This window comes from Pseudomonas sp. GW821-FHT07B01, assembly GCF_059419065.1.
In genome coordinates this window covers 1-56,202 of the sequence record NZ_JBWKRA010000004.1, presented here as the reverse complement: position 1 = coordinate 56,202, position 56,202 = coordinate 1, and the positions used below count along the sequence as shown (strand labels likewise).

Annotated in this window: 53 protein-coding genes and 1 riboswitch (1 of these 54 only partly in view); of the genes, 28 read left to right on the top strand and 25 right to left on the bottom strand. The window is 61.1% G+C overall.

Annotation, left to right across the window (positions count from 1 at the left end; genetic code table 11):
* Positions 1 to 4, top strand: partial view of an NINE protein gene (locus AC07S6_RS06030; protein WP_054897575.1) — the 3' end only. 425 nt of this gene lie to the left of the window's left edge; only the last 4 of its 429 coding nucleotides appear in the window; its start codon lies off the left edge, out of view; it ends in the stop codon at positions 2 to 4.
* 125 nt (positions 5 to 129) lie between these two features.
* Here the strand turns inward: AC07S6_RS06030 and AC07S6_RS06025 are convergent, their stop codons facing one another.
* The 7 genes from AC07S6_RS06025 to gshB form a co-directional block, all read right to left on the bottom strand.
* Positions 130 to 1,401, bottom strand: a complete 1,272-nt coding sequence (locus AC07S6_RS06025; RefSeq protein ID WP_034128939.1) for a dihydroorotase — start codon at positions 1,399 to 1,401, stop codon at positions 130 to 132.
* The gene (locus AC07S6_RS06020; protein ID WP_014720325.1) at positions 1,398 to 2,402 is read right to left on the bottom strand and encodes an aspartate carbamoyltransferase catalytic subunit; all 1,005 of its coding nucleotides are present in this window, start codon (positions 2,400 to 2,402) and stop codon (positions 1,398 to 1,400) included. The genes AC07S6_RS06025 and AC07S6_RS06020 overlap by 4 nt, the downstream gene beginning before the upstream one ends.
* A 24-nt stretch (positions 2,403 to 2,426) precedes the next feature.
* Positions 2,427 to 2,933 (bottom strand): bifunctional pyr operon transcriptional regulator/uracil phosphoribosyltransferase PyrR, encoded by a 507-nt coding sequence (pyrR, locus tag AC07S6_RS06015; protein ID WP_019817751.1) that lies wholly within the window; start codon positions 2,931 to 2,933, stop codon positions 2,427 to 2,429.
* Positions 2,934 to 3,065: 132 nt separating this feature from the next.
* Positions 3,066 to 3,503 (bottom strand): Holliday junction resolvase RuvX, encoded by a 438-nt coding sequence (gene ruvX / locus AC07S6_RS06010; protein WP_003195067.1) that lies wholly within the window; start codon positions 3,501 to 3,503, stop codon positions 3,066 to 3,068.
* Positions 3,503 to 4,072 carry a YqgE/AlgH family protein gene (locus tag AC07S6_RS06005; RefSeq protein ID WP_057976477.1) on the bottom strand — a complete coding sequence of 190 codons (570 nt, stop codon included), beginning with the start codon at positions 4,070 to 4,072 and terminating at the stop codon, positions 3,503 to 3,505. Before AC07S6_RS06005 ends, ruvX begins: the two co-directional genes overlap by 1 nt.
* 173 nt (positions 4,073 to 4,245) lie before the next feature.
* Positions 4,246 to 5,151 carry an energy transducer TonB gene (locus tag AC07S6_RS06000; RefSeq protein WP_034128937.1) on the bottom strand — a complete coding sequence of 302 codons (906 nt, stop codon included), beginning with the start codon at positions 5,149 to 5,151 and terminating at the stop codon, positions 4,246 to 4,248.
* A gap of 77 nt (positions 5,152 to 5,228) precedes the next feature.
* Entirely contained in the window at positions 5,229 to 6,182 is a 954-nt protein-coding gene (gene gshB, locus AC07S6_RS05995) for a glutathione synthase (RefSeq protein WP_034128936.1), read from the bottom strand.
* A gap of 238 nt (positions 6,183 to 6,420) precedes the next feature.
* On the opposite strand from gshB, the gene pilG reads away from it, so the two are divergent.
* From pilG to AC07S6_RS05965, 6 genes are all read left to right on the top strand, one after another.
* A complete protein-coding gene (gene pilG, locus AC07S6_RS05990) occupies positions 6,421 to 6,828 on the top strand; it encodes a twitching motility response regulator PilG (protein WP_014720321.1) in 408 nt (135 codons plus the stop codon).
* A 46-nt stretch (positions 6,829 to 6,874) separates the two neighbouring features.
* Entirely contained in the window at positions 6,875 to 7,240 is a 366-nt protein-coding gene (gene pilH, locus AC07S6_RS05985) for a twitching motility response regulator PilH (RefSeq protein WP_014720320.1), read from the top strand.
* An 11-nt stretch (positions 7,241 to 7,251) separates the two neighbouring features.
* Positions 7,252 to 7,776 (top strand): chemotaxis protein CheW, encoded by a 525-nt coding sequence (locus AC07S6_RS05980; protein ID WP_197900336.1) that lies wholly within the window; start codon positions 7,252 to 7,254, stop codon positions 7,774 to 7,776.
* The gene (locus AC07S6_RS05975; RefSeq protein WP_020301916.1) at positions 7,773 to 9,824 is read left to right on the top strand and encodes a methyl-accepting chemotaxis protein; all 2,052 of its coding nucleotides are present in this window, start codon (positions 7,773 to 7,775) and stop codon (positions 9,822 to 9,824) included. Before AC07S6_RS05980 ends, AC07S6_RS05975 begins: the two co-directional genes overlap by 4 nt.
* A 175-nt stretch (positions 9,825 to 9,999) precedes the next feature.
* Complete coding sequence (locus AC07S6_RS05970; protein ID WP_495111923.1) at positions 10,000 to 15,819, top strand: Hpt domain-containing protein; 5,820 nt, start codon at positions 10,000 to 10,002, stop codon at positions 15,817 to 15,819.
* On the top strand, positions 15,812 to 16,267 hold the full coding sequence (locus tag AC07S6_RS05965; RefSeq protein ID WP_003195048.1) for a chemotaxis protein CheW: 456 nt from the start codon (positions 15,812 to 15,814) through the stop codon (positions 16,265 to 16,267). The genes AC07S6_RS05970 and AC07S6_RS05965 overlap by 8 nt, the downstream gene beginning before the upstream one ends.
* A gap of 136 nt (positions 16,268 to 16,403) precedes the next feature.
* Here the strand turns inward: AC07S6_RS05965 and AC07S6_RS05960 are convergent, their stop codons facing one another.
* Complete coding sequence (locus AC07S6_RS05960; protein ID WP_032902283.1) at positions 16,404 to 16,691, bottom strand: HigA family addiction module antitoxin; 288 nt, start codon at positions 16,689 to 16,691, stop codon at positions 16,404 to 16,406.
* A gap of 1,275 nt (positions 16,692 to 17,966) precedes the next feature.
* Entirely contained in the window at positions 17,967 to 19,187 is a 1,221-nt protein-coding gene (locus AC07S6_RS05955) for a colicin-like pore-forming protein (RefSeq protein WP_495111922.1), read from the bottom strand.
* 365 nt (positions 19,188 to 19,552) lie between these two features.
* Between AC07S6_RS05955 and mdcA the strand changes: the two genes are divergently transcribed.
* The 9 genes from mdcA (at position 19,553) to madM (ending at position 26,674) form a co-directional block, all read left to right on the top strand.
* Complete coding sequence (gene mdcA / locus AC07S6_RS05950; RefSeq protein ID WP_495111921.1) at positions 19,553 to 21,223, top strand: malonate decarboxylase subunit alpha; 1,671 nt, start codon at positions 19,553 to 19,555, stop codon at positions 21,221 to 21,223.
* Positions 21,224 to 22,057: a triphosphoribosyl-dephospho-CoA synthase gene (locus tag AC07S6_RS05945; protein ID WP_495111920.1), complete on the top strand. Its 834-nt coding sequence runs from the start codon at positions 21,224 to 21,226 to the stop codon at positions 22,055 to 22,057.
* Positions 22,057 to 22,356 (top strand): malonate decarboxylase subunit delta, encoded by a 300-nt coding sequence (locus tag AC07S6_RS05940; RefSeq protein WP_060766832.1) that lies wholly within the window; start codon positions 22,057 to 22,059, stop codon positions 22,354 to 22,356. Before AC07S6_RS05945 ends, AC07S6_RS05940 begins: the two co-directional genes overlap by 1 nt.
* Positions 22,349 to 23,191, top strand: a complete 843-nt coding sequence (locus tag AC07S6_RS05935) for a biotin-independent malonate decarboxylase subunit beta (protein ID WP_371359513.1) — start codon at positions 22,349 to 22,351, stop codon at positions 23,189 to 23,191. Before AC07S6_RS05940 ends, AC07S6_RS05935 begins: the two co-directional genes overlap by 8 nt.
* Complete coding sequence (mdcE, locus tag AC07S6_RS05930; RefSeq protein WP_495111919.1) at positions 23,188 to 23,958, top strand: biotin-independent malonate decarboxylase subunit gamma; 771 nt, start codon at positions 23,188 to 23,190, stop codon at positions 23,956 to 23,958. The genes AC07S6_RS05935 and mdcE overlap by 4 nt, the downstream gene beginning before the upstream one ends.
* Entirely contained in the window at positions 23,952 to 24,548 is a 597-nt protein-coding gene (locus AC07S6_RS05925; RefSeq protein WP_089041469.1) for a malonate decarboxylase holo-ACP synthase, read from the top strand. Before mdcE ends, AC07S6_RS05925 begins: the two co-directional genes overlap by 7 nt.
* On the top strand, positions 24,545 to 25,444 hold the full coding sequence (mdcH, locus tag AC07S6_RS05920) for a malonate decarboxylase subunit epsilon (RefSeq protein WP_495111918.1): 900 nt from the start codon (positions 24,545 to 24,547) through the stop codon (positions 25,442 to 25,444). The genes AC07S6_RS05925 and mdcH overlap by 4 nt, the downstream gene beginning before the upstream one ends.
* Positions 25,445 to 25,511: 67 nt before the next feature.
* Positions 25,512 to 25,904 (top strand): malonate transporter subunit MadL, encoded by a 393-nt coding sequence (gene madL / locus AC07S6_RS05915; RefSeq protein WP_032894763.1) that lies wholly within the window; start codon positions 25,512 to 25,514, stop codon positions 25,902 to 25,904.
* A 5-nt stretch (positions 25,905 to 25,909) separates the two neighbouring features.
* Positions 25,910 to 26,674, top strand: coding sequence for a malonate transporter subunit MadM (madM, locus tag AC07S6_RS05910; protein WP_127880409.1), 765 nt, complete (start codon positions 25,910 to 25,912; stop codon positions 26,672 to 26,674).
* Between the two features lie 124 nt (positions 26,675 to 26,798).
* Here the strand turns inward: madM and AC07S6_RS05905 are convergent, their stop codons facing one another.
* Complete coding sequence (locus tag AC07S6_RS05905; RefSeq protein ID WP_495111917.1) at positions 26,799 to 27,713, bottom strand: LysR family transcriptional regulator; 915 nt, start codon at positions 27,711 to 27,713, stop codon at positions 26,799 to 26,801.
* A gap of 145 nt (positions 27,714 to 27,858) precedes the next feature.
* On the opposite strand from AC07S6_RS05905, the gene trhA reads away from it, so the two are divergent.
* Positions 27,859 to 28,476 (top strand): PAQR family membrane homeostasis protein TrhA, encoded by a 618-nt coding sequence (gene trhA / locus AC07S6_RS05900; RefSeq protein WP_020301905.1) that lies wholly within the window; start codon positions 27,859 to 27,861, stop codon positions 28,474 to 28,476.
* 17 nt (positions 28,477 to 28,493) lie between these two features.
* Here trhA and AC07S6_RS05895 read toward each other — a convergent pair whose 3' ends face one another.
* Positions 28,494 to 29,396, bottom strand: coding sequence for a LysR family transcriptional regulator (locus AC07S6_RS05895; RefSeq protein WP_058410812.1), 903 nt, complete (start codon positions 29,394 to 29,396; stop codon positions 28,494 to 28,496).
* Positions 29,397 to 29,504: 108 nt separating this feature from the next.
* Between AC07S6_RS05895 and AC07S6_RS05890 the strand changes: the two genes are divergently transcribed.
* From AC07S6_RS05890 to AC07S6_RS05880, 3 genes are read left to right on the top strand one after another with little or no spacing between them, the layout of a single operon-like run.
* Positions 29,505 to 30,746, top strand: a complete 1,242-nt coding sequence (locus tag AC07S6_RS05890) for a D-amino acid dehydrogenase (protein ID WP_495111916.1) — start codon at positions 29,505 to 29,507, stop codon at positions 30,744 to 30,746.
* 10 nt (positions 30,747 to 30,756) lie between these two features.
* Positions 30,757 to 31,107, top strand: coding sequence for a RidA family protein (locus tag AC07S6_RS05885; protein WP_495111915.1), 351 nt, complete (start codon positions 30,757 to 30,759; stop codon positions 31,105 to 31,107).
* Positions 31,108 to 31,132: 25 nt separating this feature from the next.
* Positions 31,133 to 32,035 carry a transporter substrate-binding domain-containing protein gene (locus AC07S6_RS05880; RefSeq protein ID WP_490613531.1) on the top strand — a complete coding sequence of 301 codons (903 nt, stop codon included), beginning with the start codon at positions 31,133 to 31,135 and terminating at the stop codon, positions 32,033 to 32,035.
* A 122-nt stretch (positions 32,036 to 32,157) separates the two neighbouring features.
* Here AC07S6_RS05880 and AC07S6_RS05875 read toward each other — a convergent pair whose 3' ends face one another.
* A complete protein-coding gene (locus AC07S6_RS05875) occupies positions 32,158 to 32,877 on the bottom strand; it encodes a 16S rRNA (uracil(1498)-N(3))-methyltransferase (protein WP_014720301.1) in 720 nt (239 codons plus the stop codon).
* Positions 32,878 to 32,965: 88 nt separating this feature from the next.
* Positions 32,966 to 34,372 carry an adenosylmethionine--8-amino-7-oxononanoate transaminase gene (locus AC07S6_RS05870; RefSeq protein WP_495111914.1) on the bottom strand — a complete coding sequence of 469 codons (1,407 nt, stop codon included), beginning with the start codon at positions 34,370 to 34,372 and terminating at the stop codon, positions 32,966 to 32,968.
* 272 nt (positions 34,373 to 34,644) lie between these two features.
* On the opposite strand from AC07S6_RS05870, the gene AC07S6_RS05865 reads away from it, so the two are divergent.
* On the top strand, positions 34,645 to 35,196 hold the full coding sequence (locus tag AC07S6_RS05865) for a cytochrome b (protein WP_014720299.1): 552 nt from the start codon (positions 34,645 to 34,647) through the stop codon (positions 35,194 to 35,196).
* 32 nt (positions 35,197 to 35,228) lie between these two features.
* Positions 35,229 to 35,828: a YceI family protein gene (locus tag AC07S6_RS05860; RefSeq protein ID WP_495111913.1), complete on the top strand. Its 600-nt coding sequence runs from the start codon at positions 35,229 to 35,231 to the stop codon at positions 35,826 to 35,828.
* Positions 35,829 to 35,970: 142 nt separating this feature from the next.
* Here AC07S6_RS05860 and rhlE2 read toward each other — a convergent pair whose 3' ends face one another.
* The 5 genes from rhlE2 to ahcY form a co-directional block, all read right to left on the bottom strand.
* Positions 35,971 to 37,854 (bottom strand): RNA helicase RhlE2, encoded by a 1,884-nt coding sequence (rhlE2, locus tag AC07S6_RS05855; protein ID WP_236452432.1) that lies wholly within the window; start codon positions 37,852 to 37,854, stop codon positions 35,971 to 35,973.
* Between the two features lie 222 nt (positions 37,855 to 38,076).
* A complete protein-coding gene (locus tag AC07S6_RS05850; protein ID WP_314548976.1) occupies positions 38,077 to 38,880 on the bottom strand; it encodes a substrate-binding periplasmic protein in 804 nt (267 codons plus the stop codon).
* Positions 38,881 to 38,943: 63 nt separating this feature from the next.
* Positions 38,944 to 40,026 carry a hypothetical protein gene (locus AC07S6_RS05845; RefSeq protein ID WP_495111912.1) on the bottom strand — a complete coding sequence of 361 codons (1,083 nt, stop codon included), beginning with the start codon at positions 40,024 to 40,026 and terminating at the stop codon, positions 38,944 to 38,946.
* Between the two features lie 79 nt (positions 40,027 to 40,105).
* Complete coding sequence (gene metF / locus AC07S6_RS05840; RefSeq protein WP_034129073.1) at positions 40,106 to 40,951, bottom strand: methylenetetrahydrofolate reductase [NAD(P)H]; 846 nt, start codon at positions 40,949 to 40,951, stop codon at positions 40,106 to 40,108.
* A 178-nt stretch (positions 40,952 to 41,129) separates the two neighbouring features.
* On the bottom strand, positions 41,130 to 42,539 hold the full coding sequence (gene ahcY / locus AC07S6_RS05835) for an adenosylhomocysteinase (protein WP_003194990.1): 1,410 nt from the start codon (positions 42,537 to 42,539) through the stop codon (positions 41,130 to 41,132).
* Positions 42,540 to 42,560: 21 nt separating this feature from the next.
* Positions 42,561 to 42,667, bottom strand: a riboswitch (S-adenosyl-L-homocysteine riboswitch).
* 198 nt (positions 42,668 to 42,865) lie between these two features.
* On the opposite strand from ahcY, the gene AC07S6_RS05830 reads away from it, so the two are divergent.
* Together AC07S6_RS05830 and AC07S6_RS05825 are read left to right on the top strand one after the other, a co-directional pair.
* Complete coding sequence (locus AC07S6_RS05830) at positions 42,866 to 43,270, top strand: acyl-CoA thioesterase (protein ID WP_034128915.1); 405 nt, start codon at positions 42,866 to 42,868, stop codon at positions 43,268 to 43,270.
* 76 nt (positions 43,271 to 43,346) lie between these two features.
* On the top strand, positions 43,347 to 44,234 hold the full coding sequence (locus AC07S6_RS05825) for a formate/nitrite transporter family protein (protein WP_034128914.1): 888 nt from the start codon (positions 43,347 to 43,349) through the stop codon (positions 44,232 to 44,234).
* Here the strand turns inward: AC07S6_RS05825 and AC07S6_RS05820 are convergent.
* Entirely contained in the window at positions 44,228 to 45,487 is a 1,260-nt protein-coding gene (locus tag AC07S6_RS05820; protein ID WP_034128913.1) for a cation:proton antiporter, read from the bottom strand. The genes AC07S6_RS05825 and AC07S6_RS05820 overlap by 7 nt on opposite strands.
* A gap of 103 nt (positions 45,488 to 45,590) precedes the next feature.
* Here AC07S6_RS05820 and AC07S6_RS05815 point away from each other — a divergent pair, with 103 nt between their 5' ends.
* Positions 45,591 to 46,424 carry an EamA family transporter gene (locus AC07S6_RS05815; RefSeq protein WP_495111911.1) on the top strand — a complete coding sequence of 278 codons (834 nt, stop codon included), beginning with the start codon at positions 45,591 to 45,593 and terminating at the stop codon, positions 46,422 to 46,424.
* A gap of 29 nt (positions 46,425 to 46,453) precedes the next feature.
* Positions 46,454 to 46,840: an MAPEG family protein gene (locus tag AC07S6_RS05810; RefSeq protein WP_197883579.1), complete on the top strand. Its 387-nt coding sequence runs from the start codon at positions 46,454 to 46,456 to the stop codon at positions 46,838 to 46,840.
* 285 nt (positions 46,841 to 47,125) lie between these two features.
* Here the strand turns inward: AC07S6_RS05810 and mltA are convergent, their stop codons facing one another.
* On the bottom strand, positions 47,126 to 48,319 hold the full coding sequence (gene mltA / locus AC07S6_RS05805) for a murein transglycosylase A (RefSeq protein ID WP_034128910.1): 1,194 nt from the start codon (positions 48,317 to 48,319) through the stop codon (positions 47,126 to 47,128).
* Positions 48,320 to 48,447: 128 nt separating this feature from the next.
* Between mltA and AC07S6_RS05800 the strand changes: the two genes are divergently transcribed.
* A complete protein-coding gene (locus tag AC07S6_RS05800; protein ID WP_034128909.1) occupies positions 48,448 to 48,897 on the top strand; it encodes a c-type cytochrome in 450 nt (149 codons plus the stop codon).
* A 6-nt stretch (positions 48,898 to 48,903) separates the two neighbouring features.
* Here the strand turns inward: AC07S6_RS05800 and AC07S6_RS05795 are convergent, their stop codons facing one another.
* The 5 genes from AC07S6_RS05795 to AC07S6_RS05775 all read right to left on the bottom strand — a co-directional run bounded on the left by AC07S6_RS05795 (position 48,904) and on the right by AC07S6_RS05775 (position 53,864).
* A complete protein-coding gene (locus tag AC07S6_RS05795) occupies positions 48,904 to 49,299 on the bottom strand; it encodes a DUF1090 domain-containing protein (protein WP_034129072.1) in 396 nt (131 codons plus the stop codon).
* Positions 49,300 to 49,335: 36 nt separating this feature from the next.
* Entirely contained in the window at positions 49,336 to 51,000 is a 1,665-nt protein-coding gene (ligB, locus tag AC07S6_RS05790) for an NAD-dependent DNA ligase LigB (protein ID WP_495111910.1), read from the bottom strand.
* 95 nt (positions 51,001 to 51,095) lie between these two features.
* Positions 51,096 to 51,446: a DUF1090 family protein gene (locus AC07S6_RS05785; protein ID WP_054899039.1), complete on the bottom strand. Its 351-nt coding sequence runs from the start codon at positions 51,444 to 51,446 to the stop codon at positions 51,096 to 51,098.
* A gap of 212 nt (positions 51,447 to 51,658) precedes the next feature.
* Positions 51,659 to 52,849 (bottom strand): methionine adenosyltransferase, encoded by a 1,191-nt coding sequence (metK, locus tag AC07S6_RS05780; RefSeq protein ID WP_003194964.1) that lies wholly within the window; start codon positions 52,847 to 52,849, stop codon positions 51,659 to 51,661.
* Between the two features lie 19 nt (positions 52,850 to 52,868).
* Positions 52,869 to 53,864 (bottom strand): ArsR/SmtB family transcription factor, encoded by a 996-nt coding sequence (locus AC07S6_RS05775; protein WP_003194962.1) that lies wholly within the window; start codon positions 53,862 to 53,864, stop codon positions 52,869 to 52,871.
* A gap of 259 nt (positions 53,865 to 54,123) precedes the next feature.
* Here AC07S6_RS05775 and tkt point away from each other — a divergent pair, with 259 nt between their 5' ends.
* Entirely contained in the window at positions 54,124 to 56,121 is a 1,998-nt protein-coding gene (gene tkt, locus AC07S6_RS05770; RefSeq protein ID WP_495111909.1) for a transketolase, read from the top strand.
* Positions 56,122 to 56,202 lie beyond the last annotated feature (81 nt).

The window sequence follows — 56,202 nt, the reverse complement described above, 5'->3', positions numbered from 1 at the left end:
CTGAGCACTGATCGTTCCCACGCTCCGCGTGGGAATGCAGCCCAGGACGCTCCGCGTCCACCTTTGGAGTGCTGACGCAGAGCGTCACAGAATGCGTTCCCACGCAGAGCGTGGGAACGAGCTTGCGCGTCAAGCCTGGTAGCTGATCCGTCCATCCATCAAGGTATACCGCACCGTCGCCGGCAGGCTGTGGCCGATGAACGGGCAGTTTTCGCCCTTGGACAACCAACGCTCACCAGCCACCGTCGAGCTTGCCAGGTCGAACAGCACCAGGTCCGCCGGTGAACCCACCGCCAACTGGCCCGCCGGCAAGCGCAGGGCCTCGGCCGGGCCGGCGCTCAGGCGTGCCAGCAGTGTCGGCAGGTCCAGCAAGCCGTCTTCCACCAGCGTCATCGCCAGTGGCAACAACAACTCCACGCTGCTGATGCCTGGCTCGGTCGCGCCAAACGGTGCCAGCTTGGCGTCTCGCTCGTGAGGTTGGTGATGGCTGGAAATCGCCGACACCACACCCGACTTCACCGCCGCACGCAAACCGTCACGGTCAGCTTTGGTGCGCAGCGGGGGCTGTACGTGGTACAGGCTGGAGAAGTCGATCAGCGCCTCATCCGTCAGGATCAATTGGTACAGGGCGACATCCGCGGTGACCCGCAAGCCACGGGCCTGGGCCTGGGCGATCAGAGCCACGCCCCGGGCGCTGGTCAACTGGCTGAAATGCGCACGCACGCCGCTTTGTTCCACCAGCAACAGGTCACGGGCGAGGGCCACGGTTTCTGCTGTTTCCGGAATGCCCGGCAGGCCGAGGAAGCTGGCCACTGCGCCTTCGTGGGCCAGGCCGCCTTCGGCCAGGTCGCGGTCCTGGGAATGGAAGATCACCGTCAAGTCGAAGGTGGCCGCGTATTCCAGGGCGCGGCACAAGGTGCGCGTGCTGCGAAAGCTTTCCAGGCCATTGCCGAAGGCCACGCAACCGGCGTCACGCAGGGCGATCAATTCGGCGAGTTGTTCGCCATCCAGGCCCTTGCTCAGGGCACCAATGGGAAACACTTTGCAGTTGCCGGCTTCGCGGGCGCGGTCGAGGATCAGCTCGGTCACGGCCGACGTGTCCAACACCGGCTTGGTGTTGGGCGGGCAACACAGGCTGGTCACGCCACCGGCTGCCGCGGCCTGGGTTTCGCTGGCGATATTGCCTTTGCGGCTGTAGCCCGGCTCGCGCAGTGCGACATTCAGGTCCACCAGCCCAGGCGCGGCCACCAGGCCCTTGGCATCGATGCTCTGGCCGGCGTTGAAGCCTGCGGGGGCGGCGCCAATGGCGACGATCTTGCCGGCGTCCAGATGTAGATCGGTAACTTGGTCCAGGCCACTGGCCGGGTCGATGACTCGGGCGCCGAGAATGCTGAGCTTCACTGGGCCTGCTCCTGCTCGAATTGACGTTGCGCGGTTTGCCCGCTCATGGCCATGGACAGCACGGCCATGCGCACGGCGATGCCGTAGGTCACTTGGTTGAGAATCACCGATTGTGGGCCGTCGGCCACCGCCGACTCAATTTCCACGCCGCGGTTGATTGGCCCCGGGTGCATCACGATGGCATCCGGCTTGGCTTTGGCCAGGCGTGCGGTGGTCAGGCCGAACAGGCGGTAGAACTCACCTTCGCTGGGCAACAAGCCCCCGGCCATGCGCTCGCGTTGCAGGCGCAGCATGATCACCACGTCCACATCCTTGAGGCCCTCGGCCATGTCGGTGTAGACCTTCACGCCATACTGTTCGATGCCGATGGGCAACAGGGTCTTGGGCGCGATCACGCGGATATCCGGGCAACCCAGGGCCTTGAGAGCCAGCATGTTCGAACGTGCCACCCGCGAATGCAGGATGTCGCCGACGATGGCTACCGAGAGGTTTTCAAAGCTGCCCTTGTGCCGACGAATGGTGAGCATGTCGAGCATGCCCTGGGTCGGGTGCGCGTGACGGCCGTCGCCGCCATTGATGATCGCCACGTTCGGGCACACATGCTCGGCGATGAAATGCGCAGCGCCGGAGTCGCCGTGGCGTACCACGAACATGTCGGCGGCCATGGCTTCCAGGTTGCGCAGGGTATCGAGCAGGGTTTCGCCCTTGCTCGCCGACGAGGTGGACACGTTCAGCGTGATCACATCGGCCGACAGCCGCTGGGCCGCCAGTTCAAAGGTGGTGCGGGTGCGGGTGGAGTTCTCGAAGAACACGTTGCAGATGGTTTTGCCGCGCAACAGTGGGACTTTCTTCACTGCCCGGCCACCGACTTCCAGGAACGAGTCGGCGGTGTCGAGGATTTCGGTGAGCAGTTCGCGGGGCAAACCGTCGAGGGACAAGAAGTGTTGCAACTGGCCCTGAGCATTGAGCTGCAGCGGGCGCTTGGCATCTAGAGGCGTCATCGCGGGGACTCTTTACAAGGCGGTTTAAAGGGCAAGGTCTTGCAGTTCGAGTTCGAGCGGCGTAGGACCGGACAATTTTACCCGCTGCTGGGGTGCAAGCGACAGGGTTGCACCCACGACGTCCGGGCTGATCGGCAGTTCGCCAGCATCCAGGTCCAGCAGGCACACCAGGGTCACGCTGGCCGGGCGGCCATAGTCGAACAGTTCGTTCATGGCGGCGCGGATGGTGCGGCCGCTCATCAGCACGTCGTCGATCAGTACCAGGTGCTGGCCTTCGATCTCGAAGGGCAGGGCCGAAGGGCGTACTTGTGGATGCAGGCCGTTCTGGCTGAAATCGTCGCGGTAGAAGGACACGTCCAGGGTGCCCAGGGGCGAATCGCTGCCCAGTGCTTCCAGCAATGCCTGGGCTACCCACACGCCACCGGTGCGTATGCCGATAAAACGCGGTTCGCTGATGGCACGGTGTTCCAGGTGCGCCTTGAGGCGTATCGCCATCTGGCTGATCAGTTCGGCAGGGTTCGGCAAGCTCATGGTGGCTCCTTATCAAGTGTGTAGGAGCGAGCTTGCTCGCGAAAAACTCATGGGCACCGCGTTCATCCAGTCTTCTCGCGGTATCGTTAACGTTCTTCGCGGGCAAGCCCGCTCCCACAGGATCGCGGCGGGTCAGGATTCAAATAAAGCAGTGTTTTCATCCAGCCAGCCCTGCAACAGCAAGGCCGCGGCGATGGCGTCTACCGGGTTGTCGCGGTAACTGCCCTTTTGCCCGCCACGGTCGCGGCGCTCCCCCTTGGCTTCGAAGGTGGTGAGGCGTTCGTCGTGGGTATAGAAGGGCAGGTTGTAGCGGCCATTGAGGCGGCGCGCGAACTTCTCGGCGCGCAGGCACATGTCACTGGGGGTGCCATCCATGTTCAGGGGCAGGCCGACCACCACCGCGTCAGGCTTCCACTCTTTAATCAGGGCTTCGACCTGGTTCCAGTCCGGCACGCCGTTCTGGGCCTTGAGGGTGCACAGCTCGCGGGCCTGGCCGGTGATGACCTGGCCAACCGCTACGCCGATCTGTTTGGTGCCGTAATCAAAACCGAGGATCAGACGCAAGGCCATCAGGCGTGCCCCGCCTGGCTGGTCAGCAGGCTGAGGTTGACCCGCAGCTTGGCTGCTGCCGCTTCCAGGCGCAGTTCGCTGGCGGTGTTGAACAGGATGTCAGCGTCGAACGGGCAGGTCAGCCAGGCATTGCTGGCCAGTTCGGCCTCCAGTTGCCCGGCTTCCCAACCGGCGTAGCCCAGGGTGATCACGCTTTGCTCGGGGCCGATGCCGTCGGCGATGGCGAACAGCACATCCTGGGATGTGGACAGTGACACCCCATCAAGGTCTACCGTGGCCTGAAACGTCGGCCCGGTGGGGTGCAGCACAAAACCGCGATCGGTCTGCACCGGCCCGCCGATGTAGATCGGTACGCCCTGGCAGCGCGCCGGCGGGTCGATTTCCGGGCGCAGTTGCTCAAGGATATCGGCCAGGTTCAGCTCCTGCGGGCGGTTGACCACCAGCCCCATGGCACCATTGGCCGTGTGCTCGACGATGTAGGTCAAGGTCTGCGCAAAGTTCGGGTCGGCCATATGGGGCATGGCGATCAGGAATTGGTGCTTGAGGTAGGTCGGGCTGACGTTTTTCATGTCCGCTAGTGTGGCGTTGGAGGGGCGAACTGACAAGTGCGGGCGCGAGCCTGATCGCTGATCGTTCCCATGCTTTGCGTCGGAATGCATCCCGGGGCGCTCCGCGTCCCAAGAGCAGACGCAGAGCGTCCATGGCGGCATTCCCACGCGGAGCGTGGGAACGATCTGTGCGATCAGTTGCTGGACAACCGGTCGCCCTTGGCGAACCGCCAGGTGCGGATGATTTCCAAGCGGTCCACGTCGCTCAAGTCGCCGCTGAACGGCGCAAAGGGCGCGGCCAGGCGCACGATGCGTTGCGCAGCCTGGTCCAGCAGCGGCTGGCCGGAGGACTCCAGCACCTGCACCTCATACAGCGAGCCGTCACGGTTGATCGACACCAGCAAGCGCAAATTGCCATAAATCTGTTGGCGCCGCGCCTCGTCCGGGTAATTGAGGTTGCCGATGCGTTCGACTTTCTTGCGCCACTCGTCCTTATACCAGGCACCTTTATCGCGCATGGTTGAGGCGGCGTTCAAACGGTAGATGCGCGGGCGCTTGGCATAAAGCTGTTGCTCATGGGCCAGTTCGGCTTCCAGGCTGGAAATTTCATCGGATAACGTCGAACTGTCGAACGTCGGCGCAGGTTTCACTGGCTCGGGCTTGGGTTCGGTCTTGGCCTTTTCGCGCTGGGTCGGGGCTTTTTGCGGTTTGGGCGCGACAGTGGTCACCGCAGCCTTGGGCGTGGCCTGCCTGACCTCAGGCTTGGGCGCTGGCGGCGGAGTGACCTTCTTGACTTGGTTGTCATGGAAGGGCGCTACCTCGGTGGTCTTGGGCACTGCTTTCTTGTCGAGGGTGCCGCTGCCCTGTTGGTTGTCCTGGGCGAGAAAGTCAGCCTTTTCGGGCTTCTTTTCGCTCTTGAACGTGGCGAGGGTGATTTCCAGGGTCTTGGTGATCTGCTTGGGTTCGACCAGGGTGAACCCCACACCCAGGAGCAGGGCGAGATGAATCAAGGCAGCGAGAAACAGGGTAAAACCGAGACGATCGGCCGGGCGCACGCCGCTGGGGGAGAATTCGGGGGGCAGATCGGACGGGAGTGTCATGACAAGAAAACCAACATCGCGCGTTTCACAGGTGGCGCATGATAACGCAATGTTGGTAGGTGTCCGGCTGTTCTATGTCACTTGGCTTGTAGCTTGCGTTCAATGGCGGCCATCAGCATTTCGCCGATGTTCGTGCCAAATGCGTTGTCGATCTCGCGAATACAGGTCGGGCTGGTGACGTTGATTTCAGTGAGGTTCTCGCCAATTACGTCTAGTCCGACAAATAGCAGACCTTTTTCCCGCAGGGTTGGACCGACTTGAGCGGCAATCCAGCGGTCTTTTTCTGATAACGGCCGCGCTTCACCGCGACCACCGGCGGCCAGGTTGCCACGGGTCTCGCCGGCTGCCGGGATGCGCGCCAGGCAATAATCCACCGGCTCGCCGTCAATCATCAGGATACGCTTGTCGCCATCCTTGATCGCCGGCAGGTAGGCCTGGCCCATGATCTGCTGGGTGCCCAGGGCGGTCAGGGTTTCGAGGATCACCGACAGGTTCGGGTCGCCGGCGCGGTGACGGAAGATCGAGGTGCCGCCCATGCCGTCCAGCGGCTTGAGGATCACGTCGCCATGCTTGGCGGCGAATTCACGCAGTACATCGGCGCGGCGGCTGACCACGGTCGGTGGCGTGCACTGTGGGAACAGGGTGGCGAACAGTTTTTCATTACAGTCGCGCAGGCTTTGCGGCTTGTTGACGATCAACACGCCCGCACGTTCGGCCTGCTCCAGCAGGTAGGTGGAGTACACAAATTCCATGTCGAACGGCGGATCCTTGCGCATCAGGATCACGTCGAGGTCGCTCAGCGGGCTGTCGATTTCGTCAGAAAGCTCGAACCACTTCTCGGGGTTGGCAAACACCTGCAGCGGGCGCATGCGTGCGCGGGCCTCGCCGTCACCCTGGTAAAGGTCGCGCTGCTCCATATAGAACAAGGTCCAGCCGCGGGCCTGGGCGGCCAGGAGCATGGCCAGCGAACTGTCCTTTTTATAGGAAATGCTGGCGATAGGGTCCATGACAATGCCGACGCGAACGCTCATGGGGATTTCCTCTAGCAAATTAGGGCGCATAAAAGTGGCGTCAGAGTGGCGCTGCGGCTGTTGTGGGTCAAGGAAAAACCATTGGGCGGGTGCCTCGATAGATTGCGCCAGGAGACTGTGCTAAAAAGGCTGGCACGGCGCAGCAGCCCTTGAATTCCAAGGCTTGCGGCGTTCATCCTGTGCAACATGAGGCAGTACACACCGAAAACCGATTCGCTGTGGCGATGGTAGAGCAGATATGGAACAGCATTCCAACGCCTTGAAGGTGATGGTGATCGACGATTCGAAAACGATCCGCCGCACCGCCGAGACGCTGTTGAAGAACATGGGGTGCGAGGTCATCACGGCGATCGACGGTTTCGACGCCCTGGCCCGTATTGTCGATCATCACCCGCACATTATCTTTGTCGACATCATGATGCCGCGCCTGGACGGCTACCAGACCTGCGCACTGGTGAAGAACAACCCGGCGTTCAAGTCGATCCCGGTGATCATGTTGTCTTCCAAGGACGGCCTGTTCGACAAGGCCAAGGGGCGCATCGTGGGTGTCGATCAATTTTTGACCAAGCCTTTCAGCAAGGAAGAACTGCTGGGGGCGATCAAGGCCTACGTGCCTGGGTTCGCCGCAGTAGAACAAGCACACTGACGCCGCCTCACGAGGGCCGGCGCCGACCAATGTAGCGGGGAAAACCATGGCACGTGTTCTGATCGTCGACGATTCGCCGACTGAAATGTACAAACTCACCGGCATGCTGGAAAAGCATGGCCACCAAGTGCTCAAGGCCGAAAACGGCGCGGACGGCGTGGCCCTGGCCCGTCAGGAAAAGCCCGACGCGGTGCTGATGGATATCGTGATGCCCGGCCTCAACGGCTTCCAGGCCACGCGCCAGTTGTCCAAGGAGCCGGAAACCAACGGTATCCCGATCATCATCATCACCACCAAGGACCAGGAAACCGACAAGATCTGGGGCGCACGCCAGGGCGCCAAGGACTACCTGACCAAGCCTGTGGATGAAGAAACCCTGATTGCCACCCTGAACAAGGTGCTGGCCGGCTAAGGCTTGCGATCATGACCGAGTCGCAAACCGCCTTCGAGCTGCTGCTGGACATCGACCGCCGCTGCCGCTTGCTGGCCGCGGACCTGCCGTCCCAGGAAACGCGCCTGCAACGCTGGAGCGGCATCGCCTTCCGCGTAGGGCCAAACGCCTACGTGGCGCCCATGGGCGAAGTCGCCGAGGTGTTGCATGAGCCACGTTGCACCTTGATGCCGGGGGTCAAGCCCTGGGTCAAGGGCGTGGCCAACCTGCGCGGGCGCTTGCTGCCGGTGATGGACCTGGGTGGTTTCCTGGGCCTTGAGTTGTCCAGGGCGCGCAAGCAACGACGGGTGCTGGTGGTGGAGTTCAACGACCTGTTTGTCGGGCTGCTGGTAGACGAGGTGGTAGGCATGCAGCATTTCCCATTGGACGCCTGGGTGGCGAGCACCGCCTCGAGCGCCCCGTTTATCCAGGGCCAGTTCGACGGCGAGCCGCAATGGCAAGTCCTCAGCCCCTTCGCCCTGGCCCAGGCCCCTGGCTTCATGGATGTTGCCGCATGAGTACCGCTACCGCGCCCAAACCCCAGGCCGCTTCGCGCAGCCGTTCGCAGATCATCGTGCTGTTTATCGCCTTGATCGTGTTCATCATGTTGCTGTTCGCCAACTTCGCGTACCTCAACACCCAGTCCACCTACGATAAACAGTACATCGGTCACGCCGGTGAGCTGCGCGTGCTGTCCCAGCGCATTGCCAAGAACGCCACCGAGGCCGCTGCCGGGAAAGCGGCGGCGTTCAAGCTGCTGGGTGATGCGCGCAACGATTTTGCCCAGCGCTGGGGTTACCTGAAAAAAGGTGACCCGCAAACTGGCTTGCCGGCGGCGCCCAGTGCGGTGCGCGCCGAAATGCGGGCGGTGCAGACCGACTGGGAGGCGCTGCTCAAAAACACCGACGCCATCCTGGCCAGCGAGCAGACCGTATTGTCGTTGCACCAGGTGGCGGCGACCCTGGCCGAAACCGTGCCGCAACTGCAGATCGAGTCGGAAAAGGTCGTGGATATCCTGCTGCAACGCGGCGCCCCGGCCAGCCAAGTTGCCTTGGCCCAACGCCAGTCGCTGCTGGCCGAACGTATCCTGGGGGCGGTCAACACTGTGCTGGCGGGGGATGAAACCGCCGTGCAGGCCGCCGATGCCTTTGGCCGCGATGCCAACCGTTTTGGCGTGGTGCTCAATGGCATGCTCAACGGCAACCCGGGCCTGCGTATCACCCAGGTCGAAGACCCGGACGCCCGTGCGCGGCTGGCGGACATCGCCGAGCTGTTCGAATTTGTCTCCGGCTCCGTGGATGAAATTCTCGAGACCTCGCCACAGTTGTTCCAGGTGCGCGCCTCGGCGAGCAATATTTTCAACCTGTCGCAAACCCTGCTCGATGAAGCCTCGCACCTGGCCACGGGTTTTGAAAACCTCGCCAGCGGGCGCAGCTTCGACACCATCGGCGGTTACGTGCTGGGCTTGCTGGCGCTGGCCTCGATCATCCTGATCGGCCTGGTCATGGTGCGCGAGACCAACCGCCAACTGCATGAAACCGCGCAGAAGAACGAGCGCAACCAGAACGCGATCATGCGCCTGCTGGATGAAATCGAAGACCTGGCTGACGGCGACCTCACCGTCACCGCCTCGGTCACCGAAGACTTCACCGGCACCATCGCAGACTCCATCAATTATTCCGTGGACCAACTGCGCGACCTGGTCGCCACCATCAACCTCACTGCCGGGCAGGTCGCCGGTGCCGTGCAGGACACCCAGGCCACCGCCATGCACCTGGCCCAGGCGTCGGAGCATCAGGCCCAGCAGATTGCCGAAGCGTCCACGGCGATCAACCAGATGGCGCAGTCCATCGACCAGGTGTCGGCCAACGCGGCCGAATCCTCGGCGGTAGCTGAACGTTCGGTAGAGATCGCCAACAAAGGCAACGAGGTGGTGCACAACACCATCCACGGCATGGACAACATTCGCGAGCAGATCCAGGACACCGCCAAGCGCATCAAGCGTTTGGGCGAGTCGTCCCAGGAAATTGGAGACATCATCAGCCTGATCGACGATATCGCCGACCAGACCAATATCCTCGCCCTCAATGCCGCGATCCAGGCCAGCATGGCCGGTGACGCCGGGCGCGGTTTTGCGGTGGTGGCCGATGAAGTGCAACGGTTGGCCGAACGCTCCTCGGCGGCCACCCGGCAGATCGAAACCCTGGTACGCACCATCCAGGCCGACACCAACGAAGCGGTGATCTCCATGGAACAGACCACCACGGAAGTGGTGCGCGGCGCGCGCCTGGCCCAGGACGCCGGGGTGGCGCTGGAAGAGATCGAAGGCGTGTCCAAAACCCTGGCAGCGCTGATCCAGAGTATTTCCAACGCGGCGCAGCAACAGACGTCATCGGCGGGGCAGATTTCCCTGACCATGAACGTGATCCAGCAGATCACCACCCAGACGTCGTCGGGCTCCACCGCCACCGCCGAAAGCATTGGTAACCTGGCGAAGATGGCCAGCCAGTTGCGCAGGTCGGTATCGGGTTTCACCTTGCCGCCGCCCAAGCAGGTCGATGATTGAAATACGACCTGAAGAACACCACAGTCCAACTGTGGCAGCTGGCTTGCCTGCGATAGCGGTCTGTCAGATACAGATATAGTGCTGACCCACCGCTATCGCAGGCAAGCCAGCTCCCACATCGGATCTCCATTGTTTGTGAGATACCAGCAACTCATGAATTCTAAGCGGAGCAGTTATGGTTGATCGGCACGACTACGTGGCCCTCGAATGGGTCAAGGGCGATATTGCCGAAACCCTGAAACAGGCCCGGTCGGCGCTGGACGCGTACGTTGAAACCCTTGACGACGACGCCCTCAACCAATGCCTGGCCGGTATCCACCAGGTGCATGGCGCGCTGCAAATGGTCGAGTTCTACGGCGCGGCGCTGCTGGCCGAAGAGATCGAAGAACTGGTCCTTGCGCTCCAGGCCGGGCACGTCGGCCAGCGCGATGAAAGTATCCGCCTGCTGCAACAAGCCCTCGGCCAACTGCCGCTGTACCTCGACCGCGTGCACAGTGCCCGCCGCGACTTGCCGCTGGTGGTGCTACCGCTGCTCAACGACCTGCGCAGCGCCCGTGGTGAAAGCCTGCTATCGGAAACCAGCCTGTTCAGCCCGCAACTGCTGTCGATCGAGCCGTTGCCTGAGCAAGCCCTGGCCCAGCGGGCCACGCCGGATCTGCATGAGCAGTTGCGCCAATGGCGCCACCTGCTGCAACAAGCCCTCGCCGGATTGCTGCGTGAAGACCACGGCCCCAGCAACCTGGAAGACATGGCGCGGGTGTTCGCACGCCTTGAAGCGCTATGCCAGGGTGCGCCGCTGCTGCCGTTGTGGCAGGTCACCTCGGCGCTGGTCGAAGGCATGCTCACCGGCGTGGTCGCCAACAGCCCGGCGCTACGCAGCCTGCTCAAGGCCAGCGACAAGCAACTCAAGCGCTTGCTGGTTCAAGGCATCAATGGCATCAACCAGCCGGCACCGGACGAGTTGCTCAAGAGCCTGTTGTTCTACGTCGCCAAAGTCACCCGGCCGACGCCGCGCATGCAGAGCCTGAAGGAGCGCTACGGCTTGGACGAAGCCTTGCCCGACAGCGCCGTGGTCGATGCTGAACGTGCACGGCTGGCCGGGCCGGATCGCAATGCCATGGGCTCGGTACTCGGGGCGTTGTGTGAGGAACTGGTGCGGGTCAAGGAACGCCTGGATCTGTTCGTGCGCAGTGATCGCCAGCACACCCAGGACCTCGATCCGTTGCTGGCGCCCTTGCGGCAGATCGCCGATACCCTCGCGGTGTTGGGTTTCGGCCAGCCGCGCAAAGTGATCATCGACCAACTCGCCGTGGTGTTGAGCCTGGTCCAGGGGCAGCGCGAACCCAATGACGCGGTGTTGATGGATGTGGCCGGCGCGTTGCTGTATGTCGAAGCGACGTTGGCCGGGATGATCGGCACCGTCGAACCGCAAAGCCGTGAAGACAGCCGCTTGCCCACCACCGACCTGACCCAGATCCATCAGTTGGTGATTCGTGAATCGTGCCAGTGCCTGCGCCAAGCCAAGGAGCTGATGATCGACTGCATTGAGGCTGATTGGGATCGCCAGCGCCTGGAGTCCTTGCCCGAGCTACTGAGCCAGGTGCGTGGTGCCCTGGCGATGATTCCCTTGCCGCGTGCGGCGAGCCTGATGCGCGGTTGCACCGACTACGTCGATGAGCAGTTGATGGTCAATGATGCCGCCCCTTCGGCGACACAACTGGCGCATTTTGCCGAGGTGGTCAGTAGCCTGGAGTACTACCTCGAACGCATGCTTCAAGACCCTGACGCGGCAGGGGAAAAAGTACTGGAGTTGGCCACCCAGGGCTTGAATGCATTGGGCTACCTGCCGGTGGAAAAACCCTGGCGCCAGGCCCTGGTCGCGCCCGAGGGGGCACTGTCCTCCGAGGCCGTATCAAACCAATCCCAATTCGATGCCTTGGCCAGCCCTGCATCACGTCTCAACCCTCCGGCCTTGCAGCGTCCAGGCAGCCTGTTGCCGCCGCCGGCCGGCGAGGAACCGATTGACGATGAATTGCGCGAAGTCTTCCTTGAAGAAACCGATGAAGTCCTCGACGTGCTGCATCGCTACCTGCCCGACAGCGCGGACAAAGCCGCCCAGGGAGAAATGCGCCGGGCTTTCCATACCCTCAAGGGCAGCGGCCGCATGGTGCGCGCCCTGGTGCTGGCCGAGCTGGCCTGGGCCGTGGAGAACCTGCTCAATCGCGTGCTGGAACGCAGCTTAGTCCTTGGCCCTGAGGTGCAGCAGGTGTTGGATGAGACCGTGGCCCTGCTGCCGGAGCTGATCGCTGATTTCGCTAGCGACGGCCAGCGCCAGCGCGATGAAGTCGACGCCTTGGCCGCCCGTGCCCATGCCCTGGCCAGTGGCGCTGCAACGTCGACCACCGAGCCCCATGACCCAATGCTTCTGGAGATCTTTCGCAATGAAGCCCAGGGCCATCTGGACAGCCTCGACCACTTCCTGCAACAGGCCGCCGAGCAGGTGCCGCTGCAGGTCAGTGATGAACTGCAACGCGCCTTGCACACCCTCAAGGGCAGCGCCTACATGGCCGGCGTGTTGCCCATTGCCGAACTGGCGCGCCCGTTGGATCACCTCACCCGTGAGTACAAGGCCCACCGCGTGCCGCTGGGCAAGGACGAAGTGGCGTTGTTGCTTGAGGCACAAGGGCTGTTCCAGCGCGGGGTGCGTGACCTGGACAACAATCCCCTGGCGCCGATCCACGGCGCGGCCAGCGTGATCAGCCGCACCCAACACCTGCTGGAGCATCAACTTGCCGCCTTGCTCGACGCGCCCACGACCGGCCTGCACGTCAAGCGTGACCCGCACTTGATCACCAACTTCCTGGCCCAGGGCATGGACATCCTGCTCGACGCCGAAAGCCTGCTGCGCCGCTGGCAGCAGCACCCCGGCGACCGTCAGGAACTCACGGCATTGCTGGACGAGCTGACTACGTTGGGCGAGGGCGCTCACCTTGCCGACCTGCACCCTATCGACGCGTTGTGCGAAGCCTTGCTCGACCTGTATGGCGCGGTGGAAGAAAGCAGCCTGGCGGTCAGCGCCCGGTTCTTCCAAGAGGCCGAACAGGCCCATGACGCGCTGATCAACATGCTCGACCAGTTGGCAGCCGGCCAGGAAATCAGCCCCGCACCCGCACGTCTGCAGGCGTTGCGCGAGTTGCTGGACGAAGCCTTGGACCCGTCCGCCACGGGCCTGATCAAAAGCGACGGCAGCCGCGCCCTGAGTATCTCCGAGTTGGGCGCGGCTACTGCGCAGTTGGATCACGCCACCGCGATGGACGACGAGATTGTCGAGATATTTCTTGAAGAGGCCGTAGACATCCTCGACAGCGCCGGGCAGTCGCTCAAGCGCTGGTTGCTGGAACCCGAAAACGCCGCGCCCTTGTCCTCGTTGCAGCGGGACCTGCACACCCTCAAGGGCGGCGCACGCATGGCCGAAATCGACCCGGTGGGCGACTTGGCCCATGAGCTCGAATGCGTTTATGAGGGGCTGGTGGATCGCCGCTACAGCTATTCCGTGGAGCTGTCCCAGGCACTGATGGCCAGCCACGAACGCTTGGCCCAACAGTTGGACGAACTGCAACAGCAGCAACCCTTGAGTGACGGCGCCGAGCTGGTCGAAAGGTTGCGGGAGTTGCGCCAGGCCAGCAGCCCGGCAGCGCCGGCTGCGGTGGCACCCGCCTCGGGTGCCGACCCGGAATTGCTGGATATCTTCCTCGAAGAAGCTGCCGATATCCTCGACAGCTCAGGCAGCGCGTTAGTGCGCTGGCAGGGCGAGCCGGGCAATCGCCAAGAAGTGGAAACCCTGCTGCGGGACCTGCACACCCTCAAGGGCGGTGCGCGCATGGTCGAGATCGGGCCAATCGGCGATCTGGCCCATGAGCTGGAATTTCTTTACGAAGGGCTGTCCGCCGGTTTGCTCGCGCCGACCCCTGAGTTGTTCGCACTGCTGCAAGGCTGCCATGACCGCCTGGCGCAGATGATCGACGCCGTGGCCGAGGGTCTTCCGGTGGGTTCGGTGGATAAACTCATCGAGCGCATCAAGAGCCTGGTGCACCCCAGTGATGAGCCGGTCACACCGGTGGCGCTGCCGGCGGGCAAGGCCGAAGCGGTCGCCGATCCGGCCGCCGACATGGTGAAAATCTCTGCCGACTTGCTCGATGACCTGGTCAACCTGGCTGGTGAAACCTCGATCTTCCGTGGGCGTATCGAGCAGCAAGTCAAGGATGCGCGCATTGCCTTGAGTGAGATGGAAACCACCATCGAGCGCATGCGCGACCAGCTGCGCCGGCTCGACAGCGAAACCCAGGGCCGCCTCCTGAGCCGCCAGCAAGCCGAGGCCGAACGCCTGGGCTACGAAGAATTCGATCCGCTGGAAATGGACCGCCATTCGCAGCTGCAACAGCTGGCCCGTGCGCTGTCCGAATCTGCCTCCGACCTGCTCGACCTCAAGGACACCCTTGAGCGCCGCAACCAGGATGCCCACAACCTGCTGCAGCAACAGGCGCGTATCAACACCGAGTTGCAGGAAGGCCTGATGCGCACGCGCATGGTGCCTTTCGAGCGCATGTTGCCACGCCTCAAGCGCATCGTGCGGCAAGTGGCGGGCGAGTTGGGCAAGGACGTGGAGTTTATCGTCGGCAATGCCGAAGGCGAGATGGACCGCAATGTGCTGGAGCGCATGGCGGCACCCTTGGAGCATATGCTGCGCAACGCGGTCGACCACGGCCTGGAGTCGCGCGAAGTGCGGCTGGCGGCGGGCAAACCGGAGAAGGGCCGCATCACCCTGGACCTGACCCACGAAGGCGGCGACATCGTCTTCGACATGCGCGACGACGGCGCCGGCGTGCCCCTCGAAGCGGTGCGACGCAAGGCGATCAAGCGCGGCCTGCTCGCGCCCCATCAAGAGATCAGCGACCGTGACGTGTTGCAGTTCATCCTGCAGCCGGGCTTTTCCACCGCCGAAAAAATCACCCAGATTTCCGGGCGCGGCGTGGGCATGGACGTGGTGCATGAAGAAGTGCGCCAGCTCGGCGGCTCGATGGTGATCGACTCGACGCCGGGCATGGGCGTGCATTTTCGCATTCGCCTGCCGTTTACCGTGTCGGTCAATCGTGCGCTGATGGTGCACTGCGCGGACGACCAATACGCGATCCCTCTCAACACCATCGAAGGCCTGGTGCGCGTGCTGCCCCACGAATTGGCGGGGCACTACCAGCAAGACCCGCCGCACTATGAATACGCTGGCCAGCGCTACGAGTTGTTCTACCTCGGCGACCTGCTGCACACCGCCAGCCGCCCGAAACTGCTGGGCCAGTACCAGCCTGTGCCGGTGCTGCTGGTGCACTGCAATGAACGCCGCGTGGCGGTGCACGTGGATGCCATGGCCGGTACCCGCGAGATCGTGGTCAAGGGCCTGGGCCCGCAATTCTCCGGGGTGCAGGGCGTGACCGGCGCGACCATCCTGGGCGACGGCCATGTGGTGCTGATCATCGACCTGCTGGCGCACATCCGCGCTCGGCAACCGGCCTTGCCGGCCCAGGCAGTGGATGCGCCGCTGATCCTCAACGACCCACTGAAAAAACGCCCGCTGCTGGTGCTGGTGGTGGACGACTCGGTCACTGTGCGCAAAGTCACCAGCCGCCTGCTGGAGCGCAACGGCATGAACGTGCTCACCGCCAAGGACGGTATCGACGCCCTCGCCATCCTGGAAGAACACACCCCGGACTTGATGCTGCTCGACATCGAAATGCCGCGCATGGACGGCTTCGAAGTGGCCATTCAGATACGCAACGACCCACGCCTGATGCGCTTGCCGATCATCATGATCACCTCACGCACCGGCCAGAAACACCGCGACCGCGCCATGGCCATTGGCGTCAACGACTACCTCGGCAAACCGTACCAAGAGTCGGTGCTGCTGGAGAGCATCGCCTACTGGAGCAAGTCCCATGCTTGAGCATCGCACCAGCCAACTCACCGGCCTGCTGCTGCCCCTGGCCGACCGCCACTTGGTGCTGCCCAACGTTGCCGTCGCCGAGCTGATCGACTTTCAGCGCGGCGAACCGGCCAGCGATGCGCCGCCGTGGTACCTGCGGCAAGTGACCTGGCGCGATCGGCAAATTCCGCTGATCAGCTTTGAAGCGGCCTGCGGCGAAGCCAGCATGACGGGCGAACGCTCGCGCATCGTGGTGTTGAATGCACTGGGCGGGCGGCCGACATTGAAATTCATTGCACTGGTGATCCAGGGCATTCCCCGCTCATACAAGCTCGATAGCGAATTGAGCTACGTGGACGTGCCCCTGTGCCCGCTGGAACTGGCGGCGGTGCAAGTGGGCGAGCAGGTGGCGAAGGTGCCCGATTTGATGGGGCTTGAAGCGCTGCTGGTAGAGTCCGGCCTGGCCTGATCCTGAGTCCTATGAAGATCCACTGTGGGAGCTGGCTTGCCTGCAAAAGCGGTGTTTCAGTCACTGCATAAAACACTGACCCACCGCCATCGCAGGCAAGCCAGCTCCCACACTGAGCTGCGCTCATCTCCAGGTCTCAATCAATCCGCGCAAACCGTTCAATCACTGGCTGCTCCCGATGCTCGGCCTGCCATAAGTCGTAGGCACTTTGCATCGACAACCATAACTGGGCAGTACTCACGCCGGCCCGTTCCAACCGAACGGCAAGGTCCGGGCTGACCGGGGCGTGGCCATGCAGGATCCTTGAAAAAGTCTCACGGGCGAAACCAAGGCGTCGCGCCATCTCGGTAATGGTGATGCCCAAGGCTGGGATAACGTCCTCAAGTAAAATTTCACCTGGGTGAGGTGGGTTGTGCATCGGCATGTTGGTGCGTCCTTCGACTATGGGCATTCAACCACGAAGGCTAGAAGGACCAGTTCCAAGCAACAACCCCAAAACGCTGTATGAAACTTCCTGCATGCCTTTCGACATAAAAGGCTTCGGATTTTTCCTGCAAGATTTTGGGCCACGCATGAACTTGTGGTGAGAGGTCCGCACGCCTAGTCTTCGTCCCGTCATCGCAAAAAACGGTGACACGGACGTGCAAGTCCGGTTACATGTCGGCGCACCAACGCCCATAGCCATTCAACGGGCGTTTTTTATGCCTGCTGTACTCGTTATGGCGGCTGTGCGTGGGAGACTCTTCGGAGTCTGCCGGGGTCCGATATGCCCGGTCTTGCACACCTGCGCACAGCTGCCACCTTGATTCGCGTGCAAGCGGAAGAGGGCAGCTTCCATCACATATCGGAGCTGTAAATCATGGTCGAACCTACGCCCAATCCACCCCTCCCCAGCCGCTTGGACCTTAATCGTCCCCCCCCAATGGACCTGGCGCCCCCATGATTCCCCCACGCTGCATTCCCAACCAGAGCTCGATATTAATAGTTTTCGCTCCAACAGCCACTAAGGCGCTGGATGGTTTAGTAGGGGTGAATGCCTGCACATTCAATGTGGTTTTTGAGTAGTGCTTTGTTGAAGTAGGGCGCGTGAAATCATGAAGAAAATTAGATAGTTGAACAATATGAGTCCGTACAATGCCAGTAGTAGTGCTGAGGTGAATATAGGCAGTAAAAATAAATGGCTGCCTACCATTCTGAGTTTGTGGTCGTTTGCCGAAAAGTCTATATGGCTAAAATAGTTCTGATAAATAAATAAAGCATTTACCAATGTAAGGCCCATGCACATAAAAATGTATTTTGGCCAGGTTATGTCTTTCAAGTTGATTTTAGCCAGTGTCGAATTTTTTATTGTGTTGAGCAGTACAAAGATTCCGAAAATAGGCCCGAAGATGCTGATGTAATTAGCTATCGCTTTGGCTGGCAAGGGAAAGTGTGATGACCATGCGCCCACTACACCCAACAGATTATTATCGAGAAAATTATTGAATGCTAACGAAATGGGTGTGTTGGGTTGAGCGGGTAACGCTGCAGCCAGCACGAAGATCGGGAAAATGCTTAAGAGCATTGTTAGCAGTGGGAGTCTTATCGAAGAGTGTCGTGGTAGTGATGTATTCACAGTTGGCCTTGTAGCGACGATCTGTCGAGCGATGAACGATGTGTGGTGCTTAGTGAAAAATCACTAAGCACCATGACTATTTCGTTAACCGGTATAAACCAGGTGGTTGATTTTGTCTACGGTCTTTGGGTCGATATAAGCGGATATCGCAGCCATGATGACTGCGATGAATACAAAGCCTACACCCGTAGCTACAGCAGGAAGACTGATCGCTGCCAGCCCCGTCGCAGCCAACGCGCCGAACCCTGAAGACACCGCAGTGCCTACTGCAATACTTTCGACTTCTAGCATCAAGGGTTTCCAGTCACCGGTATTAAAACCGGTCAATGCGGCGGTGGAAATTTTAGAGACTTGGAGAGTCAAACCAATCACCCCAAATCCTCGGCTAAGCCTTTTCAAATTGTCGGAGAAAGCTTGGTTGTCAAGTACCTTCAGAGCGGTGTCGACGGCTGCCGCATCTTTTTGGTTGAGCTTGAAGTTCGGGTTGTTCTGAATTTTTTCAAATGCGACTAGCGCTTGGGGATAGCTATTGATGTTTTTCCCGGAAACATTGTTCTTTAGATCTTGGGCAACCTCGCCCATGGCGGCACCGTAGCGGTTTGCGATTTCCTTGTTGGTATCACTGATGAACCCCAGTGAATCTTTGAGTGCGGCAGGGTCAAGTTTGTTAATTTCGTTAGAGTAAGTATCGAGCTGGTCCCTTAGATAATCAAAGATCTTGTTTTGAATATCGATTTCATAGCTTGACTTAATGCCTTCAAGTTCATGGCCCATGATGTTTTCTAAGGAGTCATTGCCCGTTTTTACTGAAGCATCGACTTCTCCCATAATAGTGTCAATGGTGCGCGAGAGGTAGTTCTTTGCCGGAAGATCGTCAAGCTTTTTCTCATAATATTTGCGTAGCTGTGAACGGCGGAAGGCGACATTTTCGATGGCATTTGCTTTCTGTTCGATCGATTCAGCCGGAGGAGAGCCGATAATGGGACCCGTTTCTCTGATCGTTTTATCGATCTCGGAATTCATAGTATTTGGGATATCGCGCGCGTCAGCTTCGTAGCTAAGTTGAAAGTCGAACTTCACTTCTTTGAGTTGAAGTGGCAGCACACGCTGATAGTCCACGCCGGCATCTTCGTAGCTGTCCATGCTGGGCCATGTACCGCTATCGGCGGCCTCAGTCATGAGGCGATCGACTGTTTCATGGCCGATGGCTACGTTGCCCAAGCTAATACCGATCTGACTGGGTGGGGGTTCATTAGCGTAAATGTAAGTAGCGGGAAGATCGATGTGTCCAGGGAGATATGACATAAGTTTAATCCTTTAAACTTTTGGGTTTAGCGCATGTCCTTTCTAAGACAGTGAGGTATACGCGTTGTTATTCATCATGAATGCGCTTTGGCTCGAACGCGCCCCCGTTATCCTAACGAAAGCGTGCACCGGTAAAGCGAAAATAACTGTACATACGTACAGTTATTTTGTCTAGGGCGATTTGAGAATTTTTCTCGTCTGGACTCATTTCAGCATCTCCTTTTGGAGTTGTGTCTGATCACCCAGTCCTGTGTTCGTACGGCTCCGTTACTCCAGCCGTAACGTTCTATCGTTGAGCTTGATTGATGGTCCCTGGTTTCACTCCTAAGGTAAGCCCCACGACAGCAACCCCCCGTGGAGCGACCATGACAACAACCATCACCCCCGACTCGTGCTGGACGCGGCGGCGCGACGAGAAGCAGCGGCGGCTCGGGCTGGTCAAGAAATACGCAGACGGGGCTGTGTTGCCCAGTGACAAAATCGTCGAGGCCCTTGAAGCCTTGATCCTCCCCGGCGACCGCGTAGTGTTGGAGGGCAACAACCAGAAGCAGGCCGATTTCCTCTCGCGCTCCCTGGCCAAGGCCGACCCCGCCAAGCTCCACGATTTGCACATGATCATGCCCAGCGTGGGCCGTTCCGAGCACCTGGATCTGTTTGAAAAGGGCATTGCCCGCAAGCTGGATTTCTCTTTCGCCGGCACCCAATCCCTGCGCATCAGCCAGTTGCTGGAAGACGGCATGCTGGAGATCGGCGCGATTCATACCTACATCGAGCTCTATGCGCGGCTGGTGGTGGACCTGATCCCCAACGTGGTGCTCTCCGCTGGTTTCATGGCTGACCGGGCCGGCAATATCTACACCGGCGCCAGCACCGAAGACACCCCGGCGTTGATCGAGCCCGCCGCCTTCAGCGATGGCATCGTCATCGTGCAGGTCAACCAGTTGGTGGATGACGTCACCGACTTGCCCCGCGTCGACATTCCCGCCAGTTGGGTGGATTTTGTGGTGGTGGCGGACAAGCCGTTCTACATCGAGCCGCTGTTCACCCGCGACCCACGCCATATCAAGCCGGTGCATGTGTTGATGGCGATGATGGCGATCCGGGGCATCTACGAAAAACACAATGTGCAGTCGCTCAACCATGGCATTGGCTTCAACACCGCCGCCATCGAATTGATCCTGCCCACCTACGGCGAATCCCTGGGCCTCAAAGGCAAGATCTGCCGCAACTGGACCCTCAACCCGCACCCCACCTTGATCCCGGCGATTGAAAGCGGTTGGGTAGAAAGCGTGCATTGCTTCGGCACCGAACTGGGCATGGAAAACTACATTGCCGCACGCCCGGATGTGTTCTTCACCGGCCGCGATGGCTCCATGCGCTCCAACCGCATGTTCTGCCAACTCGCCGGCCAATACGCCGTGGACCTGTTTATCGGCGCCACCCTGCAAGTGGATGGCGACGGGCATTCCAGCACCGTGACCCGTGGCCGCCTCGCCGGTTTCGGTGGCGCGCCGAACATGGGCCACGACCCACGCGGCCGCCGTCATAGCACACCGGCCTGGTTGGATATGCGCCACGACGATGCGCCTGAGGCCTTGCTTGAACGCGGCAAAAAACTCGTGGTGCAAATGGTCGAGACCTTCCAGGAAGGCGGCAAACCGACCTTTGTCGACACCTTGGACGCAGTGGAAGTGGCCCGCAAAAGCGGCATGCCCCTGGCGCCCATCATGATCTACGGCGACGACGTCACCCACTTGCTCACCGAAGAAGGCATCGCCTACCTGTACAAGGCGCGCTCCCTGGAAGAACGCCAGGCAATGATCGCCGCCGTCGCCGGGGTGACCGCCATCGGTATGCGCCACAACCCCAAGGACACTGCGCGTATGCGCCGCGAAGGCTTGATTGCCTTGCCCGAAGACTTGGGTATTCGCCGCACCGACGCCACCCGCGAGTTGTTGGCCGCCAAGAGCGTGGCCGACCTGGTGGACTGGTCTGGTGGCCTCTACAACCCGCCCGCCAAATTCAGGAGCTGGTAAATGCACGCGCTCAAACAGCATGAACTGAGCCTGGCCGATCGCCTGGCGGATATGGCCGTGGATGCGCTGATCGACGAAGCGGATTTGTCGCCCAAACCCGCTCTGGTAGACCGGCGCGGCAACGGCGCCCACAGCGATTTGCACCTGGGGCTGATGCACGCCTCGGCGCTGTCGCTGTGGCCGATGTTCAAGGAAATGGCCGAGGCCGCGCTCGACATCGGCGAAGTCGGCCTGCCCCTGCGCGAGGCGCTCGGGCGTATTGGCCGGGAAGGCGAGCAGGCCATGCTCGCCACTACCCAGGGCGTGAACACCCATCGCGGTGCGATCTGGGCGCTGGGGTTGCTCGCCGCTGCGGCGGCCTTGGAGCCCCGTGCCATAACCTTGACCGCCGCCAAGCTGGCCCTGCTCAACGACCGCTTCGCCCCGCAGCCCATGAGCCATGGGGCCCAGGTTGCGCAGCGCTACGGCGCACGCGGTGCCCGTGAAGAAGCCCAGCTCGGCTTCCCTTCGGTGATTCAACGCGGCCTGCCGCAACTGCATAAGAGCCGCCGCGAAAACGCCGGTGAGCAGAACGCCCGCCTGGATGCTTTGCTGGCGATCATGACGGACCTGGCAGACACCTGCGTGCTCTACCGCGCCGGTACCGAAGGCCTGGCTACCATGCAACAGGGCGCCCAAGCCGTGCTCGACGCCGGTGGCAGCGCAACCCTGGCCGGACGCCGCCAACTGCATGAGCTGGACCTGCAACTGCTGGCCTTGAATGCCTCCCCCGGTGGCGCCGCCGACCTGTTGGCCGCCTGCCTGTTTATCGACCGCCTCGACGGAGCGTTGTGATGGAAACCTTGTCCTTTGAATTCCCCGCCGGGCAGCCCCCCAAAGGCCGTGCGCTGGTGGGTTGCGTCGGCTCGGGCGACCTGGAAGTGCTGCTGGAGCCGGGCACGCCCGGCAGCTTGACCATCCAGGTGCAAACCTCGGTCAATGGCGCGCAACAACGCTGGCAGCACCTGTTCGAACGCATCTTCCAGGAGCAGACGCCACCGGCCCTGAATATTGATATCCACGACTTCGGTGCCACACCCGGTGTGGTGCGCTTGCGCCTGGAGCAAGGTTTCGAGGAGATCGGCCATGACTGACTTACTCGCTAAACACAGCTTTGTCGAACTTGGCGCCCGGCAGCGCGCCAAGGCGCTGTTGGATGCAGGCACCTTCCGCGAGTTGATCGACCCGTTCCAGCGGGTCATGTCGCCGTGGCTCAGCCGCCAGGGCGTGGTGCCCCAGGCCGATGATGGTGTGGTGATCGCCAAGGGCAGCATCGGCGCCAAGCCTGTGGTGATTGCCGCGATCGAAGGCAATTTCCAGGGCGGCAGCCTGGGTGAAGTAGGCGGCGCAAAAATCGCGGGCGCCTTGGAGCTGGCCGCCGAAGACAACCGCAACGGCATCCCCACCTGCGCCGTGTTGCTGTTGGAAACCGGTGGGGTGCGCTTGCAGGAAGCCAACCTGGGCCTGGCCGCCATTGCCGACATTCACGCGGCGATTGTCGACCTGCGCCAGTACCAGCCAGTGATCGGTGTGGTGGCCGGCAGTGTCGGTTGCTTTGGGGGCATGTCCATCGCGGCTGGCTTGTGCAGCTACCTGGTGGTCACTCGCGAAGCACGCCTGGGCTTGAATGGCCCACAGGTGATCGAGCAGGAGGCGGGCCTGGAGGAATACGACTCCCGTGACCGCCCCTTTATCTGGAGCCTTACCGGTGGCGAGCAACGCTTCAACAGCGGCTTGGCCGACCGTTATGTGGCGGACGATGTGGCGCAGATCCAGCAGACCGTCAGCACACTGTTGCAGCAAGGTGTACCCGCACAACCGCGTAGCCGGCGCGCTGATTTTTACCTGGCGCGCCTGGCCGAACTGGACGCGAGCGCGCAAATCGAGCCGGCGACTGTTCGCGCGCTGTATGAGGGAGAACGCTCATGAGAGGCTTGCAGTGGTTCAACGCGTTGAGCGCCAACGCAACGCCGGTGGAAGGTTTGCCGGGCTCATTGAAAGTGGCGGATGGAGTATTGGGTGGACAGGCGGTGCGCTATATCGCCGTGGTTCCCGACTCGCACAACCGCTTCCCCCGCGCCCGCAATGGCGAAGTCGGCCTGCTGGAAGGCTGGGGCTTGGCCAAGGCGGTGGACGAAGCCATCGCCCGGGGTGACAAGCGTCCTATCATCGCTATCGTCGACGTACCCAGCCAAGCCTATGGCCGCCGCGAAGAAGCCCTGGGCATTCATCAGGCCCTGGCCGCCGCGGCTGACAGCTACGCTCGCGCTCGGCTTGCCGGCCACCCGGTGATCGCCCTGCTGGTGGGCAAGGCCATGTCGGGCGCGTTCCTCGCCCACGGCTACCAGGCCAATCGGCTGATTGCCCTGCGCGACCCTGGCGTGATGGTGCATGCCATGGGCAAAGCCTCGGCCGCCCGGGTGACCTTGCGCAGCGTCGAAGAATTGGAAACCCTGGCCGCCAGCGTGCCGCCGATGGCCTATGACATCGACAGCTATGCCAGCCTGGGATTGCTGTGGGAGACGTTGTCAGTCACCCGGATTGAACAACCCACGGCGGATGACGTGGCGCGGGTCAGCGATTGCCTGGTGCAGGCGGTCAAGGATATCGGCAGTACCGACTTGAGTTCACGCCTTGGCGCCACCAACCGAGCCGCCTCCAGCCGAGTGCGCCAGCTGTTGCGGGAGCAATGGTGAACGCCCACGACTTGCTCTGGGGCATGACCCTGGCGCATCTGCCTGCCGATGCCCCGGCCTGGGTGCGGGACGCAATCCGTGCCGGGCATCCGGTGGTGGTGCGGCGTGCCATCGCCGAGCCGGGCCATGTGGCGGTCGGTGTGCGTGGGCGTTTGCGTGAGCAGCGTTTTGCCGCCCAGATGCCCGTGGCGGCGGTGCAACGGCGGGTGGCGCCGCAAGCTTTGCGAGCGGCGGTCTCACCACGGGATTTACCGGCGCTGCGGGCCCTCGATCAACTGCGGCCGGTGCTGGCGCCGCAAGATTGGGGCGTCAGCGGCAGTGCCGGGTTTGAATTGGCCAGTGGCATTGAAGCGCTGCATGCCAACAGTGATCTGGATTTGATCCTGTGCACGCCCAAGCCCCTGGATCGTAGCGAGGCGCGAGCGCTGTTGGCGATCCTGGACACCGCGCCTTGTGCCGTCGACCTGCAATTGCAAACCCCTTTCGGTGCCGTCGCGTTGCGCGAATGGGCCGGCCCCTCACGCCGTGTACTGCTCAAGACCGTCAGCGGTGCGCACCTAGTGCTCGACCCTTGGCAGGCCGTGGCATGAGCAGCCTTCTGGTGTTTCCGGGGCAGGGCGCCCAACGCAGCGGCATGCTCCAGGCGTTGTCGGCCGAGATTCTGCAAGAGGCCAGCGATGCCCTGGGTGAAGACGTTCGTCGGCTCGACTCGGCGCAGGCGCTTGAATCGACGCGGGCTGTGCAACTGTGCCTGTTGATCGCCGGCGTGGCCCATGCCCAGCGATTACAGTGCACGCCGGATTATGTGGCGGGCCTGTCCATCGGCGCCTACCCGGCTGCGGTGATCGCCGGGTCCCTGGGTTTTGCTGATGCGATAAAACTGGTCAGCCTGCGTGGCGAACTGATGCAGCAGGCTTATCCACAGGGCTATGGCATGACGGCGCTGATCGGCCCTGATCTTTCCAGCGTCGAGGCCTTGCTGGCGGATATCCACAGCCCGCAAACGCCGGTGTACCTGGCCAATATCAATGCCGATAACCAGACCGTCATCGCCGGCAGCAACGAGGCGATTAAGCGGGTTGCCGAGCGCATCAAAGGCAACGGTGTCGCCAAGCGCTTAGCGGTCAGCGTGCCGTCTCACTGCCCGTTGCTGGAGCAACCCGCCCAGGCTCTGTTCCAAGCCTTCGTCCCACTCAAGGCGCCGCGCATCACTTACCTGAGCAGCACCCGCGCGCGACCTATCCACAACCCCGAACAACTGCGTGACGACCTGGCCTTCAATATGTGCCGCGTTGTCGATTGGCGCGGCACGGTGCAGAGCGCCTACGAGCGCGGTGTGCGCCTGCAAATCGAGCTGCCTCCGGGCGCGGTGCTCACCGGTCTGTCACGCCGTGTTTTTGAACAAGGCACGGTGATCGCCTGCGAAGGCGCCCGCCTGGACACCTTGCAGGCCCTGCTGCAAGAGGAGGAGCGCCGCCACCGATAACGCAGTACCCAAGGCTTTCGAAGCACAAAAACAACAATTTCGAACGAGCACTTTGAGGACAACAACCATGATTATCTACGGTGTGGCTTTTTTGGCGTTCTGCACGCTGGCAGGGCTGTTTGTGGGTGAACTGCTGGGCAAGCTGTTGGGTATTCCGGCCAACGTCGGCGGGGTGGGTATTGCCATGCTGCTGTTGATCGGCCTGGGCAGCTACCTGAGCAAACGCGGCCTGTTTACCGGCAAGTCAGAGCAAGGCGTGAGTTTCTGGGCGGCGGTGTATATCCCGATTGTGGTGGCGATGGCTGCCCAGCAAAACGTGTATGGCGCCATCAGCGGTGGGCCTATGGCGATTCTGGCCGGGACCCTCGCCGTGGTGCTCGGCTTTGCCCTGGTGCCCGTGCTGGTGCGTATCGGTAACCGCGAGCCGGTTGCTCCTGTTCCCACCAAAGAAGCCGGGTGATCGCCATGTACGAATCGATGATGAAAGTGATCACCGGCTACGGCTTGATCAGTGGTTTCGCCGTAATCGGCCTGACCATGTGGGTGTCTTATTGGATCTCCGATACCTTCACCAAGGGCCGCCTGCATGGTTCGGCCATTGCCATTCTGCTGGGGTTGGCGCTGTCGTATGTGGGCGGTGCGTTTACCGGTGGTTCCAAGGGCGTGGTGGATATTCCACTGTTGTCAGGCATCGGCCTGCTCGGTGGTGCGATGTTGCGGGACTTTGCCATTGTCGCCACGGCGTTTGGTGTGAGTGTCGATGAGCTCAAACGCGCCGGCTACGTGGGTGTACTGGCGCTGTTTGTCGGCGTGGGCTCGTCGTTCGTTGCCGGGGTCGGGGTGGCGATGACGTTCGGGTACACCGATGCGGTGAGCCTCACCACCATCGGTGCCGGGGCCGTGACCTATATCGTCGGCCCGGTGACCGGCGCGGCGATTGGGGCCAGCTCCGAGGTGATGGCGCTGTCCATTGCCGCGGGGTTGATCAAGGCCATTCTGGTGATGGTGATGACGCCGTTCGTAGCGCCGCTGATCGGGCTGAACAACCCACGCAGCGCGGTGATCTTCGGTGGCTTGATGGGCACCTCCAGCGGTGTGGCGGGCGGCCTGGCGGCGACTGATCCGAAGCTGGTGCCTTATGGGTGTTTGACGGCGGCGTTCTATACGGCCCTGGGGTGTTTGCTGGGGCCGTCGTTGTTGTTTTTGCTGATGCGTGGGTTGGTGGGCTGATAGGGGATGATCGTTCCCACGCTCCGCGTGGGAACGCCTCTTGTGACGCTCTGCGTCACGGTCAAAAAGCGGACGCGGAGCGTCCTAAGCTGCGCTCCCACGCAGAGCGTGGGAGCAATCGTCCTCAGCTTTGGCGATTGGCATACATCCGACACTCCGCCAACAACGCCAGCAGGTTCGGGTCACGCTCCTTGGCTTTCAAAAACACCACACCGATCTGCTGCTGCAACCGATACCTGGGTTGCAGCGGTATCAGCTTCACGCGGTTCTCATACACCGCTGCGATACGTCCTGGCAGCAGCGCATAACCCACCCCTGAACTGACCATGCTCAGCAAGGTGAAGATATCGTTAACCTGCATCGCCACCTTCGGCTCGAACCCGGCCTGATGGAACACCCGGTTGCCGTCCTGATGCGTGGCGAAGCCCTGGGTGAGGGTGATGAAGGTGGCATCGCGCACGTCGGCCAGGTCGATTTCCTGATTGCGGTCTAAGGGGGAGTCGGCCGGCGTGGCAAGGAAGATGTCATCGCTGAACAACGCGATCTGCTCACAATCCGAATCGGTGGCGTGATCGTCCAGGGAGATGAGGATCGCATCGACCTCCATGTTCTTGAGCTTGTAGAGCAGGTCGAAGTTGGAGCCCAGGATCAGGTCGATATTCAGTTCGCTGCGCCGGATTTTCAGGCCCATGATCAACTGTGGCACGGTCTTGACCGTCAGCGAATACAGCGAGCCGAGCTTGAAACGTTCGGCCGAGAACCCAGCGGCTTCGCGGGTCAGGCGCACGCTGTCGACCACGTCGGCCACCAGTTTCTGCGCACGCTCTTCGAGCACGTAGGCGCTTTCCAGCGGAGTGAGGTTGCGCCCCTCGTGTTTGAACAGCGGGCAGCGCAGGGCACTTTCCAGGGAGTGAATGGCGCGGTGCACGCTGACATTGCTGGTTTGCAGCTCGGCGGCCGCGCGGGCCAGGTTGCCGGTGCGCATGAACGCCAGGAAGATCTCCAGCTTCTTGAGGGTGAATTCTTCGTCGATCAGCATGGCCTTGGGCTCTTGTTCGATTGCACTCGATTGTGCCCGTAAACGCGGCTGTCGTCGCCGGAACGTCACGTGCCGCTTGCACTCTGATGCGCAAGGCTGGACGCTTGTCCGCCTGTTCTTGAGGGTTACGGGAGGTCAGTGACAGATGTACCACGGGGAACGATTCAACGCCTGGAGCCATTTGCTCGGTGCAGTCGCGGCGTGTATTGGCGCCGTATGGATGTTGGTAGTGGCAAGCCTGGACGGCAGTCCCTGGAAAATCGTCAGCGTGGCGATTTATGGCTTTACCCTGATGGTGCTGTACAGCGCGTCGACGGTGTACCACAGCGTGCGGGGGCGGCGAAAAGAGATCATGCAGAAGGTCGATCACTTCTCGATCTACCTGTTGATCGCCGGCAGCTACACACCGTTCTGCCTGGTAAGCCTGCGCGGGCCGTGGGGCTGGACGCTGTTCGGGATCGTGTGGGGGCTGGCGGTGATTGGCATCCTGCAAGAGATCAAGCCGCGCTCGGAGGCTCGGATTCTGTCCATCGTGATCTACGCGGTAATGGGCTGGATCGTGCTGGTGGCGGTCAAGCCGCTGATCGCGGCGCTGGGCACGGCAGGGTTTATCTGGTTGGCCGCGGGTGGGGTGTTGTACACCGTGGGCATCATCTTTTTTGCCCTGGAAGATCGCCTGCGCCATTCCCATGGCATCTGGCATTTGTTTGTGATTGGCGGCAGCCTCCTGCATTTTGTGGCGATCATGCATTACGTGCTGTGAATGCTGGTGGCTGCTCTTTAAAGACGCTCGAGCAACTCACGGGCACGATTGCCGAAAATCTGCAGCAGCTTGGCCAGCATATGCGGCGGTGGCTCATCGCCGCGGGTCAGGGCGTAGAGGGTGATCGGCAGGGGGGGCGTGAGGGTGCGGATACAGGTGGTTGCCGTCGATGCGCCGAGGGCGGTAAAAGGGTCGATCACCGTCAAGCCGGCTCCGGACTCCACCATCGCCCGGGCCAGGGAATAGGTTTGCACCGAGATGGTCACCCGTGGCGGTGGATCAACGTTCTCCAGGTAGCTGTCCAGCTTGGTCGCCAGCGGATCGGCACTGGAGAGCCCGATCAATGGCGCGCCCGCCAGTTCGCTCAGTGGCAACGGCCGGTTGATTTCAGCCGCCGACCAATAGCCCTTGGACGCCAATGCAACCAGCACGCCATTGGCCAACACCTGTGTGGTCAACCCGGGATGGCCGGAAAAGTTGAGGGTCAGCGCCAGGTCGATTTCGCGCATTAACAGCTTCTGGACCAGCTCACGGCTATGGTCGCTGGACAGCTCGCAAGCCATGTCGGGGTATTCGCGCTTCCATTCCAGAATCGCTGGAGGCAGCAGCGACAAGGCCAGCGCGGGTATCGCACCAATGCGTACGCTTTGCCCTGGGGCGCGGCGCAGGCTCTTGGCCAGGCGCCGTACACCTTGCAAGCTCTCGGTGACTTTCTCGACTTCGCGTTCCAGCGCCAGGGCTTCCGGCGTGGGTTGCAATTTGCCGCGTACACGAAGAAACAGCGCAAAGCCCAGCTGCAATTCGGCGTGCTGCAACACTTTGGTCACCGCCGGTTGCGAGACGTGCAGCAACTGCGCGGCGGCACTGATCGAGCCAGTCTGGCGAATGGCCTGGAAGATTTCGATATGACGCAAGCGCATGGCAGGTCCATAACCTTTGTTTATAGGTGACCCATCTTTATTCATTGTCGGTGGCCTGTCACCTGCGCCTACGCTTGGCCTTCAGTTAATCAACGGTCGGGGGCTGGGATGGCGAGGCAGGTTTGCATCATCGGTGGTGGGGTCATCGGCCTGGCCAGTGCTTACGCACTGGTGCGGGCAGGCCACGAGGTCACGGTGATAGACGCCCGTGACACCCTGGGGAGCGAAACCAGTTTCGCCAACGGTGGGCAGCTGTCCTATCGCTATGTTGCACCGCTGGCCGACGCGGGCGTGCCGCTGCAGGCGATGGGGTGGCTGTTGCGTGGGGACTCTCCGCTCAAGCTGCGCCCTCGCCTCGACCCCCGGCAATGGCGCTGGATGGCTGCATTCGTCGGCGCATGCCGGGGCTCGGTGAACAAGCGCAACGCTGCCCACTTGCTGCGGCTGGCGAGCCTGAGCCAAGGCACCTTGCAGCAATGGCGTGTCGACGATCGGCTGGACGGCTTCGACTGGCGGTGCAACGGCAAGCTGGTGACTTTCCGGAATGCCGGGACCTTCGAGCGTGCGCGTGCAAACGTCACAGACATCCTGCAGCAGCAGGTACTGTCGATGGCCGACTGCCAACGCCTGGAACCTTCCTTGGCGGCGCGGGATTTTGTCGGAGGCATCTATACGCCCAGTGAAGAAGTTGCGGACTGTCATGCCTTTTGCCAACGCCTGGCCGCCAGGTTGGAAGCGTCCGGGCGTTGCACATTTTTGCTGGGGCGCAAGGTTACCGGGGTTCGTCACGCCGACGGTGCGGTGCAGGCCATCGAGTTGGGCCATGAAGTGATGCCGGTCGATCAACTGGTATTGGCTGCCGGGCATCGCAGTGCCGAGCTGGCATTCCCGCGCTTGTCGCTGGCGCTTTATCCGCTCAAGGGCTACAGCCTGAGCGTGCCGATCGGCGAGCAGCACAAAGCACCGAACGTAAGCATCACCGACTACGACCGCAAGATCGTCTATGCACGCATAGGTGAGCAACTGCGGATCGCGGCCATGGTGGATATTGTCGGCTTTGATGCGCGTCTTGAACCCAAGCGCCTGGCGTTGATAAAGCGTCAGGCGCTGGAAACGTTTCCTTTGGCCGGTGACTACGCCCAGGCGGTCGAATGGGCCGGTATGCGCCCGGCAACACCGACGGGCGTGCCATTGATCGGTGCCAGCGCCTACCGCAACCTGTGGCTGAATCTGGGGCATGGCGCACTGGGCTTCACCCTGGCCTGCGGCAGCGGCCAACTGCTGGCCGAGCTGATCGACCAGCGCCCCCCTTCCATTGATATGCAGGGCCTGACGCCCCGCGCCGCTTGAGGATGCAGCCATGACCATTACCCGAATCAATAGCAACGAACGACTCAGCGGCACCGTGACGTTCAAGGACCTGGTGTTCCTTTCGGGCCAGGTACCGGGCGACGGCCTGGATGTGGCTACTCAGACCCGGCAAGTGCTGGCCAGGATCGACGCGCTGTTGGCCGAGGCGGGCAGTGATAAGGATCACTTACTCAACGCCACGATTTACCTGAAGGACATCGGTGCCGGTTTTGCACCGATGAATGATGTCTGGTCCGCATGGCTCTCGCCAGGCATGGCGCCCACGCGCACTACCTTGCAAGCAGAGCTGGCGCGGCCGAGTGTGCTGGTGGAAATCAGCGTGATTGCAGTACGTAAATAACCTCAAAGACCAACGGAGAATAACAATGAAAAAGATCCTGTTGACCGGCTGCACCCTGGGCCTTTTGTGGGGCGCGCAGGCGCATGCAAGCGAAGCGCCGCTGGCGGGCACTTTGAGCAAGATCGCCAGCGCCAAGTCCATCACCCTGGGCTACCGCGATGCGTCGGTGCCGTTTTCCTACGTGGGGGATAGCAGTGGTAAACCGATGGGCTACTCGGTGGACCTGGCAAACAAGATTGTCGAGCGTATCCAGCAGAAAACCTCAGTGGGCGACCTCAAGGTGAAGTACAACCTGGTGACGTCCCAAACCCGCATCCCGCTGGTGCAGAACGGCACTGTCGATTTGGAATGCGGCTCAACCGGCGTGACGGCTGAACGGCAGAAGCAAGTGGCGTTCTCCTACGGGTTTATCTACGTAAAAGGCCAGTTGCTGACGGCCAAGGACAGCGGGATCAAAGGCTTTGCCGACCTAGCGGGCAAAAATGTGGTGACCACTGCCGGCACCACCAATGAGCGCTTCCTCAAAAGTTATAACGCTGAACACAAAGCCAATATGTTCGTGATCAGTGCCAAGGACCATGGCGAAGCGTTCAAGATGCTTGAGACTGGCCGGGCCGTAGCGTTTTATATGGACGACGCGTTGCTCTACGGCGAGCGCGCCAAGGCCAAGGACCCGCATCATTGGGTGGTGGTGGGCGAGGAGCAATCACGGGAGATCTACAGCTGCATGGTGCGCAAGGATGATCCGCAGTTTCTTGCAGTGGTCAACGAGACTTTGGGCGATCTGTACCGCTCAGGTGAGATCAACGGGATTTACCAGCGCTGGTTTGAACAGCCGATTCCGCCCAAGGGCTTGAACCTTGAGTTCCCGATGACCAGCGAGTTGAAGGCGATCATCGCCAAGCCGGTGAGTGATCCGGTGGAGTAAGTCTGGGGTTACCGGATAGAACTGTGGGAGTTGGCTTGCCTGCGATAGCGGTCTGTCAGTTGTAGATTAACTGCCTGAACCACCGCTATCGCAGGCAAGCCAGCTCCCACATTTGATTGGGTTTAGAAGTCGCCCCAGAGTTGTTGGGCGACGGAGAGTGCGACGACGGGGGCGGTCTCGGTACGCAACACCCGCGGGCCGAGGCGAGCGGCGTGGTAGCCGGCGTCTTGGGCGGTCGCGACTTCATTATCGGTGAGCCCCCCTTCGGGACCGATCAAGAACGCCAGGCTCGATGGCTTGGCGTGGCTGATCATCGGCTCTGCCACAGGGTGCAGCACCAGCTTCAAGTCCGCCTCGGTTTGCTTGAGCCAGTCTGCCAGCAATAGCGGTGGGTGAATCACCGGCACCGTCGAACGCCCACATTGCTCGCACGCGCTGATTGCCACCTGGCGCCAGTGCAGCAGGCGCTTGTCGGCGCGTTCGTCCTTGAGGCGTACCTCGCAGCGGTCGCTGAAGATCGGTGTGATCGCGTTGACACCTAATTCAGTGGCCTTCTGGATCGCCCAGTCCATGCGCTCGCCTCGGGACAGGCCCTGGCCGAGGTGAATATGCAGGGGCGATTCGGCCTGGCCGGCAAAGCTATCGGTGAGTTGCACGGTGACGCGTTTTTTACCGACTTCCAGCAAGGTGCCACTAAACTCCTGGCCAGAGCCGTCGAACAGTTGCACGGCATCGCCTTCACCCATGCGCAACACACGGCTGATGTAATGCGCCTGGGCTTCGGGCAGTTCGTGATCGCCGAGGCTCAGTGGGGTGTCGGTGAAAAAGCGGGACAGTCTCATTTCTGTTCTCTGAAGAAGTTTATGTAGGCGCAGCGGCGCGCCTGGAATGCCTTCGCGAGCAAGCTCGCTCCTACAAGGATTTAGGCAATCAACCCGGATCACGGAAGCCTGGATGGAAATCTTTCGGCACCGCCACACTGACCTTGCTGTTGGTGGCGATATCGATCCCCTCGCTGGCCACCTCGGCCAGAAAGTCGATCTGCTCGGGGGTAATTACATAAGGCGGCAGGAAATACACCACGCTGCCCAACGGCCGCAGCAGCGCACCGCGCTCCAGCGCGTGCTCGAAGACCTTCAGGCCACGGCGCTCCTGCCACGGGTAGGCGGCCTTGGTGGCTTTGTCCTGCACCATCTCGATGGCCAGCACCATGCCGGTCTGGCGCACTTCCGACACGTGAGGATGGTCCACCAGGTGCGCGGTGGCGGTGGCCATACGCTGGGCCAGGGCCTTGTTGTTCTCGATGACGTTGTCTTCTTCAAAGATATCCAGCGTTGCCAACGCCGCCGCACAGGCCAGCGGGTTGCCGGTGTAGCTGTGGGAGTGCAGGAAGGCGCGCAGTGTGGGGTAGTCATCGTAGAACGCGCTGTAGACGTCTTCCGTGGTAACCACCGCGGCCAGCGGCAGGTAACCGCCGGTAAGGGCCTTGGACAAGCACAGGAAGTCCGGGCGGATGCCGGCTTGTTCACAGGCAAACATACTGCCGGTGCGGCCGAAGCCCACGGCGATTTCGTCGTGGATCAGGTGCACGCCGTAGCGGTCGCAGGCTTCGCGCAGCAGCTTGAGGTACACCGGGTGGTACATGCGCATGCCACCGGCGCCCTGGATCAGCGGTTCGACAATGACGGCGGCAACGGTGTCGTGATGGTCGGCCAGGGTCTGTTCCATCGCCATGAACATGATGCGCGAGTGTTCTTCCCAGCTCATGCCTTCGGGACGCAGGTAGCAGTCCGGGCTCGGCACCTTGATAGTGTCGAGCAGCAACGCCTTGTAGGTCTCGGTAAACAACGGCACGTCGCCCACCGACATCGCGGCGATGGTTTCGCCGTGGTAGCTGTTGGTGAGGGTGACGAAGCGCTTTTTGTTCGGCTGGCCGCGGTTGAGCCAGTAGTGGAAGCTCATCTTCAGCGCCACTTCGATGCAGGACGAACCGTTATCGGCGTAGAAGCAGCGGGTCAGCCCTTCGGGCGTCATCGCGACCAGGCGTTCGGACAGCTCGATCACCGGTTGATGGCTGAAACCGGCGAGGATCACGTGCTCCAGCTGATCGACCTGATCCTTGATACGCTGGTTGATCCGTGGGTTGGCGTGGCCGAATACGTTGACCCACCAGGAACTGACGGCATCGAGGTAGCGCTTGCCTTCGAAGTCTTCCAGCCATACGCCTTCACCGCGCTTGATGGGCACCAGCGGCAGTTGCTGGTGGTCTTTCATCTGGGTGCAGGGATGCCACAGCACCGCGAGGTCGCGTTGCATCCACTGGTTGTTCAAGCCCATCGGTGATCTCCTCGAAGCGGTCCTGCGGCGGGCACAGGCGAAACAATCGCGCAAGCCTATGCAATGGTGGCTCGGGTCACAAGCCATTGTGGGGAAATTCGGAGTAAATGCAGGACGGTCTGTCACGTTTCCCAGGGATAGTCTTAATCCCTTGTTAATTTATGATGCCTAGCCTCTTTATCGTATTTCTCGATATTTCAAAGCAAAATTTTCCGCTTTAATTCGATAGGTAAAGCGCTAGTCTTGGGCACAGTTCTTACGGGATTAAGTACATGCAGCTACGTAATTCGCCGGCCCGCTATGGTTGGGTCAGCATGGTTCTGCACTGGGGCGTAGCCCTGGTGGTGTTCGGTTTATTTGCCCTGGGCTTGTGGATGGTCGGTCTCGATTACTACAGCGCCTGGCGCAAAGATGCGCCCGACTTGCACAAGAGCATTGGCATCACGCTGTTCGCCATCATGCTGGTGCGGATCGTCTGGCGCCTGGTCAGCCCGCCGCCGCCACCACTGGCCAGCTATAGCCGCATGACGCGGATCGGCGCCGCGTTTGGGCACGCGTTCCTTTATGTCGGGCTGTTTGCCGTGATGATTGCCGGTTACCTGATTTCCACCGCAGACGGTGTCGGTATCCCGGTGTTTGGCCTGTTTGAAATTCCTGCCGTGGTTTCCGGTCTACCGGACCAGGCAGATACCGCGGGTTGGGTGCACCTGTACCTGGCCTGGGTGTTGGTGGTCTTCGCCGGCTTGCACGGCGTGGCGGCACTGAAACACCATTTTATCGATCGTGATGCGACCCTTGCGCGAATGCTGGGACGCAAAGCCTGATGTTCAACCTCGACTCACAAGGAATAGAAAGCATGTTGAAAAAAACACTCGCTGCGCTGGCAATCGGTTCTGCCCTGCTGTCCGCAGGTTCGGCGATGGCCGCTGACTACGTGATCGACAAGGAAGGCCAGCACGCCTTCGTCGATTTCAAAATCAGCCACCTGGGCTACAGCTACATCACCGGTACCTTCAAGGACCTGGATGGCAAGTTCAGCTTTGACGCCGCCAAGCCCGAAGACGCCAAGATTGAAGTCAACGTGCGTACTGCCAGCGTGTTCTCCAACCACGCCGAGCGCGACAAGCACGTCAACAGCAAGGACTTCCTGGAGTCGGGCAAATTCCCTGATGCCAAGTTCGTTTCCACCAGCGTCAAGCCAACTGGCAAAAATGCTGATGGCAAGCTGACTGCTGATGTGGCCGGGGACCTGACCTTCCACGGCGTGACCAAGCCGATCCTGGTCAAAGCCACGTTCCTGGGCGAAGGCAAGGATCCATGGGGCGGCTACCGTGCCGGCTTCGAAGGCACCACCAACATCAGCCGCAAGGAATTCAACAAGGACGGCATGGACGTAGGTCCACAGTCTGACAACGTGCAGTTGTACATCACGTTTGAAGGTGTGAAAGCGAAGTAATGCTTCGTATGTAGGAGCGAGCTTGCTCGCGAAGGCCGCAAGGACACCGCGTTAAACCAGAATGCCCGCGTTATCGTTGACGACCTTCGCGAGCTAGCTCCTACAGGCAAAAAAAACCCGTATCTCACGATACGGGTTTTTTTTATGCTTCGCGGTTGCGAGTCAGCAGCGCTGGTTTCTCACCACGAGGGCGGCCTGGCAGTTGATCCAACTGCTCAGGTGTCGGGAAGCGATCCGCTTTCGACTCCTTGTGGATGATCTTCGGCGCCGGGCCACCCCGTGGGTTTTGTACTGCAGGCTCGGACGAGCGAGGCTGATCGTCACGGGCAGGGCGGCGGTTGTTGCTGCGTGAATCTTCGCGACGGGCCTGGCCGTCACGCGGTGCGCCATTGCGCGGGCCGCTGCGCTTGGCAGGCGGGGTACCGGTGGTGCCGCCGCTGCTGTTGCGCGGGGCGTTCTGGCGACCGCCCTGTGGCTGGCCGCTACGTGGAGCGCCTGCGCCCTGGGCAGGAGCCCCTGGACGACGGCCACGGCCCTGGGCCGGTTTGGCCTGGGGCACGTAGTCGACGCGGTTACCGAAGTTATCGATATCGTCGTCAAGGAACTCGTCCGGGGCGCGGTCGGCCGCGGCGCGTGGTGGCTGGCTCGGCTGGCGCTGTTCGCGGGCCGGGGTGCCTTCACGGGGCTTCTGCTCACGGGCCGGGCGTTCGCCACGGCTGCTGCTCGCGGTTTTTTCCTTGCCCTTGTCCTTGCCTTTGTCGCGACGACCACCGCCACCACCGCCGCCGTTCGGGCCATCGCCCTTCGGACCACGTGGGTTGCGCGGGTTGCGCACATCCGGACGCTCGCGCGCTTCTGGCTTCTCGGCCTCCACGGCGCTGGCATCGAAGCCCATCAGGTCGCCATCGGCGATTTTCTGCTTGGTCATGCGCTCGATGCTTTTCAGCAGTTTTTCTTCGTCCGGCGCGACCAGCGAAATGGCCTCGCCCGAACGACCGGCACGGCCCGTACGGCCGATACGGTGCACATAGTCTTCATCGACGTTTGGCAGCTCGAAGTTGACCACGTGTGGTAACTGGTCGATATCCAGGCCGCGTGCGGCGATATCGGTGGCCACCAGGATACGCACGCTGCCGGCCTTGAAGTCGGCCAGGGCTTTGGTGCGCGCGTTCTGGCTCTTGTTGCCGTGGATGGCGACGGCGGTGAGGCCGTGCTTGTCCAGGTACTCGGCCAGGCGGTTGGCGCCGTGCTTGGTACGGGTGAACACCAACACCTGTTCCCACGCGCCGTGGGTGATCAGGTGCGCCAGCAGCGAGCGCTTGTGGCTGGCGGCCAGGCGGAACACGCGTTGCTCGATACGCTCGACCGTGGTGTTCGGCGGCGTGACTTCGATGCGCTCGGGGTTGTGCAGCAGCTTGCCGGCCAGGGCGGTGATGTCGTTGGAGAACGTTGCCGAGAACAGCAGGTTCTGACGTTTGGCCGGCAGGCGGGCGAGGACCTTTTTCACGTCATGGACAAAGCCCATGTCGAGCATGCGGTCGGCTTCGTCCAGCACGAGGATTTCCACGTGGGACAAATCGACGCTGCCTTGGCCGCACAGGTCGAGCAAACGACCCGGGCAGGCTACCAGCACGTCGACGCCACGGGACATGGCCTGAACCTGTGGGTTCATGCCGACGCCGCCGAAGATGCAGGCGCTGACGAACTTCAAGTCGCGGGCATACAGCTTGAAGCTGTCGTGCACTTGAGCGGCGAGTTCGCGGGTTGGGGTCAGGACCAGTACACGCGGTTGGCGCGGGCCGTGACGTTGGGATTTGTCCGGGTGACCGTTGGGAAACAACCGCTCCAGGATCGGGAGGGCGAAACCGCCGGTTTTACCAGTACCTGTCTGAGCCGCGACCATCAGGTCGCGACCTTGCAACACGGCGGGAATGGCCCGCTGTTGCACCGGAGTAGGCTCGGTATAGCCCGCTGCCTCGATGGCGCGGACTAAAGCCTCGGAGAGACCGAGGGAAGCAAAGGACATGAGTAATCCTGTTTTAGTTAGGGCTTGGCCCAAAGGGATAATCTTGCCGGGCGTGAATGGCGCTTAGGGGAGCGCAACCCCGTCCGGTCCTGCTGCGTCTGGCGGGCACTCCATCGGCTCGCGCGGGCTGCAAAGCTGCGCAGTAGCTGGGTTGGGTGCCGTTTTCAAGACCCGAGCGGCCGGGCGTAAGCCTGGCGGAAAGGCCGCAGTATAACAGAGCAATCACTGCGCGCTGCTTTCCTGCTGCTCAACGGCGTGTTCGGGGGCTGGTATGGGTGCCGTTTGCTCGTGCATCCGCCCATATTTGGCGCTCAATGTGGCATAGGCGGGCTCTTGCTTGAAGCGCTTGAGCTCGGCGGCAAAGCGTTGCACCAGCAGGTCCATGCCTGCGCCACGGCGTACCGCAAGAAATTGCTGCTGGCGGCTGACCACCACCGATGCCTGGCTGACTTTACCTTCCAGGCCCAGGGCCTTGAGCACGTGGTGCCCCACGCGCCGGTCAGTCACCACCATATCGACGCGCCCCAGCATGAGTTTGCCAAAGTTGGCTTCATGGCTGGGGGCGGGTTCGCGCTGGAAGGTGTTGGACTTACTGAACGCGTCGCCATAAAGGTAACCAGGTGAAACGCCAACAGTCAGGCCGCGCAGGTCGTCGAGCGTGGCGGCGGGGTGAGGGCGTTCGTTGGCATAGAACAAGACAAATTCGACTTCCGACAACGGCTCGCTGGGATAGAGCAGCAACGCGTCGCGCTCCTGGCTGTGAAAGATATCCAGCGCGCCGTCGGCGTGGCCCTGGTCGAGCATCGCCAGGCAGCGCTTCCAGGGCAGGAACTGCCATTGCACCTCCACCCCCAGGCGTTGGAACACGATCAGGGTGGTTTCATAATCCAGGCCGGCCATGGTGCCGTTGTCTTCGTAGACATAGGGCGCCCAGGGTTCGGTGACAATGCGCAGTTTCTCGCCATGAGCGGCCAGGCTCAGGCAAGAAAACAGCACAGCGGTCAACAGCTTGAAGAGGACGGGCATACCCTGAGGTTACGACGCTCCCCGAAGAAAGAGAAGCTCTGGCACGCGCATTGGCGGGCGGTCTTACTTCGCGGGAGCGTTCAGCAGGTGTTGGTGGATCGCGGCCCGGCGCTCACCCAGAATCAAACGCACCACGGGGTTGGCGAACCAGTGTTCCAACTGGTGGGCATCAATCGGGCGCTTCTGGCGTTCTTCCTGGTTTTGTCGGGCCTTGTCCCACCAAACCGGGCCGCACGCCTGGTCGAACTCGTTTTCGTGTTCGTAGCAGCCGTAGAGAATCTCGCGGATGAACTGTTGCTGATGCTTGGGCAGCAGCAGGGTGATCAGCTTGTACATCAAACGCTGCAAACGCGGCGGGCGCGGCAGGTGCGAGGAGACTTGGCGCGTATCGGCCAGGGCTTGTGCACTGGTGGGTGCGCTGGCGTGCTTGGCGATCCACGCCTTGACCTTGGCCCGGAACAGCTGTTTGCGGCTCCAGTAATGGTGGATCAGGTCGGGGCACTCGCGCACCTTGAGGGTACGGTAGGCGGCGATGGACAGGCAGAACTCTTCCAGGGTGTAGGCGCCCTGGGCGTGGGGGAACAGTTCATCCATCAACTCGATGGAGTGGTCGAGGATGTGCGCATCCTGTTGGGTCAGGCCCATGACGCCGGAGTTGAGGGTCATCATGTCATCGTCGGCCACGCCCATGTCCAGCAGGCGCTGGCGCAGGGCGGTGTAGAGGATGCTTTCGTGATTGTCGCCGTACTTGGTGTAGAAAGCGTTGCACAGCAGGGTGCCGGGCTGTACGCGTTCGAACAGGGCCATGGGCGAATGATGGAAGAAGGTGTCGGTGTCGATCAGCAGTGCTACCGGGGATTCTTGCAGCACCTGGCGCAGCACCACGTGTTTGGTACGAAAGTGATAGCCGTGGGGCCCGCTCCAGCGTTTGCGGGTGGCCTCGTCCAGCGGGCGGACGCGCACCGGCAGCAAGCGATAGGGTTCGGGGTTGTCGCTGAATACCTGAATGTCGATGTTCGCGTCCGGCGTGTCCTGCAGGAATGCCAGTGCGCTGGCGATGCTGAATACGGCTTCCTGATGGTAGGTGTCGGCGCCGAAGACCAGGTAGACCAGTTGCGGGCGGGACGTCGAGGGCACTGTATTCATGGACTGCGGGGTTCCGTGGGTAACGTAAAACGACAAAGGCCCTCGTCAGAACGAGGGCCTTGGTACAACCGGTCAAGCGTTAACGTGGCAGCTTGAGGTTGTTCCAGATGGCAAGGCTGGGTTCAGCCTGGTTCAGGGTATAGAAATGCAACCCTGGTGCACCACCTTGCAACAATTGCTCACACATCTCGGTGATGACCTGCTCGCCGAACGCCTGGATGCTTTTGACGTCATCGCCATAGGCTTCCAGTTGCTTGCGCACCCAGCGCGGGATCTCTGCGCCGCAGGCGTCGGAGAAGCGCGCCAGCTTGCTGTAATTGGTGATCGGCATGATGCCCGGCACGATCGGGATGTTCACGCCCATCGCCCGTACACGCTCGACGAAGTAGAAGTAGCTGTCGGCGTTAAAGAAATACTGGGTGATTGCACTGTCGGCGCCGGCATTGGCCTTGCGCACGAAGTTCTGCAAATCGTCTTCGAAATTGCGCGCCTGAGGGTGCATCTCCGGGTAAGCGGCTACTTCGACATGGAAGTGATCGCCACTTTCTTCGCGGATGAAGCTCACCAGGTCGTTGGCGTAGCGCAGCTCACCGCTGGCCATGCCCATACCTGATGGCAGGTCGCCACGCAGGGCAACGATGCGCTTGATGCCGGCGGCTTTGTATTGGGTCAGCAGGCTACGCAGGTCGGCCTTGCTGTCGCCCACGCAGGACAAATGCGGAGCGGCGGGAACTTTGACTTCACTTTCAAGCTGCAACACGGTGTTGATTGTGCGATCACGGGTCGAACCGCCAGCGCCGTAGGTGCAGGAGAAGAAGTCAGGGCTGAAGCTGGCCAACTGCTTGGCAGTCGCCATCAGTTTTTCATGCCCAGCATCGGTCTTGGTCGGGAAGAACTCGAAGCTGTAGCGACGGTCTTGGGACATGGTCATACCCTTGGAAACTCGAAAGCCTGGAAGGCATACGCAATCGATGCGGGTGCCTGGCTTTCTGTGGGAGCTGGCTTGCCTGCGATAGCATCAGCTCGGTGTTACTGGAACACCGAGGCGTCTGCATCGCGGGCAAGCCCGGCTCCCACAGAAGAGCCGGCGCCAGCAAGGCCGATCAGTAGCGGTAAGCGTGCGGCTTGAACGGGCCTTCAACCGTCACGCCGATGTAGTCGGCCTGGGTCTTGGTCAGTTGAGTCACCACACCGCCGAAGCCGCGGACCATTTCCAGGGCCACTTCTTCGTCGAGTTTCTTCGGCAGTACTTCCACAGTCAGGCGCTCGGCTTTCTGGGCTGGCGACAGGTCGGCGTACTTCTGTTCGAACAGGAAGATCTGCGCCAGCACCTGGTTGGCGAACGAGCCATCCATGATGCGGCTTGGGTGACCAGTGGCGTTGCCCAGGTTCACCAGGCGGCCTTCGGCCAGCAGGATCAGGTAGTCATCATTCTGTGGGTCGAAATCACCAGCGCCGGTACGGTGAACCTTGTGTACCTGCGGCTTCACTTCTTCCCATGCCCAGTTCTTGCGCATGAAAGCGGTGTCGATCTCGTTGTCGAAGTGACCGATGTTGCAGACAACGGCGCGCTTCTTCAGGGCCTTGAGCATGTTCGCATCGCACACATTCACGTTACCGGTGGTGGTGACGATCAGGTCGATCTTGCCCAGCAGGGCTGCGTCGATGCAGGCGGAGGTGCCGTCGTTCTGGCCGTTGATGAACGGCGAAACCACTTCGAAACCGTCCATGCAGGCTTGCATGGCGCAGATCGGGTCGACTTCGGAGACCTTGACGATCATGCCTTCCTGACGCAGGGACTGGGACGAACCCTTGCCCACGTCACCGTAGCCGATCACCAGGGCTTGCTTGCCCGACAGCAGGTGGTCGGTGCCGCGCTTGATCGCATCGTTCAGGCTGTGACGGCAGCCGTACTTGTTGTCGTTCTTGCTCTTGGTCACCGAGTCGTTGACGTTGATGGCCGGGATTTTCAGCTCGCCCTTGGCCAGCATGTCCAGCAGGCGGTGTACGCCGGTGGTGGTCTCTTCGGTCACGCCGTGGACGCGGTCGAGGATCTGCGGGTATTTCTTGTGCAGCAACTCGGTGAGGTCGCCGCCGTCGTCAAGGATCATGTTGGCATCCCAAGGCGCGCCATCTTTGAGGATGGTTTGCTCCAGGCACCACTCGTACTCTTCTTCGGTCTCGCCTTTCCAGGCGAATACCGGGATACCGGCAGCAGCGATAGCGGCAGCGGCCTGGTCTTGAGTCGAGAAGATATTGCAGGACGACCAACGCACTTCGGCACCCAGAGCAACCAGGGTTTCGATCAGCACGGCAGTCTGGATGGTCATGTGGATGCAGCCGAGAATCTTGGCGCCCTTGAGCGGCTGCTCAGCGGCGTACTTGCGACGCAGGCCCATCAGGGCTGGCATTTCGGATTCGGCGATAAAGGTTTCGCGACGGCCCCAGGCAGCAAGGGACATGTCGGCGACTTTGTAGTCGTTGAAATCTGCAGGCGTCATTACAGCGCTCATAGAGAGCCTCCATTCGTAGTGTGCGAATGGGCGCCGTTGTGCGTTTAGTATCAGGCCAGGGCAACCAGGCCGGACAACGCCCCATCCGAGCCTGACAGGTTGAACCTGCTGCAGCGCCCCTCGGACAGGTGGCGGGAGAACGGTATCAATCGAAGATGACCGTTTTGAAGCGGAGGCGATTATAGCCGTGTAAGCGGCACTTCCCAAGCCTTTCTGTCGGCGGCATGAAGATCGTTCATGGGCTTGATAGCTAATGGTTCATAGAGCTTGGGTCCTTGCTCTGCCATGATGTTGCCTATCATTTGGCAAGACGCTTTGGAGTGACCATGAACTTCCACACCCGCAAATGGGTAAAACCCGAAGACCTCAACCCCAACGGCACACTGTTCGGCGGCAGTCTGTTGCGCTGGATCGACGAAGAAGCGGCCATCTACGCCATTGTCCAACTCGGCAACCAGCGCGTGGTCACCAAGTACATCTCGGAAATCAACTTTGTCAGCGCCTCGCGCCAGGGCGACATCATCGAGCTGGGGATCACGGCCACCGAGTTTGGTCGTACCTCTATTACCCTGACCTGTGAAGTGCGTAACAAGATCACGCGCAAAAGCATCCTGACGGTAGAAAAAATGGTCTTCGTCAACCTCGGCGAAGACGGTTTGCCCGCGCCTCACGGCCGTACAGAGATCAAGTACGTCAAGGATCAGTTCCAGGAAGACGGCCTCAGCGAGTAATCCCGCGCAGGACCAGTGAACGCTCTTCATCAACCATAGGTCGTACCTGAACATCGCCCCCCGTTCAGGTATCACCATGGCTACGCAAGAAGACGGCAAGACCCCCAACCTGTCCCAGGAAGAGCAGCAGGACGTCGACAAGAACCAGCCGCCCCGCGCAGCGGTATTGCACGAAATCATTCGTACCCAGGGCGACCAGGAGCTGGAGCGCAGTGTCGCCGCGTTGTGGTGGTCGGCCTTGGCAGCCGGGCTGACCATGGGCTTGTCACTGATGGCCATGGGGCTGCTCAATTCACGCCTGCCTGAGGGCGAAGCCTTCAAGGTAATTGCCAGCTTCGGCTACTGCGCGGGCTTCCTCGCGGTGATCCTGGCACGCCAGCAACTGTTTACCGAAAACACCCTGACCGCCGTGCTACCGGTGATGAGCAAGCCAACCCTGGCGAATGCCGGGCGTCTGTTGCGGCTGTGGTCAGTGGTGCTGGTGGGCAACCTGTGTGGCACCTTGCTGGTGGCTTACGTGATGCTGCACCTGCCGATCTTCGATACCAAGACCGACCTGGCCTTCCTCGAGATCGGGCGCAAGGTCATGGAGAACGACCCCGCGCAGATGTTCGCCAAGGGCATCGTCTCCGGTTGGATGATCGCCACCATGGTCTGGATGATCCCGTCGATGGAGAGTGCCAAGCTGTGGATCATCATTCTGATCACCTACTTCATGGCGCTGGGTGACTTCACCCATATCGTCGTCGGTTCAGCCGAAGTGTCCTACCTGGTATTTGCCGGCGAATTGCCATGGAAGGATTTCTGGCTGGTCTTCGCCGGGCCGACCCTGGCCGGCAACATCATCGGCGGCAGTTTCATCTTCGCGTTGATCAGCCATGCGCAGGTTCGCAGCGAAAGCAGCCTGCCAGGTAAAAAGGCTGCGGACCCGAGGCATCCGCAGCAGATCAACAAGGATCAGTGATGCTCAGGCGTGGCCTGGGGTTCGTCCCGGGTCACGTGCTTGACCAGCTTGCCGATGCTCAACCCCTGCAACAGGATCGAAGACAGCACCACGATGTAGGTGATGCTCAGCAACAAGTCACGCTCCGGGCCCAGAGGCAGGGCCAAGGCCAGTGCCACCGAGACGCCGCCGCGCAGGCCACCCCAGGTGAGGATGCGGATAGTGCCGCGTGGCACCGTGCGCCAACGGCGCAGCAACAGGATCGCCGGGGCCACGGTCAGCAGGCGCGAGAGCAGGATCGCCACTGCCAGCAGGCTGGCCGCGAACACGTGCAGCCAGTTGAATGGCAATAGCAGCAGCTCCATGCCGATCAGCGCAAACAGCAAGGCATTGAGCATGTCATCGAGCAGTTCCCAGAAACCATCCAGGTAGCGACGCGTCATGTCGTTCATCGCCAGCTTGCGTCCCAGGTTACCGATGATCAGCCCCGCGACCACCATCGCAATCGGTGCGGACACATGCAGCTCCGAGGCCATGGCCGAGCCGCCGATCACCAGGGCGAGGGTCAGCATGACTTCGATCTGGTGCTGTTCGATGCTCTTGATCATCAGGTACACGAGATAGCCGATCAGCCCGCCAAACAGCACGCCGCCAATGGCTTCGTGGGCAAACAGCATGGCCGTGGCGCTCACGGTGGGCGTCTCACCCAACTGCGCGATACCCAGCAGCACGGTAAACACCACCACGGCGGTGCCGTCATTGAACAGCGACTCGCCGACGATGGTGGTTTTCAGCGGCTTGGAGGCATTGGCGGTCCGCAGCACGCCGAGCACCGCAATGGGGTCGGTGGGGGAAATCAGCGCGCCGAACAGCAAGCAGTAAAGGAAGCTCACGTGCCAGCCAAACAGGGCGAAGATGTAGTACGCCAGGCTGCCGATCACCACGGTGGCGATCAATACGCCAAAGGTTGCCAGCAGGCCGATGGGCCAGCGGTAGCTGCGCAAGTCGTTCAAGTTGACGTGCAAGGCGCCGGCGAACAGCAGGAACGACAGCATCCAGTTCATCAGCAAATCGCCGAAGTCGATCTGGCCGATCAACTGCTGGATACGTTCTTCCAGGCCTGGGTAGCCGAGCACGCTCAGGCCTTGCAGGATCAGCGAGAACAACAGTGCGGTGACCATCACGCCAATGGTGGGCGGCAGGCCGATAAAGCGGAAGTTCACATAAGTGAGCAGGGTGGTGAGGCAGATGAAGGCGGCGACAAGTTCAAGCATCCGGGGTCCTTGGAGCAGGGAAATATAGGCGCACGGGGTGCGTCGAATCGGTGGTTAGTATAAACAGGTGCTGTTACATGACGTATCAATTAAGGAGGTTCTGGTGGTAGCGACAGCCCTGGTGCTGGTAGCGGCGCTGTTGCATGCGACGTGGAACACCTTGATCAAGTTCAGTGGCGAGCGCCTTTTAGTCATTGCCTGCATGGACAGTGTGGCGCTGCTGTTCGTGGTGTTCGCGGTGGGCTTCGTGTCCTTGCCGCCGCTGGACATCTGGCCTTGGATCATGGCCTCTGCGCTGTTTGAATTGCTCTATCGCTATTTGTTGATCCAGGCCTATCGGGTGGGTGACCTGGGCCTGGTGTATCCGTTGATGCGCGGTTTATCGCCGCTAGTGGTGCTGGTGCTGACCCTGGTGTTTGCCGGCGAAGTGTTGAGTAGCCAGCAGATTCTGGGGATTCTGCTGATTCCGTTCGGCATGGTGTGCCTGCTGTGGCAGGGCGGCGGCGGTGACCGGTTGCCCTGGTCGATGCTACCGGTGGTGGTGTTGATTGGTCTGTGCATCGGCTGCTACACCTTTCTGGACGGGCAGGCGCTGCGGCGCTGGTCGCATCCGCTGGATTACCTGGTGTGGATGACGCTGATCAGCGCCTGGCCGTTTCCGTTGCTGGCGCTGGTGCGCGAGCGTGCAGCCTTCAGCCTGTTCTGGCGCACCCAGTGGCGGTTGGGCTTGAGCGTGGGGCTGTGCGTGTTGTTGAGCTACGCTTTGGTACTTTGGGCCATGCAGTTGGGCTCGATTGCCGAAGCCGCCGCGCTGCGCGAAGTCAGTGTGATTCTGGTGGTGCTGTTCGGTATGCGTTACTTGAAAGAACCTTTTGGCCGTCCACGGCTCATAGCCTGTGGGGTGGTGTTGATTGGCATGTTGGTGATGAAACTCTAACCGTCGGATAAAACTAAAAGGAATCGGTGATGACAGTCGCTTTATGGTGTGTATTGATCGCAATCTTTCTGCCGTACATTTGCACCGGTGTGGCCAAGTTCAGCACAGGCAAGTTCGGGCCACGGGATAACCACGACCCGCGTGCCTTCCTCGATAGCCTGGAAGGCGTCGCCAAGCGTGCTCATAGCGCGCAACTCAACAGTTTCGAAGTGACCCCGGCGTTTGCCGCTGCAGTCATCATTGCGCACCTGGCCGGCAACGCCGAACTGGTGACGATCAACGTGCTGGCAGTGCTGTTTATCACCAGCCGCCTGCTGTACATCATCTGCTACCTGGCGGACTGGGCGATCTTGCGTTCGCTGGTGTGGGCCGTGGGTATGGCGTTGATTGCGAGTTTCTTCTTCGTTTCGATCTGAGGGACGCCGCCGTCGCTATGCGGGAGGGAGCAAGCCCTAATGCCAGTCAGTTAAGAGCTAGAGCAGACAGCCAGTGACTTGTGGCGAGGGAGCTTGCTCCCGCTGGACTGCGTAGCAGTCCCATTTTTGGGGCCGCTTCGCGCCCCAGCGGGAGCAAGCTCCCTCGCCACAGTTACCGATTCTGTCTTAACTGACTGGCATTAGGGCAAGCCCGCTCCCACAGGGGATTTGCGATAACTGACTGGGTTCAGGGCGCGCCTCTCCCACATTGATTATCAGCGATTGTCAGGTTCCGGCAGGCGCATCTGGCACCTGGGGCAACGCCGCGCCTTTGGGCCACAGCATCCAGATCTGCCCTTGCTGTTTCATATTCCCCGCCAACTCGCCTGCGGCATTGCCTGTGCCCCAGAACAGATCTGCGCGCACTTCTCCGGTGATTGCGCCGCCGGTATCCTGCGCGGCGACGGGGCGTGCCAGTGGCGTGCCGTCTGGTTTGGTGGTCGACAACCACAACAGGCTGCCCAGCGGAATCACCTTGCGATCCACTGCCACACTGTAGCCAGCGGTCAATGGCACGTTCAGCGAACCGCGCGGGCCTTCGTTGCTGTCGGGGCGGGCGCTGAAGAATACGTAGCTGGGGTTGCTCGCCAACAGTTCTGGAATGCGCTGCGGATGGGCCTTGGCCCAGGCGCTGATGGCACCCATGGTCACGTCTTCTTTTTTCAGTTCGCCTTGTTCCACCAACCAACGGCCAATAGGGCGGTACGGGTAGCCGTTCTGGTCGCCGTAACCCACACGCAGTTGACGCCCGCCGGCCAGTTGAATACGCCCCGAGCCCTGGATTTGCAGGAACTGCAGATCCATCGGGTCGGTCAGCCAGGCGATCGGCTTGGCGGTGGAGCCTTGGCTGTTGAGAGTGCTGGCGTCGTCATACGGCTTGAGCACACGGCCTTCCAGGCGCCCGCGCAGGCGCTTGCCCTTGAGCTCCGGATAGATGCTTTCGAGGTTGACGACAATCAGGTCGTCCGGCACGCCGTACACCGGCACGTGGGCGGTGGCGGTCTTGGTCAGGCTGCCGGGGTAGACCGGCTCGTAATAACCCGTGATCAAGCCGTTTGGCGTGTTGTTGGCCGAACGCAGGCCGAAGACATCCAGGTGTTCCTTGAGAAAGCTACGAACCGCTACGGCATCGCCCGGTACGCTGGCCGCTGTCGCGCAGGTCGGGCCCCAGATCGGGTCGGCCTTGAGGCGCTGGCAGGCGCTGCGCCAGGATTCAAACCCGGCGAGCAAGTCGCTGTCGGAAACGCTCGGCAGGGCTTCCCACGGTGCGCTCACATAGGTGGCAACGGCGTGAGGTTTGGTTGGCTCCTGGGCAACTTCTTTATCGGTGTCTTTACCGGCATCGCAGCCAGCCAGTAGCGCGAACATTGGCAGAGCCCAAGCCAGGCGGCGGCCCCAGGGTTTGAAGGTGACATTCATGCAAGCAATTCCTGAAACGATTGCCCGCGCTTCACTGCATCCGGGCAACCTTATTATTAATAGGGCTATTGGTCTTTGTGGGCGGTGCGAGGATACTGGCCGCCGTTTCCCGTGACCTTGAAGCCATGATGATGTTAAAAAAACTGACCGTTGTATTGCTGGCCTGCCTGGCTTTGTCTGCCTGTGGCGGTGTTGATCCCAATTCCCCCCTGGGCCAGCGCAAGGCGATTTTCAAGCAGATGCTCAAGACCGGTGAAGACCTGGGCGGCATGCTGCGCGGACGTATCCCATTTGATGGCGCCAAGTTCGCCGAGGGTGCGGTCAAGCTGGATGCGTTGTCCCATGAACCGTGGAAACATTTCCCGAGCGTACGCGAAGAAGACCACACCAGTGCCAAAGATGATGTGTGGCAAAAACAGGCGCAGTTCCAGCAACTGGCCCGCGAACTTGAGGCGGCCACCGGTGAATTGGTGATCGCCAGCCAGGTGCAACCTTATAAAGCCAGTAGCCTTCAACCTGCGGTGCAAAAAGTTGAAGATGCCTGCAGCGCCTGCCATAAACAGTTCCGCGATCATTGATCGGTTTTACTGGTCGAGTTCTTCCACGGCGTCCTGCAGCTCTTTACGCGAGTCGGCCAGCTTCTCCTTACGCTTGTTGATCTTGTCCGGGTCGCCTTTTTTCATGGCCTTGTCGAGGTCGGCCTGACGGCGGCTGACTTCGTGCTTGGCGTCGAGCACCTTGTTTTCACGTTCTTTCTTCAAGCCGGCATCGGTGCAGTGGGCGGTAACTTCGGCCAGGGCTTTTTCCAGGCCAGCCTGTTGCGCGCTGTTGCCGTGGGCCTTGGCTTGTTCGATCTGGCTGCTGATGGCCTGGCGCTTGGCGGCGCAGCCGGTGAGGGGTTGTGCGTCTTCGGCGGCCAACAGCGGCGTGGCCATGAAGCTCGCGAAGGTCAGCAAGGCAAAGGGGGCGAGAAATTTCATATAAGACTCCAGGTTCGCAATCAGGTGGCGGAGGGATCAAAACCCATCTATCCCGGCTCCGCGTAATGTTTCAGCCAAGGCTTGTACCTGCGGGTCGCGAAAAAAAGCGCTGAGTTGCGCCGCGCGTCCCGGGCCGATGCCATCTGAGGCCAGCCAGGCTTGAGTGTCTTTGGCGACCAGCGTCTGCCAGTCTCCTTCCAGGTTGTTGCGCGCCGCCGGCGGCACGCCCAAGGCCTTGAGCCATAGTGAAAAAGGGCGTTGCCGGGCGCTTTGAATACTGTCGAGCACCCGCGCACGGGTACGCTCGCCTAAGCCCTCAATGGTAGCAAGCTCGGCCGCATCAAGTGTCAACCAATCGAGAAAGCCTGCGATTAGACCGGCCTGGATCAATACGTTCCAGGTTTCGCGCCCCATGTGGGGCAAGGCCAGGCCGTGTTTACCGCTCAGCCAGGTGAGGCGGGCGAGCAGTTGGTCTTCGCAGCCAGTGTCCAGTTGCCAGCAGCTCAAGGCGTGGAAGTCTTGAGCGTTGGGTACCTGCACGTCCACGCGTGTCTCGTTGCGCAGGATCACCTCGTCCAGTCGCGGTATGACCTGGCCCGCCAGGCTGATCGACACCTGATCGCCGGGGCGGATATCCAGGGCTTGCCAGCGTTTCAGGGAGCCGACGCTCACTCGGCTGATCTGCCGATCATCCAGCCGTACGGGCTCCAATTCGAGAATAGGTGTAATACGCCCGGTACGTCCGATCCTGAACGCGACCTTGCGCACCAGGGCCAGTGCCTTGATGGCCGGGTACTTCCAGGCAACCGACCAGTAGGGCGCACTGGCTTGCCAGCGCTCGGCGGGCGCTCGCGCAGCCTGGTGCAGCACCACGCCGTCGCTGGCGAAGGGTAATGGCGCGTTGTACCAATGCGTGCGCCAATGCGCAGCTTCGCTGATGGTGCTGACGGGTTGGCTGTACTGTTGGCTATCGGTGAAGCCCCAGCGCGCCAAGGTGGCCAGGTGTTCGGTGAAATCCGTCGGGCCGTCGGGCCACGCCCAGACGAACAGGCCGATCCCGGCAGCCTCGGCATCGCTCAACCGACGACGGTTCATCAGGCCAGCCACTTTGCTGCGTGCATTGAGCCCGCCCTTGAGCGATTGCACATGGTGGTTGAGGCGCCAATAGAGTTCGCCTTGCAGCACCACATCAACGGCGTCGGGCAACTGTTGGACAATGCCGGGGATCTTGGCGGCGGAGGCTGACCAATCGTGGCCCAGCAGGCCGTCGCCCCGACTGATGAGCTGATGCAAGCGGCCCTGGCGATACACCAGTGTCACCGCAACGCCATCGACCTTGGGTTGAACCCATACATCCCGTCGAGTGCTGAGCCAGTCACTGACGGTCGACTCGCTCGGCAGCTTTTGCAGGCCAGTGTGTGCGACCGGGTGAGGTAAGGCACCGCGCGCACTGGCCAGCGGGTTATCAGGCTTGCGTGTCTGCTCGCGAGTGCATTCCTGCCAATGCGCCAGGCGTCTGCGGGCCTGGTCGTAGAGCTCATCGCTGACCAAGGCTTTGCCCTGTCGATGGTAGCTGTCGTCCCACTGCTGGATTTGCCTGGACAGGGTTTCCAACTGCAAGTGAACGTTATCCGGACAGGTTTCGGCCCAGGCCCAGGCTGGCAGGGCGCTTATGAGAGCAGCCAGTAATACGTGCATCATGAGCATCCTTGCTCGAAAAGGGCGCCCAGCCTAAGTGATCCACGCGCCCACAAAAAAGCCCCGACCGAGCGGGGCTTTTTACCGGGTATTTCTGTTTACTTGAACAGGCCGCCCAAGGCCTTCACAGCCTCATTGTTTTCCGCCTTGGCCTGCTGTTTTTGCTGCTTGGCGTCGACTTTTGCCTGGCTGTCGGCGAGTTTGTTGCAAGCTTTATTGACCTGCTCCAGCGCAGCCTCATATGCCCGCACTTTCAACAGATCGTTATTGGCATTGGCCGCGTCGATCTTGGCTTGCAGGTCTTTGGGTTGCTGTTGGCAGTCGCCGGCGTTGCCGCCACCGAGCTGGGCACTCAGGGCGCCGCTCAGCGCGTTCAGGTCAGCGGCCTGGGCCGACAGGGTGAACAGGCTGAGCAGAAGGGCGGCAGGGGCGAGCGTGGAAATGCGCATGAAAACCTCAATGTTCGATTGCCTGCGCGCTTATCCATCCCGGGCGGGCGCAGTGCAATATCCAAATAAGGTGAAGGGCCCGAGAGGGCGCGGATTCTAGTGGGCCATCATTTTGCCTGCAAGCCTTGGATCCAAAAAAGCCCGAAGAGGCCCTGCAGGCAACAAAAAGCCCCGCCAGGCAGACCTGGCGGGGCTCTCTTTACCGCGAACGATTACAGGCCGGCGGCGGTACGCAGGTCGTTGGCGCGGTCGGTTTTTTCCCAGGTGAAGGTACTGAAGGTGTCATCACCCACAGTCTTCTGCGCCGGGGTGCGGCCGAAGTGGCCGTAGGCTGCGGTTTCCTGGTACATCGGGTGCAGCAGGTCGAGCATGGTGGTGATCGCGTAAGGGCGCAGGTCGAAGATCTCACGCACCAGCTTGACGATCTTGTCATCGCTGATCTTGCCGGTGCCGAAGGTGTTCAGCGAGATCGACGTAGGCTGGGCGACGCCAATGGCGTAGGAAACCTGGATTTCGCAGCGCTCGGCCAGGCCGGCAGCCACGATATTCTTGGCCACATAACGACCGGCGTAAGCCGCAGAACGGTCAACCTTGGACGGGTCCTTGCCGGAGAACGCGCCACCGCCGTGACGGGCCATGCCGCCGTAGCTGTCGACGATGATCTTGCGGCCGGTCAGGCCGCAGTCGCCCACGGGGCCACCGATGATGAACTGGCCGGTCGGGTTGATGTGGAACTGGGTGTCCTTGGTCAGCAGCTCGGCAGGCAACACGTGCTTGACGATCAGTTCCATCACGCCTTCACGCAGGTCGGCGTAGGACACATCCGGGTTGTGCTGGGTCGACAGTACGACGGCGTCGATGCCCACGACTTTGCCGCCTTCGTAGCGGCAGGTCACCTGGGACTTGGCGTCAGGGCGCAGCCATGGCAGTACGCCGGATTTACGCGCCTCGGCCTGGCGTTGTACCAGCTGGTGCGAGAAGGTGATCGGCGCGGGCATCAGTACGTCGGTTTCGTTGCTGGCGTAGCCGAACATCAGGCCTTGGTCGCCGGCGCCCTGGTCTTCAGGCTTGGCCCGATCAACGCCCTGGTTGATGTCCGGGGACTGCTTGCCGATGATGTTCATCACACCGCAGGTTGCGCCGTCAAAGCCGACGTCGGAGCTGTTGTAGCCAATGTCGGTGATCACGTCACGCACGATCTGCTCCAGGTCGACCCAGGCAGTGGTGGTAACTTCGCCGGCGATGATCGCCACGCCCGTTTTCACCAGCGTCTCGCACGCCACACGGGCGAACTTGTCTTCAGCGATGATAGCGTCCAGCACCGCGTCAGAAATCTGGTCGGCGATTTTGTCCGGATGCCCTTCAGACACGGACTCGGAGGTGAAAAGGGAGTATTCGCTCATCTCGATGTTTTCCTGATATTTACCGATGGTGAGTGTCGCCAGCCGGTCGCTGAAAATGGCGGACCTGAATCTGGAAACCATTACGTAAACCTACATAGAGGCTTTCCCCGGGAACGAGTCCCGCAGCGGTGGCCCAACGGGCCAGATCGTCCTGTTCAAAACCCAGCCAGAGATCACCGCAGGCCTCCTTGGCCCAATTCTGGTTGTGGCTGCATAAATCCGTAACCAGCAGGCTACCGCCGGGGTGCAGCAACCCGGCCATTTGCTTGAGAGCTTCTGCCGGTGCGGCGAAATGGTGCAAGACCATGTTCAGCACCACGCAATCAGCTCGCAGGCCGGTGTCACTCAGGGCGTCGGCCAACTGTAGGCGCACATTGCCCAAGGCTTCGCGCTCACAGAGTTGGCGCGCCAGTTCAAGCATCGCCGGGCTGTTATCCAGCGCGGTGACCTGCTCGAAGCGACGCGCCAGTTCGGGCAGGAAACCGCCGTCGCCAGGGCCGACTTCCAAGGCCGTGGCCTCTTCACTGAAGCTCAGCTTGTCCAGCAGCGCCAGTACGCTTTCGCGGTACTGGGCCAAGCCGGCGATCAGATCCTGCTGGGCGCGAAACTTGTCGGCCACCCGTGAGAAAAAATCCTGGCTGGCGGCGGCGCGTTGTCCGTGCACCTGGCCGATGCGCGATTGCACATCGCCGGGCAGGCACAAGTTATCCACTTCGTCGAGCAGGGCAGCGTGCAATTTGCCGCCAAGCAGTTCGGTATGGGGTAGGGCACGCCGGTAGAAAATCGCATTGCCTTCGCGACGGGTAGCCACCAGGTCGGCCTGGGCCAGCACCTTCAAATGGTGGCTCATGCCGGACTGGCCGATGGCGAAGATCTGCGCCAGCTCCAGTACCCCGAAAGAATCGTTGGCCAGTGCGCGCAGTACGTTCAAGCGCAACGGATCGCCAGCGGCCTTGCACAAGGCAGCCAGTTCATCGCCGTCGTCAGGACGCAGGGAGGGCACGGGTAGGTTCATAAGGCCAGCAGTCTAGTGACGGGTGTAGATCCCCGCAAGGCCAATATCAAAAAGTTTTGATATTGATCGATAAGTGGCGGTTATAAGCTGTCGCTATAACCTTTAGACGAACCGGTTAAAGGTTTCTGCAAGGGATTGATGCCCAAAGCACAGGAAAAACGCCCTCAAGTGACTATCTGTCATTGCCCGCAGGCGGTGGCTGAGGGAAAATGCCGGTCCTTTTTTCCGTTTCTTTTCAGCAAACTCCAGGAGATCAGCGATGCCCAGCCGTCGTGAGCGTGCCAACGCCATTCGTGCCCTCAGCATGGATGCCGTGCAAAAAGCCAACAGCGGCCATCCCGGTGCCCCGATGGGCATGGCGGATATCGCCGAGGTACTTTGGCGTGACTACCTGAAACACAACCCCAGCAACCCGTCGTTCGCCGACCGTGACCGCTTCGTGCTGTCCAACGGCCACGGCTCGATGCTGATTTATTCGCTGCTGCACCTGACCGGCTACGATGTCACCATCGACGACCTCAAGAGCTTCCGTCAGCTGCACAGCCGCACCCCGGGCCACCCGGAATTCGGCTACACCCCGGGCGTCGAGACCACCACCGGTCCCCTGGGCCAAGGCTTGGCCAATGCGGTTGGTTTCGCCCTGGCGGAAAAAGTCCTGGGCGCGCAGTTCAACCGCCCTGGCCACGACATCGTTGACCACCACACCTACGTATTCCTGGGTGATGGCTGCATGATGGAAGGCATCTCCCACGAAGTCGCTTCCCTGGCCGGTACCCTGGGTCTGGGCAAGCTGATTGCGTTCTACGATGACAACGGCATCTCCATCGACGGTGAAGTCGAAGGCTGGTTCACCGACGACACGCCAAAGCGTTTCGAAGCCTACAACTGGCAGGTGATCCGCAACGTCGACGGCCACGATCCGGAAGAAATCAAGATCGCCATCGACACCGCTCGCAAGAGCGTGCAGCCAACCCTGATCTGCTGCAAGACCACCATCGGTTTCGGCTCGCCGAACAAGCAAGGTAAAGAAGATTGCCACGGCGCCCCACTGGGTGACGCGGAAATCGCCCTGACCCGCGAAGCGCTGAAGTGGAACCACGGCCCGTTCGAAATCCCGGCCGACATCTACGCTGAATGGGATGCCAAGGAAAAAGGCCTGGCGGCTGAATCCGAGTGGGACCAGCGTTTCGCTGCGTACTCCGCCGAATTCCCGGAATTGGCCAACGAGCTGGTACGCCGCCTGGCCGGTGACCTGCCTGCCGACTTCTCGGAAAAGGCCTCGGCCTACATCGCTGAAGTCGCGGCCAAGGGCGAGACCATCGCCAGCCGTAAAGCCAGCCAGAACACCCTGAACGCCTTTGGCCCGTTGCTGCCTGAGTTCCTCGGCGGTTCGGCTGACCTGGCCGGTTCCAACCTGACCCTGTGGAAGGGTTGCAAAGGTGTCTCGGCCGAAGACGCCAGCGGCAACTACATGTACTACGGCGTGCGCGAGTTCGGCATGAGCGCCATCATGAACGGCGTGTCCCTGCACGGCGGCCTGGTGCCATACGGCGCGACCTTCCTGATGTTCATGGAATACGCACGTAACGCCGTACGTATGGCGGCGCTGATGAAGAAGCGCGTGATCCACGTCTACACCCACGACTCCATCGGCCTGGGCGAAGACGGCCCGACGCACCAGCCGGTCGAGCAACTGACCAGCCTGCGCACCACGCCGAACCTGGATTGCTGGCGCCCAGCCGATGCGGTGGAATCCGCCGTGGCCTGGAAGCACGCCATCGAGCGCAAGGATGGCCCTTCGGCGCTGATCTTCTCGCGTCAGAACCTGCAGCACCAGGTGCGTACCGACGCGCAGATCGCCGACATCAGCCGTGGCGGTTATGTGCTCAAGGACTGCATCGGCGAGCCGGAGCTGATCCTGATCTCCACCGGTTCCGAAGTGGGCCTGACCGTTCAGGCGTACGACAAGCTGACCGAGCAAGGCCGCAACGTTCGCGTTGTGTCCATGCCGTGCACCAGCGTGTTCGAAGCCCAGGACGCCGGCTACAAGCAATCGGTATTGCCATTGCAGGTCAGTGCGCGTATCGCCATCGAAGCGGCTCACGCCGACTACTGGTACAAGTACGTGGGCCTGGAAGGCCGTGTGATCGGCATGACCACCTACGGTGAGTCGGCGCCGGCGCCAGCGTTGTTCGAAGAGTTCGGTTTCACCCTGGAAAACATCCTGGGTCAGGCTGAAGAGTTGCTGGAAGACTAAGTCAGTCTGCGTTGTCTGTACTGGCGCCATCGCGGGCAAGCCCGCTCCCACATTTGGATCGCGGTCCACTGTGGGAGCGGG

Bases quoted from the DNA above. Each gene is read 5' to 3' on its own strand.
- AC07S6_RS05935 (WP_371359513.1), top strand. From the start codon at position 22,349: ATGACTGACTTACTCGCTAAACACAGCTTTGTCGAACTTGGCGCCCGG.
- mltA (WP_034128910.1), bottom strand. From the start codon at position 48,319: ATGAATGTCACCTTCAAACCCTGGGGCCGCCGCCTGGCTTGGGCTCTG.
- ahcY (WP_003194990.1), bottom strand. From the start codon at position 42,539: ATGAGCGCTGTAATGACGCCTGCAGATTTCAACGACTACAAAGTCGCC.
- AC07S6_RS05775 (WP_003194962.1), bottom strand. From the start codon at position 53,864: ATGAACCTACCCGTGCCCTCCCTGCGTCCTGACGACGGCGATGAACTG.
- AC07S6_RS05905 (WP_495111917.1), bottom strand. From the start codon at position 27,713: ATGCTGATCGACGAAGAATTCACCCTCAAGAAGCTGGAGATCTTCCTG.
- AC07S6_RS06005 (WP_057976477.1), bottom strand. From the start codon at position 4,072: ATGAAAAACGTCAGCCCGACCTACCTCAAGCACCAATTCCTGATCGCC.
- ligB (WP_495111910.1), bottom strand. From the start codon at position 51,000: ATGATGCACGTATTACTGGCTGCTCTCATAAGCGCCCTGCCAGCCTGG.
- pilG (WP_014720321.1), top strand. From the start codon at position 6,421: ATGGAACAGCATTCCAACGCCTTGAAGGTGATGGTGATCGACGATTCG.
- rhlE2 (WP_236452432.1), bottom strand. From the start codon at position 37,854: ATGTCCTTTGCTTCCCTCGGTCTCTCCGAGGCTTTAGTCCGCGCCATC.
- AC07S6_RS05820 (WP_034128913.1), bottom strand. From the start codon at position 45,487: ATGCTTGAACTTGTCGCCGCCTTCATCTGCCTCACCACCCTGCTCACT.
- tkt (WP_495111909.1), top strand. From the start codon at position 54,124: ATGCCCAGCCGTCGTGAGCGTGCCAACGCCATTCGTGCCCTCAGCATG.
- AC07S6_RS05895 (WP_058410812.1), bottom strand. From the start codon at position 29,396: ATGCGCTTGCGTCATATCGAAATCTTCCAGGCCATTCGCCAGACTGGC.
- AC07S6_RS05945 (WP_495111920.1), top strand. From the start codon at position 21,224: ATGCACGCGCTCAAACAGCATGAACTGAGCCTGGCCGATCGCCTGGCG.
- AC07S6_RS05880 (WP_490613531.1), top strand. From the start codon at position 31,133: ATGAAAAAGATCCTGTTGACCGGCTGCACCCTGGGCCTTTTGTGGGGC.
- AC07S6_RS05830 (WP_034128915.1), top strand. From the start codon at position 42,866: ATGAACTTCCACACCCGCAAATGGGTAAAACCCGAAGACCTCAACCCC.
- AC07S6_RS05980 (WP_197900336.1), top strand. From the start codon at position 7,252: ATGACCGAGTCGCAAACCGCCTTCGAGCTGCTGCTGGACATCGACCGC.
- pilH (WP_014720320.1), top strand. From the start codon at position 6,875: ATGGCACGTGTTCTGATCGTCGACGATTCGCCGACTGAAATGTACAAA.
- trhA (WP_020301905.1), top strand. From the start codon at position 27,859: ATGTACCACGGGGAACGATTCAACGCCTGGAGCCATTTGCTCGGTGCA.
- madM (WP_127880409.1), top strand. From the start codon at position 25,910: ATGTACGAATCGATGATGAAAGTGATCACCGGCTACGGCTTGATCAGT.
- AC07S6_RS05970 (WP_495111923.1), top strand. From the start codon at position 10,000: ATGGTTGATCGGCACGACTACGTGGCCCTCGAATGGGTCAAGGGCGAT.
- AC07S6_RS05940 (WP_060766832.1), top strand. From the start codon at position 22,057: ATGGAAACCTTGTCCTTTGAATTCCCCGCCGGGCAGCCCCCCAAAGGC.
- AC07S6_RS05925 (WP_089041469.1), top strand. From the start codon at position 23,952: ATGGTGAACGCCCACGACTTGCTCTGGGGCATGACCCTGGCGCATCTG.
- AC07S6_RS05965 (WP_003195048.1), top strand. From the start codon at position 15,812: ATGCTTGAGCATCGCACCAGCCAACTCACCGGCCTGCTGCTGCCCCTG.
- mdcA (WP_495111921.1), top strand. From the start codon at position 19,553: ATGACAACAACCATCACCCCCGACTCGTGCTGGACGCGGCGGCGCGAC.
- AC07S6_RS05870 (WP_495111914.1), bottom strand. From the start codon at position 34,372: ATGGGCTTGAACAACCAGTGGATGCAACGCGACCTCGCGGTGCTGTGG.
- AC07S6_RS05810 (WP_197883579.1), top strand. From the start codon at position 46,454: ATGACAGTCGCTTTATGGTGTGTATTGATCGCAATCTTTCTGCCGTAC.
- AC07S6_RS06000 (WP_034128937.1), bottom strand. From the start codon at position 5,151: ATGACACTCCCGTCCGATCTGCCCCCCGAATTCTCCCCCAGCGGCGTG.
- pyrR (WP_019817751.1), bottom strand. From the start codon at position 2,933: ATGAGCTTGCCGAACCCTGCCGAACTGATCAGCCAGATGGCGATACGC.
- AC07S6_RS05865 (WP_014720299.1), top strand. From the start codon at position 34,645: ATGCAGCTACGTAATTCGCCGGCCCGCTATGGTTGGGTCAGCATGGTT.
- AC07S6_RS05845 (WP_495111912.1), bottom strand. From the start codon at position 40,026: ATGAATACAGTGCCCTCGACGTCCCGCCCGCAACTGGTCTACCTGGTC.
- AC07S6_RS05800 (WP_034128909.1), top strand. From the start codon at position 48,448: ATGATGTTAAAAAAACTGACCGTTGTATTGCTGGCCTGCCTGGCTTTG.
- AC07S6_RS05850 (WP_314548976.1), bottom strand. From the start codon at position 38,880: ATGCCCGTCCTCTTCAAGCTGTTGACCGCTGTGCTGTTTTCTTGCCTG.
- AC07S6_RS05825 (WP_034128914.1), top strand. From the start codon at position 43,347: ATGGCTACGCAAGAAGACGGCAAGACCCCCAACCTGTCCCAGGAAGAG.
- AC07S6_RS05975 (WP_020301916.1), top strand. From the start codon at position 7,773: ATGAGTACCGCTACCGCGCCCAAACCCCAGGCCGCTTCGCGCAGCCGT.
- AC07S6_RS05955 (WP_495111922.1), bottom strand. From the start codon at position 19,187: ATGTCATATCTCCCTGGACACATCGATCTTCCCGCTACTTACATTTAC.
- AC07S6_RS05890 (WP_495111916.1), top strand. From the start codon at position 29,505: ATGGCGAGGCAGGTTTGCATCATCGGTGGTGGGGTCATCGGCCTGGCC.
- metK (WP_003194964.1), bottom strand. From the start codon at position 52,849: ATGAGCGAATACTCCCTTTTCACCTCCGAGTCCGTGTCTGAAGGGCAT.
- AC07S6_RS05785 (WP_054899039.1), bottom strand. From the start codon at position 51,446: ATGCGCATTTCCACGCTCGCCCCTGCCGCCCTTCTGCTCAGCCTGTTC.
- ruvX (WP_003195067.1), bottom strand. From the start codon at position 3,503: ATGGCCTTGCGTCTGATCCTCGGTTTTGATTACGGCACCAAACAGATC.
- AC07S6_RS05960 (WP_032902283.1), bottom strand. From the start codon at position 16,691: ATGCCGATGCACAACCCACCTCACCCAGGTGAAATTTTACTTGAGGAC.
- AC07S6_RS05795 (WP_034129072.1), bottom strand. From the start codon at position 49,299: ATGAAATTTCTCGCCCCCTTTGCCTTGCTGACCTTCGCGAGCTTCATG.
- AC07S6_RS05875 (WP_014720301.1), bottom strand. From the start codon at position 32,877: ATGAGACTGTCCCGCTTTTTCACCGACACCCCACTGAGCCTCGGCGAT.
- mdcE (WP_495111919.1), top strand. From the start codon at position 23,188: ATGAGAGGCTTGCAGTGGTTCAACGCGTTGAGCGCCAACGCAACGCCG.
- metF (WP_034129073.1), bottom strand. From the start codon at position 40,951: ATGTCCCAAGACCGTCGCTACAGCTTCGAGTTCTTCCCGACCAAGACC.
- AC07S6_RS06020 (WP_014720325.1), bottom strand. From the start codon at position 2,402: ATGACGCCTCTAGATGCCAAGCGCCCGCTGCAGCTCAATGCTCAGGGC.
- AC07S6_RS05885 (WP_495111915.1), top strand. From the start codon at position 30,757: ATGACCATTACCCGAATCAATAGCAACGAACGACTCAGCGGCACCGTG.
- mdcH (WP_495111918.1), top strand. From the start codon at position 24,545: ATGAGCAGCCTTCTGGTGTTTCCGGGGCAGGGCGCCCAACGCAGCGGC.
- gshB (WP_034128936.1), bottom strand. From the start codon at position 6,182: ATGAGCGTTCGCGTCGGCATTGTCATGGACCCTATCGCCAGCATTTCC.
- madL (WP_032894763.1), top strand. From the start codon at position 25,512: ATGATTATCTACGGTGTGGCTTTTTTGGCGTTCTGCACGCTGGCAGGG.
- AC07S6_RS05860 (WP_495111913.1), top strand. From the start codon at position 35,229: ATGTTGAAAAAAACACTCGCTGCGCTGGCAATCGGTTCTGCCCTGCTG.